The organism is Marinobacter nauticus, assembly GCF_003634635.1.
Classification (GTDB): Bacteria; Pseudomonadota; Gammaproteobacteria; order Pseudomonadales; family Oleiphilaceae; genus Marinobacter; species Marinobacter nauticus.
Genome location: NZ_RBJB01000006.1, coordinates 115,344 through 173,014, shown reverse-complemented (window position 1 = coordinate 173,014; position 57,671 = coordinate 115,344). Strand labels below are relative to the sequence as shown.

The window sequence follows — 57,671 nt, the reverse complement described above, 5'->3', positions numbered from 1 at the left end:
CATTGCAATCCGAACTGCAGCGCCATCGTTGCTTTGTATCCAGGGGTGGTCTGGGATCGCAAAGGTTAGGGATAGTGGCCGGTTAATGTCATTAATGTGAGACTCTAAAAGTTTGCGATTGAAACGTTGACGCAAACTGTTTGTAGTAATTAGCCCAAAGCGCAGAGACTTCTCGGTTCGTACTTTTTCTGCGGCCTTATGCCACCAATACATAACAAAATCAGCAGAATCTGGAACCGCGCCTTTATACGCCTGCCGCACCGCATCGACGTACCCATCGCCTAATGCCCGGCGCATTGTGGAGGAGCCTATAAATGGCGGATTGCCTATAATGTATTCCGCCTGCGGCCATTCGGTCCTTCGAGGATTGTGATACCGACAAACCTCTGACCGCCCCGTTTCATCTGGGATCAGCTCACCGGTCGTTGGGCTAATCTTCATGCTGATACCATCCCAGATGGTTACCGGTTCCCCGTTGCTATCTAGCTCCGGCTCTCGGCTGTCGTATTCGATCAGAGCATCCCGACACTCAATGTTTTTGAAGTCCCGCAAGATGGGCTCGGGGAGGTCCAGCCGGTCATTCAACCGGTAGTGCCACTGTAGGTAGCCGATCCAAAGAACGAGTTCTGCAATCTGGGCTGCCCGTGGGTTTATCTCCAAGCCCAGGAACTGGTGCGGATCGACGGTCAGGCCTTCACTTTCCAGCACGCCTTGCCCCTGGGTCAGCTCGGAGATAAAACCCAGGACCTCCCCCTCCAGGCGCTTCATGTGCTCAAGGGCCACGTAAAGGAAGTTAGCGCTACCACAAGCGGGATCAAGTACTCGGGTCTGGCAAAGCTGATAATGGAAGGCTTGGACTTCCTGAAGAGCTTTGTCTGTTTTGCCTTGCCGTAGCAGGGTTTCCGCCGCACCTCGGATGTCGCCCCATTGCTCACGAAGCGGTTCAATCAGGGTCGGCATGACCAAGCGTTCAACGTAGGCCCTGGGAGTGTAATGGGCGCCCAGCTTGTGGCGCTCCCGAGGATCAAGGGCACGCTCTAGCAGCGTCCCGAAGATGGCAGGTTCAACGAAACGCCAGTCGGCTTTGGCCGCATCTATGAGAAGTTGGATCTGCTGAACATTCAGCGGGATTGGATCGATGCCTTTGAACAACCCACCGTTAAATCGCTTGATGGTCTGCATCAGACTCTCACTGTAGCCACCAGCATTCATGGTTTCCCAAAGCGCCTTCACGGCGTGGGGGAAGGCTTCAGGGTTCCGGTCCTTAATGTCGACCAAAAGGTTCTGGAAGGATGCCTTGGGCAGCAACTCTACGTCTTCGGCAAACATCGTGAACAGGCAGCGCTTGAGAAAGCTGGCTACTCGCTCGACATCGTATCCATTATGCTCCAGGGACTTTGCCAATTCAGCCAGCTTGGTACTGACCTCTCGGGTCACCCTGGCAGCATGCTTGCTCGGATCGAGCTGATCCGGTTCCAGCCATAGCTGACGAAGACGGTGCTGAACATCCGGTTTATGCAGGTCGTCCAGTCGGATTTCATAGTGTCTGGGATCAGGGAATGGAACATAGTTACCGCCAGTTCGTGAGAACTCGGAGTATGTGTAGATAGCGTTGCCCACATCGACAATCACGATGAACGGAGGGCGGCCATGTTCTACTTCCTCCTGGGGCAGGCCTCGAATATATCGCTCAGCCTGCGCTACTGCAGCGTTAATAGCATTCTGCTGACTTCGTGAGGCCAGTTCCTTGCCGGTCTGTTTACCCTCCAATACGAAGCAATCCCGTCGATACAGATCGATGTACCGGTTGTCGGTGTTACCATCGACTCGGGCCGACGCGATGAACCGCTCAAATACATAGGCGTTCTGAGTGGTGTCGCCTTCGCCCGGGTCTGGATGAGGAAGGTCCAGCAGCGTACACAGGTCTCGCATGAACGATTGGAAGTTTGCTCGTTCACTACCTGTGTTGCCTTTCCAGCGTTTGAGGAATTCGTCGACAGCAGAGGGATCTGCAATGAAGGCTTCCAAGCTTACTACTCCTTGTTAAAACGGTCTTGTCTCATTAAGTTGATGGAAGTGAAACGTTGCTCCACCCCTCATCAATTTTCCATGTGGCGCCGAATGCGGTAGGTCAGCTCTATATTTGAGGCATCTACGATCTCAATACGAGCTCCCCGGAAGCCGATCACGCTGTCGTCAGCAATGTTGTAAGTAAGGTCATTCGAGAATGCAGCTCGTACCAGGTTGTCGTAATACTCTCGGTACTTGAAGCGCAGTGTTTCTCCAGACTGACCGAGGTAAACCAACTCTCGCTTGCTGCTGCCAGGCTGATTCGGGTTGAAATCGTAATCGGCAAAACACTTTGCCGGATCGATCGCCTGCCCCGCGGAGCTTGAGTCCACCGCACTGGGTGCTGGCGCTCCAAAAATTGCCCGTTCGCCAGTGATGAGTCCTTTGAGGTTCCCTGTCATCGGATTGGCAACTTCACTGGTCGTGGCTCCCTGGATCATATGTGGAATGATCTCGCACTGACCATCTCGAAGAATCAAAGAGACTCGAGAGTTCACTATGTCGACATCGCTGCTTTCCACCCGGTCATTGAGGGTTGTCTGTGAATAGGACGGGGAAACACCATCAACCCTGTAAAGCCCCGGCTGTAAGCTGTAGCTGGTTCCTTCGTATGAGAATGGAACCTTTTCAGTCACCTGGAAGGCCGGCCAAGCAAGCCCGTCTACCCGTGTGATGATTGGTTCGCCAATCTCCGCCTTAAACTCAATGTTGGCGGGTGGTGATTCAAAGACTTCGTGCTTAAGGATCGGGTATGACAATCCTCCGGTGGACTGGCAACCGGCCGTGGAGAGCGCGACAAATAAAATAGCGCCTTTGGTTCTACCACTCATAAATCATCCTTGTGGTGCTTGTTTGTTGATACTGCTGTTTACCGACGCCTTTTTCAAACGAGCTAATGAAGCGTTGAGCGTGGTCCGGCTAACACCAAAGTGCTGCGCCACCTCGGTCTTGGTGATCTTCGGGTCCAATAACATTGCGGCAGCTTTCTGTGTGTCCGTCTTTGACAGCGAGGGCTTCCGACCGCCCTTACGCCCCCTAGCCCGGGCAGCCTCCAATCCAGCTATCGTTCGCTCCCGAATCAGGTCACGCTCAAACTCAGCGAGAGCCCCGAAGATATGGAACACCAAGCGGCCACCTGAACTGGTGGTGTCGATGGATTCCGTCAGGGACTTGAAGCCAATCCCGCGATCCTGGAGGTCCTGAACAATTTCGACCAGGTCCTTCAATGATCGAGCGAGACGGTCCAGCTTCCACACGACCAAAACATCGCCCCGACGGAGCATACGGAGACACTGCGACAACTCGGGTCGCTCGCGCTGGGTACCGGTAAACTTTTCCTGGAATATCTGTTCAGCCCCGGCTTTTTTCAGTGCATCGACCTGGAGCTCGGGATTTTGGTCGTTAGTGCTGACGCGCGCATAACCTATGATCATGAAAGGTACCTTTTCTGCTCATAGATTGTTGTACGTGATTGTTGGACAGTAAACAAGCCGAAATTGGGTGTTTTTGAGGGGTAGCCGAGAGTGTCCATCAAACGACCGTTTTCTGATAAAACATAGCTTGGCAAAGGCGTGGCCTAAAATCAGGATGTGGGAGCGCCAGAACTGCGCCAGTGAGCACCAAGCGCTGGCTATCCAAGCCGGCTTTTAAACAAAAGCGAACATTCGAGTCAGGGGCTTTTCTCCCGAGCCTCCAAGCTAATCACAGCCATTTCATTGAGTATGATGGGCGGAGCAAGTTGCAGACGCTGAATGATTATCGTGCAGAGATGGCAGTGCTCGGCTAAGCTATTGTTTTATCAATTTATGTGCAGCGCGATTGATGGTTCAAAGTCAGTAGTAATGACGCAGTCAAATTTCTGCAATGATAAAGAGCGCTGCCTAATTGCTGTTATGTTCTCAGGAGCATTGAGTGACGCATTTCTATGCATCAGAAACGTATATTGAAGCTTATAGCAAGCTGAGCGAAGCCTGCGCTTGGTTGGACTCGCTTGGTATCGAGTATTCGAAAACGCGAGTTGGTCGGTACCAAAAGATATTTGGTGCGCTCGCGAAGCACCAGCAGGCTGGCACTCTTGAAGCTTTTCATGAAGAGCACTCATTTGAAGCTTGGGTAAACGCGGCCCATGAGGTTGCCGAGTTGGTGCGGATGTATGAAGGACTGAGCGGGGAGGCCAATCCGCTACTAAACGAACGTCTCAAGGATTCACTAAAGGGCCAAGAGCTATACGTACTCGACTCTGAAAACCGTTCTGGGCGTGACTTTAGTTTTGAGCTGGCTACGGCCGCAAAATTCGTGAGGGCTGGTTTGGCTGTTGATTTTGGACACGAGGCTGATCTTCGGGTTCAGATAAATGAATTTACTTTTTTCGTGGAATGCAAAAGGCTTAAGTCGGCGAAGAAAATTAGGAAAAGAATTAAAGAGGGTATCAATCAGCTTCACAAGCGGTACGTGAAATCGGAAAACTCTCATACAGCGCGAGGGATGCTCGCTCTGTCCATTGGTAAGACAGTAAACAAAAATTTGGGATTGTTAGAGGGAAATGACGATAAGGTACTGGGAGATATTGCTTTTTCGCATAACTGCGCATTTATCAATCGGTACAGATCGCATTGGCAGCGCATATCGGATCAAAGAACTCTTGGAGTTGCGGTCACCCTCGATACACCGGGCATCATCACCTCTAATAATCAACTGGTTACTTGCCATGAGGTGACCATCAATAATAGCGTTCCAGTTGATACGTCGGACTATGATTACTTTCTAAAAATAGCCAATCACGTTTTTCCGAGGCGAACATAACTAATTGCTGCACGCGGAAAAATTACTCGCTGCGCTCCCAATTTTCCGGTGAGCAAGGCGTTGGGCGTAAAACAGGGATCGGTTGAAGATGAGTGAGAATAAGGTTTTGACTATAACAGCCACTATAGCGGGTCTGATCTTGATAGTCCCCGTTGTTGGCTATGTGCTCATGTATGGGAGCAACCCGGTTTACTCGCATGAAAAATGGGCCCAGTTCGGTGATTTTTTCGGAGGTGTGTTAAATCCTCTATATGCATTCCTAGCGTTTCTCGCCTTGCTTTACACAATCAATTTACAGAGAACTGAACTAAAGCAAGTGCGGTCGGAGTTCCGACGTTCCGCTGATGCAGCACAACAGCAAATTGACCATCTCAAGCTTGCAGCTAAACAAGAAGATCTAATCAGAATAATTCGGCTAATTGACCAAGAAATTGGCCAACTTCGTCAAACATTGGTTTCCGAGCCTGGAACACAGCCGGCAATAACCGTTGATCACATCGCCCATGAGGTCTATCGCCAATCAACCGGACAGGCCCCAACGGGCGCGTTTGCTAAGTTTTTAGACGTGGCTAGAACACCTGGTACAGTCGTAGAGGCTCTCTACACGCAGTTGACTACGGCAATTTCGGAATTGAGCAGCTATCTTCAAGAGTTGGAGACCGTTTCTGACTCACAGACCTCTGTTGTCCAATATTTCAAGCGTAAAAATGAGAGAGTGGTGGGTTTGGCACGCAGTGCTGGCGGCGTTGATCAGCATGTGTTGTCGTACCTTCAGGCACGGTGATTGTTGCCCAACACACCGCTGTTGCCGGACAATTTTCCACCGCTTCGCGGCTCCAAAATTGCCGCAAAGTTCAGCGTTGTGAAAGGACTCGACACTTATGTTTAAACATTTGAGATTAGGTGCTGCGCGAGCCAGAGCGATAGAGGAAAAGCTATACGCAGAAGCTCTAGCAGAGCTGAACCGGGGCGAATTACGAAATGGTCTTTGGGCAAAAGCTATAAGTCAATCTGAGGGTGACAAGGACAAGGCTCAAGCAATTTATCTACGCTTAAGAGTTCAGTGCATGAAAGACGAAACCGTGATCATGGAGGCGATTATGGAAGCGTCAACGCTACAGACCACCGAGAGAGTTCACAAAGTCGCAGGCAGCAAGGTTAATGAAAGACTCTGTGAGCGTTGCGGAACGGCCGTGACTATCAACTATGGTGATGCATATAGGATCCTTTGCGAGCATTGTTCATAACTAAAGTGGTCAATGGGATGCCAACTGCACTACGCTCCGTTGGGGCACATTACCACTGGCGTTATCCTTAAATCTGAATGTCCGCTTTGCGACCGTCCCGCATCCCAGGCAACAAAAGCTACCCTTCAACATAGTGTCATTCGCTATCGCTCAGCCTATGGCGCAAAACAAATCTGGTGCGGCTCCGAAAAACCTTAACCTACCATGACTTTCTCTCAAGGGCCGCGTTAGATAAGTGATCTCCGGTCTATGCAGGCAGATTTGGCGAATAGGCGTTTAGCAACGCGTTGTGCCTTGTGAGCATCTTTGCTGGCGAAGCAAATTGTTTAAGGAGTGCGATTTTTACTCGCGTGACGAGTAAAAATCGATTTTTTCTTGCAGTGCCAGAAAGTCCGAGCTATTGTGGACTAGAAATCAGTCGCATAGCGAGTAAAAAAATGTCCTCAGAATCGAAAAATCAGGAACTGAGTGAGTACTTGGTCGCAACTCGGAAGAGAGCGGGACTCTCTCAACAAGCGGCCATTGAGCGCTGCTCATTGGTCACGAGTCAGAAGATGGCTTCACGCGTTGAAGCGAATCCAACTGAATACCCACTGAACGTTGTGCAGGATTACATCCGCGCTATTGGTGCAAGCCTAGAAGAGTACATGAAGATCGCCTCAAAACCAGAATCCCTATTTCAAGGAAAGAATGAGATGTCGAATTCCGAAGTAGAAAAAGAGGTCTCAGAACTACTCGATTCAATTGATAAGAGTGTAAATGAACTTAAGGCGCTTCCCGAGCATGTACAGCAAACAGCGTTGATCGAGAAATTTGAGCAGGCGAAAAAAGACTTACAGGCTGGCTCCAATGAACCGATCATTGGCATCGTTGGACCGAGCGACTCCGGTAAGTCTCATATAACAAATATGGTGTTGGCGCAGCAGATCGCACCAGAAGGCTTTCAGCCAATGACCGCGGCCTGCACCCTTTTTCGGCACTCAAAACTGAAGCACCCCTCGCTGGGAGAGGACGAGAACGTATCTGTAGTCAGATACTTTGATGGGTCAACCACTTTCAACCTGAACAAATTAGAAGGTGATCATGAGAGCTTTGTGCTTGATACGGGGGATTACTCTATACTCAAAAAATTCGCTGCGCGAGATGAGAACGATAGCATTCCTTTCCCCGAAGCCTATCTAGCCATTGTCTATGTGGATGCTCCTGCATTGGAGAATGTCTCGCTACTGGACACGCCTGGCCAATTGTTTGACCCCGACTATATTCGGAAAGAAAGTGGTGAGGAGGTCGACAGTCTCGATGTTCAGAAAGCCTATGAAGCGATGCATCTGGCAGACGGGTTTCTCTATACTTCGAGCGTCACTAAATTTCTGCGGGATGCCGGTGAAACCGAATTCTTTGCCAACATTCTTCGCGCCCCAGGAAATGCCCCTCTTGATCCGTCAAACCCGATTCAAAATTTGACGATCTTGGCTACTCAGGCGGCGGGAGTTGATTCTCTTGAGAGCTTCTTGGACGGAAGAAAACGTGCATCAATCCATCTCGACAGAGCGCTAAGTCATTCTCTTTACGAGGATCTGGAAGCAGCCGTGGAAGGGTATAAACGGCCAACGGCGGAAGATTGGGAGCAACGCATCATTCCATTCTGGGATGGTAATAAAGAGCACGTACAGAGGTTCAAGGATCGCTTTCAGGAGTTAGTAACGAATGTTACAGAGAATCTTGATGCTATTCGCCAGAACAAGACTCACGCCATCAAAAAACAACTGCTGGCTCAAGTGGACTTGGCTCAATACGAGAATAATGACCGGAAGCGCAGCGCCGACGAACGACTCTCGGAGGTCCAGCAAATGGAAGCGCGATTTCGTAGAGACAATGCTCGCGTTTTAGATAAGTTTGAGGATCAGAAGGCATCCATTAAGGCCTACAAGAACGACACGATCGATCAGGTTTCGGACGTTGTGAAGCAAATCACTTCTGAGTCGTTTGTCACTCGTTTTATCGAAGAACGTTTTGACGACAAAGACGCAGCAAAAGCTGGCGTTTCTGTAGCGATTGGTCAGTATTTTCAGGCTAAAACCAACCGCATCATGAACACCTCAAGCAAACTCTTCGCCAAAGAAACCGAGGCTCTGGTGAATGAGTTCACCGCCCTCGTACCCGGAACTTATGCAAACGTGGCAGACAACGAGTTTGAGTTTGATACAAACCGATCGGCCTTGTTGAGTTCTTTCGACGGGCAGTCTGCCTTCATCGGAGGCATGTCAGGGCTGGCAGCGTTCGGAGCAATGGGAGCTTACGTGTCTACCATTACTTCTAACTTAGGTGCCTATATCTTGGTTGGTAAAGCTGGGGGCGTGCTTACCTCGCTGGGCATTATTGCCACCCCAACTACATTACCCTGGCTTGTAGGAGCTACCGGTGGGCCTCTGGTATGGGGTGTAGCAATTTCAGCGCTTCTGGGCCTTGTGGTGTATCGTCTTTTCTCCAGTTGGTCGAAATCTATGGCGAGGACGGTCGTAAAAGAGCTAAAGGATGAAGGCATAGCCTCCAAGGTCGCCCGTGATATTGGGGCTTACTGGGACAATACCGAAATTGCTTTTTCAAAAGCGGTTGAAGGTCTGACTACAGAAGCAGAGAAGCACATAGAACGCTTGTACGCTGACGCGAAAACTGGCTTTGATGCTACTGAACTCGCTCAAGTGGATGACACGCTCTGCAACGTCAAAACGAAACTCAAGGCTCAATAGGCTACAGGATGCAGTGATCGCCGATTGATGGCGATCACTGTAAAGGACCTGACACAAGGAAATGCTCATGCGTTTATTTTATTTCGCGGCAGCGTTAACCGAAACAGTTTTTGATGAAGTCAGCGGGAACAAAAAGCGTCGACATGATCGGTGGATAGCTGAAAGCAAGAGGACCGCAGCTGACGTGCGCTTGGAGCTGACACGTGATGCATACGAGATCTGGGTTCAAAAAAACCGGCCCGAGAGAAATGCGCTCAAAAAGGAACTGAAACACTACTCGGCCCTAAGCAACTCACTGTCGAACATCAAGCACAGCCTTGAAGGTGCTCAGGTTCGTGCTGCGAGCAAAGATCAGAAGTCTCAGGAAAACCTGAAATCGCCCAAATTTGACGATCTTTTGTCGCAATCGTCTTTCTCAGAAAAAGTTAAGAAGGAATTCCCATTTGAAGGGGCAATCCTTTATCGAGGTGAGAAGGACGATTTCATAAACCACCTAGATGCTTTTATGCGGAAAGAACTGGAGGCGCACCCCAAACTCCTAGCAAAGTGGGCAACACGAGTTAACGAAGCTAAGAGCATCAAAAAATAAATGGCTGACGCAATCGAGATATATAGCGAGAAATTACGTTGAGCACGAATGAGCCGGTCGACGGCGTGTTAATCGAAAACCTATCAGATCAGCTGCGCGAGTTCGTATCGAAAGAGGCAGCAAGTGCCAGGCTGCCGGACACCCTGAGTGATACAAATTCGCTGGTTCTGGCATTCAAATCATTGGTCGATGTATCCGTTGATTTACTCGTCGAGACCCGGCAGATCCATTACGTAAAAACTGTTGTTGCAGTGACTGATGTTTTGCAGCCGCCAACGGAATCGGTCGTGACAAACTCACAACCCACTGTTATTTATCCGCCTAACTTTAGCGACGGCAAGCGATACCGACATTTTTTAAGGGAAAAATTATTGGCCTACCTCGCCAGAACAGCCACAGGTCACATCGATGATGCAGCGTTCGTACTCGCATTTTTACGCGCCGGAGTTCAGGGGCTGATGTGCCATTATCATCCCACGTCCGTGAGGCAATACGCGGTCAAGAGGTTGCAAAGACTCGCCTTCGATGTCGTTGGCCCCTAATTCGGTTAAAACATGAACAAATGAGTTGGCAATGAACTCACCATGTTCTCATCTGACATCCAAGGAACAGCTGGTGAAACTGCATTACGCGGTAACCGAGGAGAACTGGACGGTCCCTACTTATTAAGACACCTGGGGCGTCAAACTGGGGCCATTTAACACACATTTATCGACAGACCGAAATGTTCGCTTTGCGACCACTTCAAAGCTGGACGTTCGTGTTGACCTACAAATGTTCTGTTCGTTTGCTTTACGCCGCTCACTTTGAGCTACGCCTATCCCAAACGTTCATTTTCCGGGAGACTAGAGGGCTATGACCGCTGACTCTAAAACAATTCAGTACGCGTTCGCACTAGATTCCCACGGATTCCTAACTCATATCAGGGAAGCAGTCCGCTCGCAGGATTACATTTGCCCCGGCTGTAGACAAAACCTTTCCCCAGTGATGGGCGAAAAGAACGCGAGGCATTTCCGTCATGCGCAAGAATGCTGCACCCTTGAGACTTACCTGCATAGGTGTGCAAAAGAGGCCTTCTTCGAGCGATATCAAAAATCATTGAACGATGGAACGCCCATCAGTCTCGCATTAGAACGCCAAGTTTTTTGCACTGGCGAACGATTGGCACTTGCGAGAGTCTCCTCCCTTCGTTGCCAGACGTCAGTTCCCGCAAAGTACAACTTGACGCAGTTTTTCGACACAGCGGCGCTCGAAAAGAAAGATGCTTATACCGGTTTTAAACCGGATGTCTTGTTAAGCCACGCGACAAGCGAGCGACGGTGTTACATCGAAATGTGTGTAACACACCCCTGTAGCCCAGAGAAGATCGAGACCGGGGTTCCGATTCTTGAATTCAAGATTGCATCTGAAGCGGATATTCGGCAGTTGATGACCGGATATTATTCGGGAAAAGACGATAATCTGACCGTTTATAACTGGCAGCCGCCTGCAAGATTGGAGGAAACATGTCGCGGCGAGTGCTCTGTGGGCAATGTGTTCTTGGATGTCTGGAGCCTCAGTGAGTCCGGACGGCTGAATCGGACTACCCAGCCTCTGTCAGCAGTCGATCTAACCGCTAACACAGTATCGAACACTTGGCCAAGCTCGACCGCTGGGGCTGAACTGATCGCTAATCTGCGGAACTTCGTCGGCGAAGCTGATCCGGATTCCCAGTTTCCCAACTGCGTTCGGTGCGAGCATGCGGAGTACTGGGAAGACGGTTTCTTGTTCTGTCGTAGTAAGGCGAAGATGGTCCCATACACCGAGGCCCGACAGTGTGCATCCTACCGGATGAAAACATGACAAAGCGACTAACTTGGGAACAAAAAAGAGTCGTCAGCCATGGCGCAGGGCATGCGCTGGTAAAAGCAGTGCCCGGCAGCGGAAAAACCACGACTCTGGTGAAGCGCGTTGAACGCTTGGTGCGATCCGGAATTGACCCAAGATCTATCCTAATTCTGATGTATAACAAATCCGCCCAGGTCAGTTTTTCACAGAAACTGAGGGTAGCGCTGAAATCACCTGTAATTCCGGAAGCCCGGACCTTTCACAGTTTGGCTCTGGAAATCGTCCGGCACGGAGAGTGTAATCAGAGCATCCGTAAGAAAGAGCTCCTAGGGTCTGACGATTACCGCTACGATCAGCTGATAAAGCAAGCGTATCGAGAAGGCTTTGAGGAAGAGACCGATTACATCGACCCGAATGACATTGAAGCATTGGAGTTATTTATTGCTCGCTGCAGAGCGGCGGCGGTGACGCCATCCGATGCAGCCAGCGATCCTATATTCGGCTCCGAGAAGCCGGAGTCGATTCGCGCATACCGACGATACTGCGAGCTACTGGAAGACAGTGGCCTGCGCACATTCGATGACGCTTTGATTGAGGCGGTTGAGCTTTTGCGCAACGACACGGGGTTCAGTGACCACCTCGCTCATATCATTGTTGATGAATATCAGGACGTGAACCTCGTCCAACATGATATGACAAGACTGCTGGCACGATCGGGGGCTTCCGTGATGGCCGTGGGTGACATCAACCAATGCATTTACGAGTGGCGAGGAGCGCGCCCCGATTTCATCGGCGGTTTGTTTGAAAAACACTACCCGAATACGAGAGTCTTTCAGCTGTCCTGCACGTTCAGATTCGGCCATGAGCTGTCTTTGATGGCCAACTCTGTTATTCGACGCAACTCTGCAAAACTGACCAGACTTTGTGTCAGCCACCCAAGCACGCCTCGCACCGAGGTCCGGGTCCACTCTGACAAATGTCTGTCCACTGTCCTGTCAGGTCTCGCATCGATCGAAGGCACGAGAGCGATTCTTTCTAGGACAAAAGCCTCGCTGGCTGAAGCAGAAATTGCATTGCGGCTTTGCAGAGTGCCATATCGTTACCTCAATGGCGCAACCTCGTTACACACCAGAACCGAAATAGGCATCTTAATAGTTGGCATCCTTCTCGCTGTGTATGGCGATCTAAGCCGATTGGATAACCACCCGAACAAACAGCAAATCCTCTTCGGTTTCCTCAGACAAGCGGGGTTCAGATGGAAGAAAGGACAGTTTAAATCGGCTTTAAGTGGACTGATGGCACCCTCGGCTGACCCATGGTCGGTTCTTGGGGAGCTGTTCAAATATTCGATACCTCAGAAGGATCGTTTGGCCCAACTCCGCGCGGTCTGCAAGAATGCCGACGAGCAAACTCCGGCTGTCCATGTCTTCCGAAAACTGCATTCCGCTGGCTTCATTGACAGTATTGGTAAAGAAGGAGTCAGTCGAACGAAATCGAACGATCAGCGCAGAGGGGTCGCTAAGGTCGACGAACTGCTCGATGCCAGCGACATCAATGCCAGTAACTTTTTGGGTCTCATTCTCCGTCCAACGCAGGACTTCGAGGGCCACGAGCCGTTCGTGCTCTCAACGTTGCACGGGGCCAAAGGTCTTGAGTGGGATAACGTCATCCTCGTTGGCCTCACTGAGCAAGAGTTTCCAGGCGGAAACCCCGATGAGCTTCGCAGTATCATTTCGCCAGCTCAGCCGGCGCAGAATGACGAGGCTATTGAAGAGGAGCGTCGGCTCTTTTACGTTGGTATAACCCGAAGCAAGCACCAGCTTCACTTGATCGCCCCGCAAGATGACGGACTTGAGAAGTGGCTGAGCAATCGTTGGGACAGTAGCCCGAAAAGACCTCCAATCGCGACACGCTTTGTCTACGAGGCGGGCTGGACCGCCTGCTCAGAAACCAGCACTGCCATCTACGCCCAAAAGGCTGATCAACAAAAGCGTGATTTCAGCAAATTTCACCAGTGGTATCTAAGAGATCTTCAGCGTTTAAGAGTTTAGTTAAAAAGGCCGGACATATGGGAGAACGGCTTTCAGCCTGACGAGCATATACTTCCACTACTTATGTCAGTGAGAAGCGTGGAAACTAGGTAGAGCCCGCACTGAAGGTTAACTTTGGGAATCGAGGTTTATGATTCATCAAGGTTAAAGCGCTGTCGCAATATTTGCTTCCACCGAAGTCTTCAGGCATTTGAATGTCCGCTTTGCGACCAATACGAATTTTCCCAACTTTTAAATAAATGCGAATGCTTGTGCCCGAAGTAACCGGAAGAATTGATTCCCACAGAAAATTCGGCAAAACCCCACCGGGCGGAAAACTCTAATCAGCGGTGCAACTGAAACAGGGATGTCTATAATCAGTGTTGGTGGTTGAGGGTCGGGTCAAAGTTTGCGTAGACTTCGGAGGAGATCATTTGTAACGTTTTGGAGCGAGATTAACGCTAAATCGTCGAAAATGTTACGAAAGACGTTACAAAAGTTTTGGTTTGCGAGGGCATGGTCGGTGAGAAGACAGTATTGGTAGAGCTTCCAGATCATTCAGCTTGATTAGCGGTTTCATCATGCTACGTATTACCCTTCTGATAAATATCAAGTTTGTCCTGAATCAAAAGCCCGCGATGTCTGCGGGCTTTTTTGTTACGGACTTGCAAAATCTCCGTGAAATCAATCAAAAATCCGTAGAGTTACGTTCGGTTTCTCGACTACTATGTAAGTCAGTGTAAAAAGTCGGCGATATTTTAAGCGTTTCTACGCTTGGCTATCGTGGCAAAGAACGTTCGTCTTAAAGGAAGTCATGACCCTGAGCTCCGTTGTAAACCGAGTCTCCCGCTTGTTTGCGCGGGCAGACAGCAGAACCCCGGTCTGTCTTGAGGTCCGCCCTGACGGCATCGCCTGGGCCAAGGGCTCCGATGGGGTGTGGGCCGGCAGAGGGTTTGTCGATTGTTTGCCGGCCAAGCGTCGCGAAGCGCTCGAGTCTCTCGTTAACGAACAGGGCTGGGCGGGAGCCCCGGCGGTCGTGGTGTTGCCCATCGATCAATACCAGGTTTTCCAGGTGGAACGCCCTGAGGGTATAGAAGACAACGAACTGGCCGATGCCCTGAAGTGGAAGTTGAAAGATTTTCTGGATTTCAGCCCTTCCGATGCGGTTTCTGATGTTTTTGCCTTTCCGGAAGAGGCGTCACGTGGGCGCGGGCCCCTGGTGAACGTAGTTACGGCTCGCAAGTCACTGGTGCAGGAGCTGATGGCACTGGTTGACGGAGGCGGCCTGGAACTGGTGCGGGTGGATATTGCTGAACTTGCACTGCGAAACCTGGCCTCTCGTATGGACACCGCGAACCGTGGTGTGGCGCTGGTCCACCTGCGCGAACGATATGGGCAGATGGTTGTCTGCCGAGGCGATACGCTGTATCTGTCCCGGCGGCTGGACGTGTCCTACGACGATCTGCGGGATGCCGGCCGACAGGAAAACGCGGTGCAGTCCCTCGCCCTGGAGATTCAGCGCTCCATGGATTATTTCGAGAGCCAGTTGGGCCAGGTGCCGCCCGCCACGATCCGCCTGGTGGCGAGAGACTCGGTGCTGCCGCTTACCTCCATGTTGTCGTCCTATGTGGCCGCCTCGATTGAAACTGTCGCCTGGCCGGAGTTTGGACTGGAGCAGGATCTGGATAGCCGGTGTCTTACTGCCTGGAGTGCGGGCCTGGCCGTAGGGGAGACTCATTAATGCGGCAGCAGGTCAATCTTTATACCGCCGAGCTGCGGCCAAGCAAACAAAAGCTGAATGCCACGTCGGCACTGATGGCGCTGGCACTGGTGATTGTGGTGGTTGCCGGGCTTGCCGGCCTGGTTCGTTACCAGAATCAGCAACTGGAGGCTCAGGCTCTGGCCGTAGAGCGGCAAAACAACCAGTTGGAGCAGGTGGTCGCCCGGCTGCAGGATGAGGTTCGGGCTCGTCAGCCGGACCCGGATCTGGAAGCGGCTCTGGCAAGGGTCACGGAAACGATCAGCCGCCGACAACGACTGCTGGGTCGAATCGAAACCCTGGCCATAAGTGGTCATTCCGGATTTTCCGGAAGGTTGTCTGCGTTGGCCCGGCAAGTGCCAGACAATCTCTGGCTGACCGGGATTCGGCTGGAGTCTTTCCCCGCTACCCTGACGCTTAAGGGCCAGACCCGGTCTGCCGACTTGGTGCCCCGTTATCTCGAACGCCTGGGCGAAGAGCCGGCGTTTATTGGTGAAACCTTCTCTGATTTCCGGATCTCGCGCCCGGATGGAGAGGCAGCGCGCCAGTGGGTCAACTTTCAGATTGCCACCGAAAACAACGGGGACACAGGCTTATGAGCGTGTTGAAATCCCGATGGGCTGACGGCTGCCAATGGTATAACGACCGGCCGATTCGTGAGCGGGTTCTGGTACTGCTAACGGTGTGCGTGGTGGTGTTTGTTGTTGGCTGGGAACTGCTGGTTGCGCCTGCTGAAGCCCGGAAAAGTCAGCTAAGCAGCCAGTTTCAGGCAGCGCTAACCACACGGGATGCTTTGCTGAGCCAGCAGGAAAGCCTTGATGGACAGCTTGCCAGTGATCCTTCCACCGAGCTGCGGGAAAGGCTTGCAGCGCAGGAAAACCGGCTAAGCAGCCTGAATGAGCAGATTGCTGAAACCACTGGTCAGTTGATTGCACCCCGGGACATGGTGGTTCTGTTAAGAGAAATGCTTGCTGCGCAACAGGGCCTGAAACTGGACTCCATGGAATTGTTGGCTCCGGAGCCGGTGTATGACGAACCGGACACGGCGAATGCTGCCGTCGGTAACGACAAGCCAAAACCCGAGCCGTTGTTGTACACGCACGACGTGGAAATGACCGTGCGCGGCGGCTATCTGGACGTGTTGAACTATCTTGAGCGCCTGGAAGCCATGGATGAACGGCTGGGCTGGTCGCGACTTGAGTATGATGTGGGCACCTGGCCGGACGGCCAGGCCACTATTCGGGTGCGCACGCTAAGCCTGGAGCCTGCGTGGTTGGGGGTGTGATGTGAGCTGGCAAATTGTTGGTACTGCCGTGATCGTGATGGCCGCCGCCGCGGCCTTGCCAGCGCAGGCGTTGCAGGACCCCACCAGGCCGCCGGGTATTCAGAGCCGGGCTGTAGCTGCAATGCCGCCGCGACCCCTGGAGCTTGGCTCCATTGTCCATGGCTCCGACCGACGAGTGGCGGTGATTGAAGGCGTTGCCCTGACAGAGGGTGAGAGCCACGACGGTATTCGCGTGCGCCGGATCTATCGAGACCGTGTTGAAATCCTGGATAACGGACAACATCGGGTGCTCTACCCGGAAACCCTTCCGCAGGTGCGGAGAACCCAATGAAAGACAAGCGGACACCAATGAATGCATTCAGACCGAAGGCCCAGACGGCGCTCGTAGTTGCGCTCTCCCTATTCATGGCGGCCTGTAGCAACAATCCGTTAATGCGCACCTCGGCGGCGACCTCTTCGGATGTGGCTGACGAAATCGATCGAACCCTGGAACAGGCTGAACAGAGTCAGCGCATAGCCAGTAACGTGAGTGCGGTGCCTGCGCCATCGGCTGCCGATATCAGCAGCCAGTTGTTGCCGCCTCTGAGTAGCAGCCCGCAACAGGATGAGCGCTTCGATGTGAACGCCTCGGATGTTCCGGCCAGTAGTTTTTTTGAGGCACTGGTTGCCGGCACCCGCTATAACGTGGTGGTTCGCCCGGATGTGGCCACGACGGTCAGTCTTCGACTGAGCGATGTGACCGTTCCTGAAGTCATGGACATAGCGGCAGACCTGTATGGCCTGGATATTACCCGTGCTGGTCGGCTATATCGGGTGGCGGCCGATCAGGTTCAGACCCGCCTGTTCCCCATCGATTATCTGCACTTCAAGCGCCGTGGCGGCTCGGAAACCCGTGTTAGTTCCGGGCAGGTCAGCAGTTCCCGAAGCAATAGAGAGGGGGCTGGCAGCAACGATAACAATGAAGACAATGAAACCCGCAATCTGGTCGGTACCACGATATCTACTCAGACCGAATCGGATTTCTGGAGTGATATCCGCGACGCCCTGAACATGATCGTGGGCGGGAATAAAGGGCAGGTTGTGGTGAATCCGGGAGCAGGGCTGGTTATGGTCCGGGCTGGCGCCGACGATCTGAGGCTGGTGGAGAGCTATTTGCGCAAAACCGAGCTGATTATGCAGCGCCAGGTTGTGCTCGAGGCCAAGATTCTGGAAGTGGGGCTGAACGAGGGATACCAGCAGGGTATCGACTGGAATGATGTACAGAGCTCTGCGGGGCGGGCCGACTACTTCACCAGCCAGTCACTTGGTGGTCAGCAAATTCGGACTCCAGACATCGGCGGGCTTTTCTCGGCAACGGTCAGTGCCGGGGATTTCACCGGGTTGATTGAACTGCTTGGCCAGCAGGGCAATGTGCAGATCCTGTCGAGCCCGAGAATTTCCACGGTTAACAATCAAAAGGCCGTGATCAAAGTCGGCACCGATGAGTTCTTCGTCACCGACATTGATTTTGATGACAACAATTCTGCCGTTACCGCCACCGACAGCACTTCAACCTCAGTCGAGCTAACGCCGTTCTTTTCCGGTATCTCTCTGGATGTGACGCCACAGATTGCCGAAGACGGCGCCATTACCCTGCATGTGCATCCGTCCGTGAGTGAAGTGGCGGATCAGGAAAAGGTGATCACCATTGGCGAGCGCGATGTCACCCTGCCATTGGCCCGCAGCACAGTTCGCGAAACCGACAGCGTCATCCGGGCCGAAAGTGGCCAGATTGTGGTGATTGGCGGTCTGATCCAGAACAGCAGCGAAGACAACAATTCTGCAGTGCCTTTCTTCAGCGAGATTCCACTACTGGGCGAGCTGTTCAAACAGCGCAATTTTGAATCCCGCAAGAGCGAACTGGTTATCCTGTTGCGTCCGGTTGTCGCCAATGCCGGCCAGATGCAGGCCGACGTCAGTGCCTCCCGTGAGCGCATGAATGTATTGCGGGAGCTGCTGAATTCGTCTGAATCCGTCAAGCCACAACCGGAGACTGCGCCGCGCTGATGTATCAGAGCCACTTCGGACTGCAGGAAGCACCGTTTGCATTGACGCCCAACACCCGCTACTTCCTGCGGGCGCCCAGCCATTCCGATGCCCTGGAGCTTTTGCTGGTGGCGCTGAGGCAGCGGGAAGGCTTTATCAAGGTGACCGGGGAAGTCGGCACCGGTAAGACCCTGCTGTGCCGCCTGTTGCTGAATGAACTCGATAAAGAAGCCTGCACGGCCTACGTGCCCAACCCGAACCTTCCGCCGGATACGCTCTACGAGGCCGTGGCGGAGGAGCTGGGTGTGGATGTGGCGGTGTGCGCCAACGTGCATCAGATCCTCAAGGCCCTGAACGAGAAACTGATTGCTCTGGCCATGGAACAGAAGCCGGTGGTGCTGGTGATTGACGAAGCCCAGGCCATGCCGGAAGAAACCATCGAAGCCCTGCGCCTGCTGACCAACCTGGAAACCGAAAGCTCCCGGCTGCTGCAGATTGTGCTGTTCGGTCAGCCGGAGCTGGACACGACCCTGAGCAAGGACAGTCTGCGCCAGTTGCGCCAGCGCATTACCTTCCAGACCCGGCTGCAGCCCCTGAGCCGGGATTCGGTAAGCCAGTATCTTCGGCACCGGCTCTCCCAGGCGGGGTATAACGGCTCTGACCTGTTCGCGCCAGCTGCTCTTAGAGTGATCTGGCGGGCGTCGGGAGGTATTCCAAGGCTGGTGAACGTGCTGGCTCACAAGGCCATGCTGGCAGCCTGGGGGCAGGGGGATCGACTGGTCAGCCGAAGACACGCACTGCTGGCCGTCAGGGATACCGAAAGTGCCCGTTCCCTCGGACTGTTCGGGAGGTGGTTATGAGCCTGCTGAACGATGCCCTGAGGGCGGCCGAACAGCGGCAGCAACAGCCGCAGGTGTCGGCGGTCTATACCGGTAACAGCACAACAGCTGGTACGGAACCCGGTGGAAAAACCGCTTTCCTGGTCGTTCTTGTGAGCATCCTGGTGCTCGGCGTTGGCGCAGCGTGGTGGTTTATTTCGAAAGGCGAGACGGTTGCCCTAGCGCTTACTGAAGCCGATGTGACGCCAGCACCTGCACCTGAAGATCTTCTCGAAACTCAGACTGTGGCGCAGTTCCGGCCGAATACTGAGGCGGCGAGTTCTTCCGCGGTTACACCCCCTGAAACAGTAGCCAGACCTGTTCTTGAACCGATGGTGACGGCTGAGCCTGCTGTAGCCCCAGAGTCGGCCACTATCGAAACGGTTGAGGAACCGGTCCGGCACCTGGCAGAGCCGACTGAACAACAGGAGCCGGCCAAACCCGAGGTGGCCGTAGCAGAAAAAGCCAGCGCGGTGGAGCCTGAGCCGGCTGTCGCCATTGCTGAGCCTGAACCTGCGGCAACGCCGGCCCGGACATCCGTGAAACAGCCCCGGGAAACTCCGGAAGCGATCGACCTGCGCACCAGCCGTGAGCTGGCCAGGCTGTTGTCTTCAGGTCGCATTGTTGAGGCCGAGCAGTTGCTGGCCTCGCTGACTGAAAGCCAACCGGCACCGAACAGCCGGGAAGTGGTTACCCGTGACCTGCTGGTGCAGGGAAAAACAGAACGGGCGCTTGGCTGGCTGCCGACTGAGGTGACTGACGATTACGCCGGCCTGCGCCTGCTCCGGGCCAGAGCTTTACTGGAGCTGGGGCAGCTTGAGCAGGCGGTGGCCACGTTGTCTACCCGGGTGCCGGCTGTGGCTGACCAGCCAGAGTACCGCATCACGCTGGCTACCTTGTTGCAACAGGCGGGCCAGACGGAGGCCTCTGCCGGCCACTGGGCGGAACTCATTGCCTACGACGACAGTCGCCCTGCCTGGTGGCTGGGCCTGGCCATTGCTTTGGAAACCGGAGGGCGCAGCCGCAGTGCGGTGCAGGCCTATGCCCAGGCTGCAGCCTTACCGGGACTGTCTCCGGCGCTGGCGGACTACGCCCGTGAACGCTTGAATGCATTGCAGGCAGGATCATGACCACAGAACCGAAGAAAAAAATTCGCATAGGTGACCTGCTGGTCCAGAACGACGTCATCACCGAACAGCAACTGATGACGGCGCTGCGGGAGCAGAAGAACACCGGCCGGAAACTGGGCCGCACCCTGATTGATCTGGGCTATGTGGATGAGGATAACCTGCTCAACATCCTCTCCCGCCAATTGGAGGTGCCGTTCGTTCAACTGCGCCACTACCAGTTCAACAACGAACTGGTAAAGAAGTTGCCTGAGGCCCTCGCGCGCCGGTTCCGGGCAATTGTACTGGCGGAGCAGGGGGGCGAGTTGCTGGTGGGAATGGCCGACCCGCTGGATATTTTTGCCTACGACGAACTGGTGCGGGTGCTCAAACAACCCATCAAACAGGCGGTTGTGCGGGAAAGCGAACTGCTTAACACGCTGGACCTGGTATACCGCCGTACCGACGAGATTGCCTCGCTGGCCGAGGAGCTGGAAGACGAACTGGGCGATGACGCCTTCGACCTGGCGGATCTGTCTGCCGAATCCGAAAGCGCCGATGCCCCGGTGGTCAAACTATTGCAGACCCTGTTTGAAGACGCCGTACAGGCCCGGAGTTCGGATATCCATATCGAGCCGGATGAGTCGGTGGTGCGTATCCGACAGCGGGTGGATGGTGTGCTTCAGGAACAGGTGATGAAGGAAAAGCGCGTGAACGCGGCGCTGGTCCTGCGTCTGAAACTGATGGCGGGCCTGAACATTTCCGAGAAGCGGTTGCCGCAGGATGGCCGTTTCAACGTGCGGGTAAAAGGTCGCAGTATCGATGTGCGGGTATCCACCATGCCCGTGCAGTACGGTGAATCGGTGGTTATGCGTTTGTTGGATCAGAGCCAGGGCATGCTGGACCTTCGGGGCACCGGCATGCCGCCGCACTTGCTGGAGCGTTTCCGCAAGCTGATCAAGAAACCGCACGGCATGATTCTGGTAACCGGCCCTACCGGCAGCGGTAAAACCACGACCCTGTATGGCGCGCTGACCGAGCTGAACAAACCCGAAGTCAAGATCATCACCGCTGAAGACCCGGTGGAATACCGGTTGCCACGGATTACCCAGGTTCAGGTGAATCCAAAAATCGGACTGGAATTTGCCAACGTGTTGCGCGCCTCCCTGCGCCAGGACCCGGATATCATTCTGGTGGGTGAAATGCGCGACCACGAAACCGTCGAGATTGGTTTGCGTGCCGCCATGACCGGCCACTTGGTGCTGTCCACCTTGCACACCAACGATTCCATCAGCAGTGCCATGCGCCTGATTGATATGGGGGCAGAGCCCTTCCTGGTGGCCAGTTCACTGTTGGGCGTGGTGGCTCAGCGCCTGGTACGGCGGGTATGCGACAACTGCAAAGAGCCCTACCAGCCCACCGAACAGGAGCTGATCTGGCTGCAGGCCTTTGACCTGGATCCGCTGGATATTGAAGCCGGCTTTATCCACGGCAAGGGCTGCTATCAGTGCAGCAACACCGGCTATAAGGGCCGGCTTGGCGTCTACGAAATGCTGGAAATGGACGAGGACATGCTGGATGCGCTGCGCCGCAAGGATGTCTCTGACTTTACTCGGGCCGCCCGCCGAAGCCCCATCTACCGGCCTTTGGGGCAGTGCGCCATGGACTATGCTCTGCAGGGGGTGACCTCGTTGCAGGAAGTGGCACGAGTAGCGGCCACCTCGGAAGCCGACATGTCGGTGGATGCCGACGATCTGGGCGGCGATACCGCCATAGGAGTGGATAGCTGATGCAGTTCAGTTACCGGGGCAAGGACAACCGGGGCGTTGTCCAGCAAGGTTCTCTGACCGCCGCCAATCCGGACGCGGCAGCCAGCGAACTGATGCGCCGTGGTATTACGCCGCTGAGCATTCGCGAACAGGAAGATACCTCGTCGGCACTGGACAAACTGAACCAGCTGCCGCTGTTTCGCAAAGCCGTCACGCTGGATGAACTGATTGTGTTCTGCCGCCAGATGCACGCGCTGACCAAAGCCGGTATCCCGTTGATTCGCACCATGCGCGGTCTGGCAGAAACCACGCGCTCGCCGGTGCTGGCGGAGGTGCTGGAGGACATTACCAACCGCCTGGAAGGTGGCACCACCATGGCCACAGCCATGCAGGCGCACCCGAAAGTGTTCTCCGAACTGTTCATCGCCATGATCCACGTGGGGGAGAACACCGGGATGCTGGACGACTCGTTCAAGCGTCTGTCGGAGATTCTGGAGCTGGAACGGGACACCAAACGACGGGTAAAACAAGCACTGCGCTACCCGACGTTCGTGGTCATCGCACTGCTGGCGGCGCTGATGGTGGTGAACTTCCTGGTCATTCCGCGCTTTGCCTCGGTGTTTGCCAAGCTGGGTGCAGACCTGCCGTTCCTGACACAGGTACTGGTCGGAACCTCGAATTTTCTGCTGGGATACTGGCCCTTAATGCTGTTTGCGGTGGCTGCCGGTGCTGTGCTGATTCGCCAGTGGAAGCGGACCGAGCAGGGACGGCTGATGTGGGATCGCTACAAGCTGAAGCTGCCCATCATCGGCCCCCTGTTGGAGTTGATTACCCTCAGCCGTTTTGCCCGTAACTTTGCCACCATGCTCAAGGCGGGCATGCCGGTTACCCATGCTCTGACGGTAGTGGCCGACGCCACCGACAACGCCTGGATCGGCAGCCACATCAAAGACATGCGGCTTGGTATTGAACGGGGTGAAAGCCTGCTTCGAACCGCGCGGCACAGCGAGATGTTCACGCCTCTGATCCTGCAGATGATCGCGGTAGGTGAGGAAACCGGTTCGGTGGATGACATGCTCAATAACGTCGCCGATTTCTACGACGAAGATGTGGACTATGGCCTGAAACGGCTGGCGGAATCCATCGAGCCGATCCTGATTGTGGCTATGGGGGTACTGGTACTGATTCTGGCGCTGGGGGTCTTCCTGCCGATCTGGGACCTGGGGGCCGCCGCCATGGGGCGGGGCTAGGTGCAGGGTCCACGTTGGTCTTCTGCCGACGGCCTGGCCAATAGCCGGCGAATGCGGATGCTGACGGCCCTGGTGGTGTTGTTTGTGCTTTGGTGGGTGCTGCTGGGCAGGTTGGACAGAGAGCTGCAGCGGGTGGAAGAGCAAAGCGTGGCCATGGTGCTGACGCAGCTGCGCTCTGCCCTGGTGATTAAAGGTGCGGAAGCCATGCTGAGCCGGGATCAGGCCCTGGCCAGCCTGGAAGGCCGTAACCCCTTCAACTGGCTCGACCACCAATGGCCCCGTTATAAGGGCGGTTGTGGCGGGAATGAGCCGGACTCCGGCAGCTGGTGTTTTGCAAACCAGCAACAAAATGAAACAGGCGAATCGGCCAGGGGTTGGTTAATTTATAAACCGAAGCAGCCGATAACCATAGAAGGCAAGCGCGTGAAACCCGAACAGCCGATCGCCTGGCGAGTGATAAGCGAATTTGCTGACCGCAACCGGAATAACCTGCGGGAGCAAGACGAACGGCTCACCGGCCTGTCCCTGAGGCCGGTACCGTTCCAGCACACCACAGTGAACCGGCAGGACGCCAGGCGCTGAATGGCCAACACGATTGAACCGGCAAGAGGCTGACGAATGAGGCAGTACAACAGCACACAGAAGCAAAAAGGTTTCACCCTGATTGAGCTGGTGGTGGTGATTTCCATCCTGGCTATCCTGGCGGCGTTTGCGCTGCCGCGGTTTGCACAGCTTTCTGAGCAGGCGCACCAGTCGAGTATCAAGGGTACTGCTGGGGCGCTGAGTGCGGGCGTTGCGCTGGCGAAAGCTCAATGGGTGACAAATGGCTTCACCACTGCCACCGAAGACCTGGCTGGCTTTGGTGACGAGACGGTTAATATTTCCGCGAATGGCTGGCCTGTTTCCGCTGGAAGCCAGACATATACTGGTCCGGCGAATGGCGACAATGTCACCATGACAGATGATCGATGCGTGAACGTTTGGGAAGCGTTACTGCAGGCAAATGCGCCCGACGTTGCCGCTTCAGGAACCGGTGTGGATTATCTCGCCAGTGGATCCGGCAGCCTATGCACCTACACCTACCAGCTTGACAACCAAAGCAGCAGCATCGAGTACAATGCTGCCAACGGCGAAATTACGACAACCATTAACTGATAAACGCAGATATCTACACGCAATAAACGGAGTAATAGGATGAATTCAATGACAGCAATCGCAGCACGTAAAGAGAAAGGTTTCACCCTGATCGAACTGGTTATGGTGATTGTGATTCTGGGCATTCTGGCGGCGTTTGCTTTGCCAAGGTTTGCTGATTTTGGTACCGACGCGAAGGCGGCCGCAATTAATGGGGCAGCAGGGTCTGTTCGTTCGGCCGCCTCAATCGCACATGCAAGATGGGTAGCGGACGGGAATTCGGCTGCTAGTGTGAATCTCGACGGTGTAGCTGTTGATATGGATACGACTAACGGATATCCAACCGCTACCACCGGGGGGGTTGATGTCGCGGCGCAGCTGAGCGACGAATTCCAGGTTGGAACGGAAGCATCCAACGTGGTTACGATTTCTCTTCTGGAGTCAGACGGTACCACCGTTGTTCCCAACTGTAGCTTCAGCTATTCAGAACTGACGGGGCTGGTTTCATCATTAGATGACACCTGCGAATAAACGGCAAGAACTTGGGGCGACGTGGTCTAGGCTCACAGCTTTTCAGCGCGGTCCTGAGTTAGCCCACGACGGTGCCGGTGATCATATGCGACGGAGAGTATCTGGTTGTGAGTCGGGGTTCACTTTAGTCGAGCTGGTGACCGTCATCATCCTGATTGGTGTACTCTCCGCCCTAGGTATTGGCCTGTTCGCCAGGAGCTCGGCCTTCTCCCCTTTGCTGGCCACCCAGCAACTGGAATCCGCCACGCTGCTTGCCCAGCAGGCAGCGCTGGCGGGTAACACCACCCAGAACACGCTGACCGTGACATCGACCTCCAGCGAATTTCTGCTCACCGTGGGCTCACGGGAGCCTTTCCGGATTGACAGCGGAGGGACATCTCTGTCGGTCACCGGCGCCACCTTTCCCATTACTTTTGATCATTACGGCCGTCCGCAAACCTCGGGCAATACCGTTCAGTTCACCTTTTCCGGCGAATCCACTTTCCGGGTTTGCCTGAGCCCACTTGGGGCGATTTACCGGGGGCCGTGCTGATGCTTGTCCAACGTGGAGCCACTCTGGTGGAACTGGTCATGGCCATCGTGATTATCAGTGTTGCCATTGCCGGTGTCGTCGGGGCATTCTCCCTGATTGCCGGGCGCAGTGCCGATCCGCTTAACCAGACCCGGGCAATTGCCTTGGCACAGTTCTACATGGATGAGGTGCTGTCGCGGAAGTATGATGACAAGACTTTGCCGGGGGGCGTTCCAAAGGAAGTTGGCTGCACGATCGACACGGAAGAGTCACAGCGTGAGGATTACGACGATGTGGATGACTACAACGCGATCAACAACGCATTGCCTGCCAATGCGCAGGGCGGCTCCCTTGGCAGCCAATACTCCGGCTTTCAGGTTTCCATCACTGTAACCTGTGCGGGCACCGAAGTAGGGCTGCCCTCCGATGAGGCCAAGCGGATCGATATCACCATCACCGATCCCTCTGCCAACGACTACCGCTTCACCGCCTACCGAGCGAATTACTGATGCGCCGGGCAGCAGGATTCACGTTGGTTGAGCTGGTCATTGTCATCGTACTTTTGGCCATCGTGGCGACCATTTCCGTGCAGTTCGTCGCCCTCTCCACCCGTGGTGCGATTGACGTTAGCGCCCGACAGCAGCGCGCTTTGCAGGGCGTGGTGATCAGTGAACAGATAAGCCGGGAGCTTCGGGAAGCCTTCCCGTTATCCATTCGCGTTGCGGGCAATTGTCTGGAATGGCTGCCAATTGAGGCCGGCACGGCCTACACCGATCTTCCCGATGGCGGCAACACGATCGCCGTAGCACCGTTTGCCAATACGCCCCCCAATGGATCTACCCGGGCGGTGGTCTATGGTTATGGCATCTCTGCGGATTCACTCTATGGCAGTGCCAGTCCGGGACCAGTATCGCCAACCATCGCCAGTATCGACAATTCAGTTTCTCCAGCTCAGATTAACCTTGGCGCCAATCATCGTTTCGGGGAACGGTCACCGCAGCGGCGGCTCTTCGTGGTGGCGCAGCCTGTCAGCCTCTGCCAGAGTGGTCGGTTTTTATACCGCTACAGTGGTTATGCCCCATCGACCACACAGCCAACTCCCCCGTCGGTGACGCCCCAGATTCTATCGGCCAATCTTGCCGGTACGGTCCAGTTCCAATACACACCACCCAGTTTTCGGCGTGCGGCAGTCGTGCAGTTCACCTTTACTTTGAAGGACCCCCAGGGTGATGAGACCACCACGGTTAGCCAGGAGGTTCAGATCCGCAATGTACCCTGATTCTTATCCCGGCCGGGAGGCCGGTGCAGGTCTCCCGGTGGCGCTGTTTATTATTACGGTACTGGCCCTGCTGGTAGTGGGCATGGCGCAGCTGCAGGAGAGTACCGGGCAGTCGGTAAGCCTGCAGATACAGTCCCAGCGAGCGTTCTTCGCGGCGGAAAGTGGCGCCCAGGTGGCCGTCAGGGATGTGCTGGAGGGCGGCAGCTGCAGTGCGGTGAACGCATCATTGAGTTTTACTGTTTCGGCCCTGAACGGCTGCAGTGCGTCGGTAACCTGCGCCTCGATAGCTGCCGATATCAAAGGCCCCGGAGGCGATACGGTGTTTTCAATTAAAAGCACGGGGCAATGTGGCAATGGTCCGGATCAGGCCATACGGATAGTGGAGGTTCGCACCCGATGAATAGGGCCATGTCACGGACGTTGATTAAAGCTCAAAGCTTGTTGCTTTTGGCGTTGCTGTTTTCACTTGTCTCCTTAACGCTCCAGGCACAACAGGTTGTGGAGTTCGATTCTCCTGGTAATGGTTCGTTTACGGTTCCGGCCAACGTTCGATCCATCACGGTTGAGGTTTGGGGTGGTGGTGGTAGTGGTGGGTCGGTTTCCCGGCCTCTCTTCGGAGGCGGTGTGGAGGCTGGTGGCGGTGGCGGAGGAGCGTATGCTTCCCGGTCGTTCGGGGTTTCAGTTGGCCAGACTTTTGCCTATCGTGTTGGTTCCGGCGGAAGCAATTCGGCCGCAGGCGACAGCTCTTGGTTTGGCAGTCCGTCAACACTGCTCGCACAGGGTGGTGCTGGCGTAAGCATTAACAATACTTCGGGCGGCGCTGGTGGAAGTGCGGTTTCGAGTGTCGGTGATGCAGTATTCAGTGGTGGTCGAGGTGCCAACGCCCGTGGAGATGGTGGTGGCGGTGGTGGTTCCGCAGGCTCTGGTTCTGCGGGAAACGATGGCGCGGGCAGTACGGGCGGGAGCGAAGTGGCTGGAGGCGGGGCCGGCGGCAACGGCAGTTCCGGTGGAAGCGGGGCGCCGGGTAGTGTGCCCGGTGGGGGTGGAGGTGGTGCCGCCTGCAGTTTTCTAGTCTGTTTGTCGGCAAATGGTGGTGCAGGAGCATCCGGACGAGTGCGAATCACCTACACCTTTGAAGACCCTAAACCGGCAATCTGTTTCAGCGAAGAGTTCTCTGGGGGGGCTCTCAATACCAATGACTGGGCAACCTCCGTCTCCAGGGGGAGTTTCAGGCCTGGCATTGTTGGTGGCAGGCTGAGGCTGACTGAGGCTGTAGGGAACCAGGCGACAGCAGTCAGTTTACAGCGCTTGTTCCCCGGTGCAGATAACCTTATCCAGGTCGAATTTGACTACTACGCCTACGATGGCAATGGCGCCGATGGCGTCGCGATCGTTTTCTCTGATGCGTCGATCACACCGCAGGCGGGTGGTTATGGCGGTTCGCTCGGCTATGCACAGGAGCCAGACAGAACCGGGGGCTTCGCTGGCGGTTGGCTTGGCATAGGTATTGACGAGTACGGCAACTATTCGAACTGGAGCGAGGGTCGTCAGGGCGGCAAACGTGGACGAACGCCCGACTCGGTGGCAGTGCGCGGCGCCGAAGATTTGGATTACCAGTACATCGCAGGCTCCGATGCCTTGTCTCCCGGCATTGATGCGACCGGCAGGAATGCACCTCACCGTTACCGGATAACCATCGACTCACGAGGCGCTCTCCCTGTTCTCCTGGTTGAGAGAGACACCACTGCCACGGGCACCGACTATCAGGAGATCATCTCGGTAACGCTCACTGGCCAGCAAGCGGATGTTCCGGAGAACCTGTTCTTTTCCCTGACCGGCTCCACGGGTGGCTCGACCAATATCCATGAGCTTGATGGTCTGGAAATCTGCGCAGACAAGGTGGGCGAAATTCAGCGACGAGTGGATCACTTCGAGATCATTCACAGTGGCAGTGGCCTGACCTGTAAGCCTGAAGCCGTGAGAATTCGCGCCTGCGACGACCCGGCCTGCAACGCTTTCTTCCCTGATCCTGTGGAAGTGACGTTGTCTCCGTCTGGCTGGGTAGGGGGAAACACCTTCACCATGACTGGTGAGACTACTCGTTCGTTGGCGATTACCTCGCCCGGCACCGTTACTTTGGGAGTTCCTTCGTCGGATCCCGGTACGGTGGCGTTTTCGCAGACTCTCTGTGATGACGGTTCCGGCACGTTGACGGCCGGTCAGTGTGAGATGACGTTCTTTGATTCGGGATTTGATATTACGGTGCCGGATCACATTGCGGATACCGTTGTCACAGCCCGTATCGCGGCGGTGCGGAAGGATGACAGCACCCAGCGTTGTGTTCCCGGTTTTGACGAGGAAACGAAAGATATTGCGCTTTGGTCTTCCTACATCAACCCGTCTTCTGGTAGTCAGAGTGTGATATTGGATGAGGATGGCCGCGAATTACCTTCCTTCGTCTCCGGTACCAAGCCACTGTTCTTTGATGCCAATGGCCTGGCAACGGTGAGTATTCGATACCCCGATGTCGGGAGGGTCCGTCTCAATGCCCGTTACCAAGGCTCTGGCGATGATGCAGGCCTGGAAATGCTTGGCGATGGTGAATTCGTTGCCCGCCCGGATCATTTCCAACTGACGATTCCGGGTAATCCGGCGGCGACCTCAGTTCAGGACGACAATGCGTTTGTAGCCGCCGGCGATGATTTCGAGGTTCGGGTTTCGTCTGTTAATGCCAGCGGCAACGTGACGCCAAATTTTGGCCAGGAAACGCCCGCTGAAGACGTAGTGCTGGAGGCGTCTCTCGAAGCGCCATCGGGTGGAGACAGTCCCGCACTTTCCGGCTCTTTCGGCGACTTTGCTCAGGACTGTAACGGCGCCGCGGCCGCAGGCGGCATTGCCTGCGGTCAGTTCCAGTGGCCAGAGGTGGGCATCATCAGCATTACTCCTGAGCTGGCCAGTGGTGGTTATCTGGGCACAGCTGATGTCATTGGTAACGCGGTCAGTCATGTAGGACGTTTCATCCCCGATCGTTTTGGCGTCACGATTACGGAGCCGGGTGAGATCGAGGCTTATTGCGACATTTCTACCGCATTCTCCTATATCGGCAAACCGTTTGAATGGCTCAGCGGCGCCGAACCCACGCTGTTGGTGGAGGCCCTGAATGTCGGGGGAACCGTGACACGGAATTATACTCTGGGTGATTTTCTGCGGTTGTCGCCGGGCAGCCTTGTGCGAACGCCAGCAGCAGCCGATAACAGTGGTCTGGATGCCAACGGCGCTCCCTTTCCTGTCAGCACGAGCCTCGCCAATCCGACTCTGTCCGTGATCGGGCGAGGCCAGTTGCAATATCGGTTCTCTTCATCGGATGAGATTACCTATGACAAGACGGTACAGACGCGGGTGGCGCCGTTTACACCGGACTATTCCATTGAACTGACACAGCTGCAGGATGCAGATAGCGTGACAGCGCCGCTGTTGCCAACGAATTTGGCACCCGTTATGAACTTCGAATTGCGATACGGCAGGCTACAACTGGAGAATGTATACGGCCCGGAAACCGTTAATCTGGCAGTGCCGCTCCAGATTGACTATTACACGGCAGCCGGCTTCACCCGGAATCTGGCGGACAGTTGTTGGGGCTACAACACGGGTAGTGTCACTCTGGATCAGTCAGGCCTCTCCGGGGGCAGTACCTCGGTTGTGCCGGTCTCGGGGACGATCGATCTGGGAGGCTCGACCACGGGCAGTGAGGTTGTTCTGTTGGCGCCAGGCGAGCCAAACCGGGGGGACGTCAGGGTCAGTTTTCCGGTGCCGGTCTGGCTACAGGGAGACTATGATGGTGACGGTTCGCTGGGGGACCCGTCAGGGGTGGCCACCTTCGGCGTCTATCGCGGCCACGACCGTATCATTTATTGGCGGGAGGTGACCGAGTGAGGTGAAGGAAGAGTCTTAATCCTCCTCCCCCTCCGGCTGATCCATCCCCAACTCATTGATTTTCCGGGTCAGCGTATTCCGCCCCCAACCCAGCAGAATAGAGGCATCCCGGCGGCGGCCGCCGGTGTGCTTCAGCGCCGTTTCAATCATGATTTTCTCAAACTCGGGCACCGCGGTATCCAGTATGCCTTTCTTGCCACGCTTCAGTTCCTGTTCTGCCCAGTTCCTCAGGCCTTCCTGCCAGGTCAGGCCGGTGGCAGCATGCTCGTTTTCCGCTTGATGCAGCAGTTCCGGGGGCAGGTCATCAATGTGGATCTCCCGGCCACTGGCCATGACGGTCAGCCAGCGGCAGGTGTTTTCCAACTGACGGACGTTGCCGGGCCAGGGCAGGGTGGTGAGGTATTCCTCTGCGTCCGGGCGCAGGATCTTGGGTTCTACTGCCAGCTCTTTGGCTGCTCGCTTGAGGAAGTGCTGCATCAGGCGTGGAATGTCTTCGCGGCGTTCGGCCAGCTTGGGCAGGTGCACGCGAATGACATTCAGGCGGTGGAACAGATCTTCCCGGAAGTTGCCGGCCTGTACCAGTTTTTCCAGGTCTTGATGGGTTGCGGCGATGATGCGCACATCCACTTTGATGGGGGTGGTGCCGCCTACCCGGTAAAACTCGCCATCGGCCAGCACCCGCAGCAGTCGAGTCTGAGTGTCGGCGGGCATGTCGCCGATTTCATCGAGAAACAGGGTGCCTCCGTTGGCCTGTTCAAAGCGGCCCTGGCGGGCAGCGCCGGCGCCAGTGAAGGCGCCTTTTTCGTGGCCGAATAATTCGGATTCAATCAGGTCTTTCGGAATTGCCGCCATGTTCAGGGCGATGAACGGGTTTCGTGCTCTGGGGCTGTGATTGTGCAGGGCCTGGGCTACCAGCTCTTTACCGGTGCCGCTTTCCCCATTAATCAATACGGTGATGTTGGAGTGAGACAGCCGGCCAATGGCCCGGAAAACCTCCTGCATGGCCGGGGCTTCACCGATAATTTCGGTATTGCGTGGTGTAGCATCGGCCTGTGGTTCGCTGGCGGCGCGTTTCTCATGGCTGTGGGCTACGGCCCGCTTTACCAGTGCGACGGCGTCATCCACATCAAAGGGCTTGGGGAGGTATTCGAAGGCGCCGGTCTGGTAGCTGGTCACCGCGCTTTCAAGATCCGAGTGCGCGGTCATGATGATAACCGGCACATCCTGATGCAGTTCTACGATCTGGGAGAGCAGGGTGATTCCATCCACGCCAGGCATCCGGATATCGCTGATGATGGCGTCCGGTTGCTCGTGTTCCAGCCGCATCATGATGCTGTCGCCGCTGTCGAATACACGCGGTTGCATGCCAGCCTGGCTCAGGGCGCGTTCCAGCACCCATCGAATACTTCTGTCATCGTCGATAATCCAGACGTTTGCCGGTTGGCTCATTTGCTGTCCTCCAGAGGCAGGAAGATGATGAAATCGGTTCTTCCGGGCTCACTCTCGCACTCCACCAGCCCCCGATGCTGGCCGATGATGCTTTGGGTAATGGAAAGGCCGAGTCCGGTGCCCGAGGCCCGACCACTGATCATGGGGTAGAAGATGTTCTGCAACAGCTCGGGCGGGATGCCCGGGCCGTTGTCTATAATGTCGACCCGGCACACCAGTCGGTGACGCCGATGGCCGATGGTGAACTGTCGCAAGGCCCGGCTGCGAAAGGTAATCGTGGGCGTTGCTGAGCGCCCGCTTGCGGCTTCGTTTTCGAATGCTGCCTCCATGGCGTTGCGGGCGATGTTCAGGAAGGCCTGGATCAACTGCTCTTTGTCGCCGGGAAATTCGGGGATGCTCGGGTCGTAGTCGCGTCTCAGGCGCACTCGGCCTTTGCTTTCGGCCTCAATAAGAGTACGGACCCGCTCCAGAATTTCGTGGATATTGGTGGGCGCAATCTTCAGGGCTTTGTTCGGGCCGAGCATGCGATCCACCAGGCTGCGCAGACGGTCCGCCTCGTCGATAATCACACGGGTATATTCTCGCTGGTCATCGTCTGAAAGCTCGCGGTCCAGAAGTTGCGCCGCGCCACGGATGCCGCCCAGCGGGTTCTTGATCTCGTGGGCCATGCCCCGCACCAGGATACGCGTGGTCTCCTGTTGCGAGATGATGTCTTCTTCCCGGCTGATACGCATGAGTCTGTCTCGGGGCTGGATCTCGATCAGCAGTTCGGTCGGGTCCAGGCTGATGGGAGTCACCGAGTAATCCACCGTCAGTCTGGCACCGCTGATCAAGGCAAATTCAGCTTCCCGGCGGGTGTAGGACTGGCCGTTCTCCACTGCGGCATGCAGAGTGGTCAGGGCATCCTCGGAATCCACCAGAACCTCCTGTAAGGGGAGGCCATGGCTTCGGGTCATACTGGTTTCAAACAGGCTTTCGGCGGCGGGGTTGAGGTAACGGATAGCCAGATCATCGCCAAGTACCAGTACTGCGGTTGTCAGACTGTCCAGAATACTCTTGTAACTGCTTCCGGATATGGTGACTGGATGGAATGGCATGCGTTGCTTCCGTTCTCGACTCATAGGATGTACCCCTGCGGCTGCAAAAAGCGAACCAGTTTTTTGGCATTGGGTAGCCAATGGGCAAGGATCGGGCAGAACGGGCGCGGTAGCCGGTACGCGGTGCTGTAGCTTGGTGCAGTAGTGAACGGTCTGGCGACAGGCAGCCCGGATTTTGCCCCTTGGCTGCCCAAAGTATGGTCACAACATGGTGCAATTGCACCATGGTGGTGCGAATAAGATTTAGTTGAGAACGGATGGGCGGTGAATCGTGAAGGTAATTGAATTGCCGGATTTCACGCGTACTCCGTTTTCATCGACAATATGAACGCCCGCATTGTGAGTGCCCCGGTCGATATTGCTAACGGCTACTGAGCCTGAGCTGCTTTGCCCGACCGGTTGTCCATCCAGGGTCACTTCAAATTTATGGCCCCGCTTCAGCGGTGGCGTACTTTGAACTTCGAAGGTGACGTTGCCGTTGCCGCTGTGAAAAGCCTGTTCATTGGCCGGATACTGGAATGAGACAGCCTGGTAGGCTGCGCCCTCACGTTCCACCCGCTCGCGGAGTTGTTCGGGTTCCTGAACCGCTTCCGGCTTGGGCAGGGTAATGGTGGTCACGGGCTTCACCTGGACCTCTTCACCGCCTTCCATGGGTTCGTCGGAAAAGGTGACGTTGCCATAGGCGTCAACGTGGCGGTAGACCTCGCTGTGTGCTGTGGTCGAAGCCAGCATCAGCAGGCCAGCGGCGAGTACGAACGGTGCTTTCATGGCGATAACCTGTGGTAATGAACTGCTTTGATTATCGATTGCGGGCAAGGTCATTTCAATGTTGTGGCCTGCTTCCTTGGTTACATATCGTTAAGGGCGTGGGTCTTGGTTAAGAACTGGGATTGAGGCCACAAAAAAGCCCCGCACGGGGCGGGGCTTCTGGTCTGCATCGTCTGCACCGAATTGGTGCAGGGCTTTAGCAGGAGTAGTACAGATCGAACTCGACCGGGTGAGTGGTCATGTTCAGACGCTCGACTTCGCCACGCTTCAGGTCGATGTAGCCTTTGATCATGTCTTCGGTGAACACGCCGCCACGGGTCAGGAACTCGTGGTCTGCTTGCAGGCAGTCCAGGGCCTCGGACAGAGTCTCGGCAACCTTCGGAATGTTCAGGGCTTCTTCCTTCGGCAGGTCATACAGATCCTTGTCCATGGCATCGCCAGGGTGGATCTTGTTCTGGATACCGTCCAGGCCGGCCATCATCAGGGCAGCAAAGGCCAGGTACGGGTTAGCTGCCGGGTCCGGGAAGCGCACTTCAATACGACGAGCTTTCGGGCTGTTCACGTACGGAATACGGATGGAGGCAGAACGGTTACGGGCAGAGTAGGCCAGCATAACCGGTGCTTCATAGCCCGGAACCAGGCGCTTGTAGCTGTTGGTGGCCGGGTTGGTGAAGGCGTTGATGGCCTTGGCATGCTTGATCACACCGCCGATGTAGTACAGGGCGGCTTCGCTCAGGCCCGCGTAGCTGTCGCCGGCAAACAGGTTCTTGCCGTCTTTGCTCAAGGACATATGCACGTGCATACCGGAACCGTTGTCACCCACAACCGGCTTGGGCATGAAGGTGGCGGTCTTGCCATAGGCGTGAGCTACGTTGTGCACGCAGTACTTCAGGATCTGAACTTCGTCTGCCTTGCGGGTCAGGGTGTTGGCGCCAACACCGATTTCACACTGGCCAGCGGTGCCCACTTCGTGGTGGTGAACTTCAATTTCCAGGCCCATGGATTCCATGGCGGCACACATGGCACCACGCAGGTCGTGCAGGCTGTCGACCGGCGGAACCGGGAAGTAGCCGCCTTTTACGCCCGGGCGGTGGCCAATGTTGTTGCGGTCAAAGTCTTCACCGGAAACCCACGCGGCTTCTTCAGAATGGATGTGGTAAGAAGCGCCTTGCATGTCCACGTTCCATTTGACGGAATCGAACACGAAGAACTCAGGCTCCGGGCCGAACAGAGCGCCATCAGCGATGCCGGTGGACTTCAGGTATTCTTCGGCGCGACGGGCAACAGAGCGGGGGTCGCGCTCATAACCCTGCATGGTAGAAGGCTCTACAATGTTGCAGGTGATGTTGACGGTGGTTTCTTCGGTAAACGGGTCCAGAACGGCGGTTTCGTCGTCCGGCATCAGGATCATGTCGGATTCGTTGATGCCTTTCCAGCCGGCAATGGAGGAGCCGTCGAACATCTTGCCGTCAGCGAAAAAGTCTTCGTCCGCCTCGGTGGCGGGCAGGGTCACGTGCTGCTCTTTACCACGGCTGTCGGTGAAACGCAGGTCAATCCACTTGACTTCGTGTTCTTTGATCAAATCAATCGTCTTGGACATTGTGCATGCTCCGTAAGGTTTTACATGTTCGTTGTGCCGGATCGTTCAGTGTTCTGAGGCCCGATCTTTTTTCAGGTCAGGGAAGCTTACCAGAAGCTTGTGGTCCTTACCTTCACTATGCGGCTGCTTTGGCATAAGCAATCGGCTTGCCAGTTTTTGTCGGCTGCGCCAGAACAGCGCAGCGACAAGGCTTTCGAGCTAATGTGGCGCAGCTTCCTGGCCGAAGACCATGCTTATTGCACCACTGCGATGCACCATGGTGGTGCAAGTTCTCTGATAACGCATAATTATGGTGCAAGCCCCGATTGGTTACATATTAGGCACTAATCTTCATATTATCGCCATGGACTTTTCGATATACTGCGCGCCGCTAATTTCTTCAGGATACCCGTTGTGATTGATAAGCTTAGAAACGTTGCCATTATTGCCCACGTTGACCATGGCAAGACTACCCTGGTTGACCAGCTGCTGCGCCAGTCTGGCACGCTGGACCGGAAAGAGCTCGAAAACGAGCGTGTAATGGACTCCAACGACCAGGAAAAAGAGCGTGGCATTACCATTCTGGCAAAAAACACTGCTCTAAAATGGAAAGACTACGACATCAATATCGTAGACACCCCGGGCCACGCTGACTTTGGTGGTGAAGTAGAGCGTGTAATGAGTATGGTGGACAGTGTGCTGCTGGTGGTGGATTCCATCGACGGCCCCATGCCGCAAACCCGTTTCGTGACTCAGAAAGCTTTCGCAGCGGGCCTGAACCCGATTGTGGTCGTGAACAAAATTGACCGTCCGGGTGCCCGCCCGGATTGGGTGGTGGATCAGGTGTTTGACCTGTTCGACAACCTTGGTGCCACCGATGAACAGCTCGACTTCCCGATAGTCTATGCCAGTGCGCTGAACGGCATCGCCGGCATGGATCATGAGAATCTGGACGACAACATGGACGCTGTGTTCCAGGCCATTGTTGATCATGTGCCAGCGCCTTCGGTTGATCTGGACGGCCCGTTCCAGATGCAGATCTCCCAGCTGGACTACAACAGCTTCCTGGGGGTTATCGGTATCGGTCGTATTATGCGCGGTAAAGTGAAGACCAACACCCCGGTGGTGGCGATCGGTGCCGACGGCAAGAAGCGTAACGGTCGTATCCTGAAGATTATGGGCCACTCTGGCCTGCAGCGTGTGGAAGTTGAGGAAGCCCAGGCTGGCGACATTGTGTGCGTGAGTGGTCTGGACCAGCTGTTCATTTCCGACACCCTGTGTGATCCCTCTAACGTAGAAGCCCTTCCGGCGCTGACCGTTGACGAGCCCACTGTATCCATGACCTTCCAGGTAAATGATTCACCGTTTGCCGGTAAAGAAGGCAAATATGTGACCAGTCGGAACATCAAGGAGCGCCTGGAAAAAGAGTTGCTGCACAACGTAGCGCTGCGGGTTGAAGAAGGTGACTCGGCCGACAAGTTCAAGGTGTCCGGCCGTGGTGAACTGCACCTGTCGGTTCTGATCGAGAACATGCGTCGCGAAAACTTCGAGCTGGCCGTGGGGCGGCCGGTGGTGGTCATCAAGGAAGTCGACGGCCAGAAGCAAGAGCCGTACGAAAACGTGATCATCGACATCGAAGAACAGCACCAGGGCCCGATTATGGAGCAGATGGGTCTGCGCAAAGGTGACATGACTAACATGATCCCGGACGGCAAGGGCCGTATCCGCCTGGAATACACCATTCCGGCTCGTGGCCTGATCGGTTTCCGGAACACCTTCCTGACCATGACTTCCGGTACCGGCATCCTGACCTCCACCTTCAGCCACTATGGCCCGGTGAAGATGGGTGACGTAACCAGCCGTCAGAACGGTGTCATCGTTTCCATGGCCACCGGTACTGCGCTGACCTACTCCCTCGAAACTCTGCAGAGCCGAGGCAAGCTGTTCCTGGACCCTGGCCAGGAAATCTATGAAGGCCAGCTCTGCGGTATCCATAGCCGTGACAACGACCTGGTGGTGAACCCCACCAAGGGCAAGAAGCTGGACAACATGCGTGCCTCTGGAAAGGACGAAGTGATCGGCCTGGTGCCGCCCATCAAGTTCACTCTGGAGCAGGCGCTGGAGTTTATCGACGACGATGAACTGGTTGAGGTAACGCCCAAGTCGATTCGTCTTCGCAAGAAGCTCCTGACCGAAAACGAGCGTAAGCGCGCTAACAAGAAGTAATCCCTCAGGGGCCAGGAAATCGTTGTGAGGCGGTAAACGCTTCCGCCTGTTTTCGTGGCCCCTGTATTTTTCTCGCCTGTCTCAGCTAGACTGCCGTTATCCCCGAAACGGAGTTTTTCATGCTGACCCTCTATCCTGAAATCGAGCCTTACGCCCGCCACCGACTGGCGGTGGATCATCCCCATGAGCTGTACCTCGAGGAATCCGGCAATCCGGACGGAATTCCGGTGATTGTCGTTCATGGCGGGCCGGGTGGCGGTTGTGAGGATTACCACCGGCGCTTTTTCGACGCCGAACGTTTCCGGATTATTTTGCTGGATCAGAGAGGTGCCGGAAGATCGACCCCGTTGGCCGAGCTGGAGGGTAACAGCACAGACAAACTGGTTGAGGATCTTGAAGCGGTTCGGCATTTTCTCGGCATCGATCGTTGGTTGCTGTTCGGGGGAAGCTGGGGCTCCACGCTAAGTCTGGTTTATGCCGAGACCCACCCTGACCGGATTTTGGGGTTGGTGTTGCGGGGTATCTTTCTGTGTCGGCCCCGGGATATTCACTGGTTTTATCAGGACGGCGCCAGCCGGGTATTCCCGGATTACTGGCAGGATTACCTTGCCCAGATTCCGGAGGTGGAGCGCGACGATATGGTGGCGGCCTACTACCGGCGCCTGACCAGCGCTAATGAGCTGGAGCAGATTCAGGCCGCGAAAGCCTGGTCCGTCTGGGAAGGGCGGTGCGCCACTCTGCATCCCAATCCCAAGGTGGTGGAGCATTTTGGGCATCCTCATGTGGCCATCGCGCTGGCCCGGATTGAATGCCACTATTTCATGAATAATTCGTTCCTTGAGCCCGACCAGATCGTGCGTGATGCCTCGCGGCTAAAGAACATTCCGGGCGTGATTGTGCACGGCCGCTATGACATGGTTTGCCCGCTGGATAATGCCCTGGCTCTGAGCAAGGCCTGGCCGGAGGCGGAGCTTCAGATCATTCGTGATGCCGGCCACTCGGCATCCGAGCCAGCGATTGTAGATGCCCTGATGCGGGGCGTTGAGAGTGTGGTTGCCAGAAGTCTTCCCTCAGTTGGCTGAGAATGCGACTTTTTATTGATCTGACAGGGTTGCGGTGGTCTTGCGGGCTCTATACACTTTTCGCGTTTCAGAAATTTAACCTTCGGTGTTACCGCTCAAGGGACTGAATGAAAGGACTGATCCAGCGCGTTTCGGAAGCCAGTGTAGCCGTAGATGGTGAAACGATTGCCCGTATTGGTCCCGGGCTGCTCTTGCTCCTTGGCGTAGAAAGGAACGATACACTGAATGAGGCAAAGGAACTGTGCCGAAAAATCCTCTCCTACCGGGTTTTCCCCGATGAGCAGGGCCGGATGAACGTGAATGTTCAGGATGCCGGTGGCTCATTGCTTGTTGTCCCCCAGTTTACGCTTGCTGCTGACACGTCATCTGGCACGCGCCCGGGTTTTTCCCTGGCGGCTGCACCGGAGCTGGCGAATCGGCTTTATGGTGATTTTGTGGCTGAAGCGAGTGGGCTGCTGGGTACTGGACGTGTGGGTACGGGGGAGTTTGGTGCTGATATGAAAGTGGCACTGATCAACGATGGTCCGGTTACCTTTATGTTGGAATCTGGCCAGAGAGGGTCGTGCACAAAAATGTGACGCAGTTGCCAGCAGTGCCTCACGAAAGTGCGTGATTTGAGGTATTGTTTTGTGGCCCTCGGCTGAGGAAGCGTTGAGCGTAAGATAACCGCTTGTTTTTCAGATTTTTTTGGTTATCTGGCCCTGAATTTGTTGTGGAAATGGGAGAGGTTGTTAGTCCAGGCTGATCTAACGACAAAGGTTACGAATGCAAATGGGGCTAAAAAATAGCCATTAAAAATTTGCAAAAAATGGCACATTGTATTAAAACAGGTTCATCACGCAGAGCTTTAATAAAGCTGTGTAAGTGGTTGAGATCTAAGGCAAGCGTGCTTGTCTTATAAAAAGAAGAAAAGCTGTTCCCGCAGGAATGACAGGGGCCAGTCAGATACCCGGCAGGCAGAGCCAAGCGTTGTGCCGGCCAATAAAAATCGGGATTTAGACCCGTCGAAAACCTGAGTTAACTCAAAAAGGAAGACGCAACATGAAAAAAACGATTCTTGCTTCTGCTGTTGCAGCTGCAACCTTCTCTGGCGCTGCCATGGCACAGTCTAATCTGTCTGCTGCTGAGCTGGCTGCCAAGATGGATTCCATGCCGAGCGTTTACGGTAACATTCAGTATGCTATCGCTCACGAAAACATTGACGGTGGCGACTCTGAGCTGAGCCACTTTGACAACGGAACCACTCTGGGCGTTAAGCACGACCACGAAATCGCCCCGGGCGTTACCGGTTTCTTCAAGCTGGAGCTCGACGGCTTTGGCGCTGATGAAAAAGACTCCGATGGCGCGAACATCGACGAAGCTTACATCGGTGTTAAGGGTGACAGCTTTGGCCAGGTATGGGTCGGCTCTGACGACTCCCTGTACGAGTCTGCGATTGATCAAATCGCAAACTTTTACGAGATCGGTGCAAGCGCTGGCGGTTCTTACAGCACTGGTGAAGGCGACCTGGTTCAGTACGTGTCTCCGTCCTTCGGTGGTCTGACTCTGGGTGCGGCTGTTCAGATCAATGGTGACGGTGAGTCTCAGGGTGCTGATAAATCCTATCCGTATCAGCTGGCTGCAATGTATGAAGTTGATGCTCTCGAGCTGGCCTTTGCTATTGACTCCAACGATAATGGCGACGGCAACAACGAGAACACCTACGGTCTGCGCGCCGGCTACAACCTGGATAACCTGTCCGTTTCTGCAGAATACCAGACTCGTAAAGACGTGAGCGATGTGTTTGGTGTTATGGGTGTTTACACTCTGGGCGCTAACCAGTTCGCGCTTTCTTATGAGATGGTTTCTGACGACACAGACGCAGAAGACGATTACGACATCATCACCCTGCAGGCGCTGCATAACGTATCCGACCACATGTACGTTTACGTAGAAGGTTACCTGCAGTCCAATGACGAAGACTCAATCAATGAGTTCTTTGCTTCTGGCAATGCCTCACCTGCTGGTGATGAGCGTGCCATCGCAGCCGTTGGCGCTGTTTACTACTTCTGATCAGCTAATAAGCTAGTCAAGTAGTATTGAAAGCCGGTGACTCTGTCACCGGCTTTTCTGTTTTTACAGGAAGAGAAATCATCAGGAGCGTTTCAGTGGCCACGGAACTTGAAGTAAAGCTGACCCTGTCAGAATCCGCGCAGTCCCGGGCCTTCGAGTGGCTCAAAGGTCGACCGGGTGCAAGCGAAGGTCCGGTCAAAACACTGGTCAATCGCTACTACGACACCCCGAATGCCGGGTTAAACCAGGCCCGTGCTGCGTTGCGAGTCCGTCAGGCCGGTGATCGCTATATCCAGACCTTGAAAACCCAGGGCGAGTTCGTAAGCGGTGCCCATCGCCGCCAGGAGTGGGAGTGGGATCTGCCGGGGCCGGATCTGGATCTTGGGCTTTTGGAGCAGACTCCGTTGAGGTCTCAGGTCAACCTTGACGAATTGGAGTTGGCGTTCGAGACCAACTTCCGGCGGCGTATTATCATGCTGGAGCAAGCGGAGTCTGTAATTGAGGTCGCTCTGGACTCAGGCGAAGTGGTGGGTGGAAAGCGGGCAAGGCCTCTTCATGAGGTGGAATTTGAGCTGAAAGCGGGAGAGCCTGCAGCGCTGCTTGAAAACGCCCGTGCTCTTGCGCAAGCGGTCCCGGTTTTTCTTAACCTGGCAAGCAAAGCCGAGCAAGGTTACTACCTTGCCGGAATCTACTGCCCGTCGCTGGTGCTGCCCGCTTCCGGATTCAGCTCGGTATCTTTTCTGCATTATCTGAGTCAGGCCTGGTTAACCGGTGACACGATGCGTCTGCCCGCAAGCACGCTTGCGAAGATTGAGCCGCAGGTGGAAGCGGCCGGACTATTGCCCGTTTGGAGGCCGGTAGCCAAGGCGCTGCAAGCCGGAATTACGGTGCCGACCCTAGTTGAGCAATTTCCTGAATTCGGTCAGTTGCAACTAGCGCTCGCTGCCGCCGGCTGACGGGGGCTCTTCAGAGCTCTCGGTGGCGGCTTTCTGGTTTTGCTCATGCATGGTGCGCCACTGCTTGAGAAACTCCCGGTACCGGTCCAGCGCTTCCTCTACCACGGAAACTTCCGGCGTCTCGCTGGAACGCACCAGAACAATCAGCCCCTTGCCCTCAACCTCGGCGTTGGTATCCGGGTGGCAGATGACTTCATTGTCGTGATCGATGTAGGCCAGAGCCGTTCCGATGCCGTGGCGGATCAGAGCGCTGACAATATCCGCCCAGGTAAGGTCGTCGAGCTTGAGATCATAACGATGGGGATGATCTCGCTCGTAGTTGAACATGTCTTCCAGAACTTTTTCGGAACCAGGGGCAACCACGGAGCGAACCATGATTTCAGGGTAGGTGCGCACGGGGCGAATGGTGGTGCGAACGCCCAGTGCTTTGAATCTTGTACGGTTGTGGTCGCCGACACATTCAACCGTGGTTCTGCCGCCCAGATTGGATTCGGCCAGTCGATGGGCGATATCAAAGGTCAGGCTGTCTGACATCGGGTCTGATTCGTCGGCTGCCAGCACGATGATGTGCTTGGCGCTGCCAGCGTGCACGGATTTCAGGGCTTCCGGGTCATTTCCTGCGCCGTGAAAGTGAACGACGCCGCAGTCAGACAGTTCTGCAGGCAGACCTCCCGGAAATTGCCGCGTAAGCAGCATTATCGGCACCGTGTGGTACTCAGGGACCGAGCGAATCTGCGAGGCGAATCGCATGAAGTACTGTTCGCCGCCGCTTCGAGGGGTGTTGATGATGACAATGTGGTCTTTCATTTTGTAAATCCAACGTCCGGTCAGTATGCGTTCTCTGCGGTAGAAACGGTATTCGATGTAATCACTTACGATCAGGGTTAACAGGGTAATGGCTGAGACGAACATCAGTACAATGGTGCTGATCCGGCCGACGGGCGTGACCGGGGAGTAGTCGCCATAGCCCACGGTAACCAGCGTCGTCATGGTGAGCCATACGGCTTCAAAGAACGAGAGTGGCTCTGCAGCCCACAGGATAAGAATCTGTGCCGATACCAGTCCCCCGAGGATGGCAAAGAGCCGGTTGATCCGACTTCTTATAAGTCCGCCCATAGGGAGGTGGGATTGGGTATGTTCCGGATTCAGAGGGCGTTTATTTCGCATCATGGAGAGCGGGTGCCTGTTCAGTCCTTGGCGAGTTCGTTATACAGTACCTGAAATATATCAGAGAGACAGAGGGTTGCGTTATGTCTGAGCCATGGGCTTCACTGCCGGGAGTGCTCAAGGAGGAGATTTCCGGATGCTGGTCATCGGTATTCCCGGAGGGGCTGCCGGGCTGGCTGGCCGGTGACCATGTCTCCGAGGCCGATGTGGCAGAGGCTATTTCCCGTAGCCTGTTTCTCCGGCAAACCCTTGAACGACATCCGGAGCAGGTTCAGCCCGCCGTTGTTGCCCGGCCTTTAACCGAACCAACCACCGAGGCCTGGCTCGCTGATCGCTGGCGGGATTACCTGCAGAACGTTGACTCTGAACCGGCGTTGCATGCGGCACTTCGCCAGTACCGGCGGGAAGTGCAGTTCCGGATTATCTGGCGGGATCTCATGAAGTGGGCCGATCTGCATGAAACCATGACCGCTACCAGTGCCTTTGCGGATACCGCCATTGATGGTGCCTTGAATTGGCTTTACGAACGAGCCTGTGAAGAGTTCGGTACTCCCATGGGCGATGATCCGGTAACCGGGCAAGAGGCACCCCAGAAAATGGTGGTGCTTGGAATGGGCAAGCTCGGCGGCCGGGAGCTGAACGTTTCCTCCGATATCGACCTGATTTTTGCGTTTCCCTCAAAAGGCGAAACCCATGGCGGCCGGCGTGCTCTGGATAATCAGCAGTTCTTTATCCGACTTGGCCAAAGGCTGATTCAGGCGCTGGACCAGATTACCGCCGATGGTTTCGTGTTTCGGGTGGATATGCGCTTGAGGCCATATGGCCAGAGTGGTGCGCTCGCCCTGAGCTTCGCCGCCCTGGAAACCTATTACCAGGATCAGGGGCGCGACTGGGAGCGTTATGCCATGGTCAAGGCCCGCGTCGTGGCGGGCGACCAGCGCGCCGGTGAGGTACTGATGGCTAGCCTCAAACCCTTCGTTTACCGCAAATACATTGATTTCAGCGCCTTTGAATCGCTTCGCAGCATGAAAGAAATGATCAGCCGGGAAGTTCGCCGGAAGGGGCTGGAGAACAATATCAAGCTCGGCAGTGGCGGCATTCGGGAAATTGAGTTTGTGGTGCAGGCGTTCCAGTTAATCCGCGGCGGGCGTGATCGGGAGCTGCAACAACGTGAGTTGCAGCAGATCTTGAAGGAGCTCGAGGAACTGGAGTTGCTTCCGTCCCGGGTGGTCGGTGAGCTGAGGGGCGCCTATGTGTTCCTTCGCAATCTAGAGCATGCCCTTCAGGGTATGGAAGACAAGCAGACCCAGGTTCTGCCTGAGGATGCGCTTTCCTGCGCTCGGGTTGCGAGGATTATGGGCTTCGATAGCTGGGAAGACTGCCTGTCTGCGCTGGATGAACATCGAAGCCGGGTGGCTCGTCATTTTGCGGATATCATCGCCACGGAAGAACAGGATGACGCCGATGAGGGTGGTGTCGACGATGGCTGCTACGAGCTGTGGCTGGCGGAAATGGATGAAGCCAGTGCCCTGGGCTGGCTGGAGCAAAGCGGATTCGAGGACCCGGATGGCAGCTATAAGCGCCTGACCAGCCTGCGCGACAGCCGCACCGTGCAGACTCTGCAGACCCAGGGGCGTAAGCGGCTCAATCAGTTTGTGCCGCTCCTGATTAACGCCCTGATGGATGTGGAGAATCCTTCGGAAACGCTGGACCGTGTGCTGCAACTGGTTGAAGCCATTCTGCGCAGAACCGCCTATATGGTTCTGTTGATGGAAAATCCCGGAGCCATGACGCAGTTGGTGCGGCTGTGTAGTGAAAGCCCCTGGATTGCGCGCCTGCTGGCGGATACGCCCTTGCTGCTGGACGAACTTTTGAATGCGGAGAGCCTATACAGTCCGCCGGCCAAGGAAGAGTTGCAGGATGATTTGCGTCAGCAAATGCTGCGGATTCCGTATGAAGATCTGGAAGAGCAGATGGAGGCTCTGCGTTACTTCAAGAAGGCCCATGTGTTGAGGGTGGCGGCCTCAGAGTTAAAGGGCACGCTGCCGCTGATGAAAGTGAGTGATTACCTGACCTGGATTGCCGAGGTGGTGCTGGATCATGTGGTGGATGTGGCGTTCTCGAATCTGGTCAGCCGGCACGGTTACCCGCGGCGCGCCGATGGCTCCGCCTGTGATACCGATTTCGCCATCATCGGTTACGGCAAGCTCGGTGGTATCGAGCTGGGCTACACCTCAGATCTGGATCTGGTGTTTGTGCACCAGGCGGATCCTCAACTGGCCACCGATGGCGACAAGCCTATTGATAACGCCGTGTTCTATACCCGGCTCGGCCAGCGAATCGTGCACATTCTCAGTACCCAGACACCCTCCGGGCAGCTCTACGAAGTGGATATGCGATTGCGCCCCTCGGGTAACTCCGGCTTGCTGGTGAGTACCTTGCAGGCGTTCGAGAAATACCAGCAGGAGGATGCCTGGACCTGGGAGCATCAGGCGCTGGCCCGCGCCAGGGGAGTGGCAGGCTGCGACGATACGCTCAAAGCGTTCGAGGATATTCGCCACCAGATACTGTGCCGACAACGGGAAAAGGCGTCGCTTCGGCAGGAGGTGGTCGATATGCGTGAGAAAATGCGCAGCAACCTCGGGACACCCGCAGCCCGGCAGAATGACGTTTTCCACATCAAGCATGACAACGGTGGCATCGTAGATGTCGAGTTCATGGTGCAGTACCTGATGCTGGCTTGGTGCCCGGAACACCCGGAGCTGACCCAGTGGAGTGATAACATCCGCCAACTGGAAGAATTAGGCCGCGCAGGCGTTTTGCCAGTAGAAGACACTGAGCGGCTGCGGGAGGTGTTCATCACACTGCGCTCCACCATCCACCGCAGAGCTTTGCAGAATCTCAACAGCCAGGTCGAGGGCGGAGCCTTCACAGAAGAGCGTGACTACATCCAAAGTATGTGGAAAAAAGTCATGGTTGAGTAGCAAGCTAAATTTATTTCAGGCGGCGTTTGCTGCTAGAATGCCAGTTCCCCGAAAACCGCTTACTCAGGAGCAGAACAGAATGTCGATGGCTGATCGCGATGGCCTTATCTGGCTGGATGGTGAAATGGTTCCCTGGCGGGAAGCCAAAACCCACGTCCTCACCCACACCCTGCACTATGGCCTGGGTTGCTTTGAAGGTGTGCGTGCCTACAACACCGCGAATGGCCCGGCGATTTTCCGCCTGAAAGAACATACCGATCGGCTGTTCCGTTCAGCGCACATCCTGAACATGAAGATGCCGTTCTCAAAGGACGAGATCAACGAGGCCCAACGAGCAGCGGTGCGGGAAAACAATCTCGATGAGGCCTATCTGCGCCCGATGGCATTTCTGGGCTCTGAGGGCATGGGTCTGCGTGCCGACAACCTGAAGGTGCATGTGATGGTTGCGGCCTGGAGCTGGCCGTCTTACATGTCTCCGGAAGCGAAGGAGCTGGGCATCAAGGTGCGCACCTCGTCCTACACTCGCCACCATGTAAACATCACCATGTGCAAGGCGAAGGCCAATGGTAACTACATCAATTCCATGCTGGCCCTGAATGAAGCCATCTCCGGTGGTGCCGAGGAAGCGCTGCTGCTGGATAACGAGGGCTACGTGGCGGAAGGTTCCGGTGAGAACATCTTTATCGTGCGTGATGGTGTATTGCACACCCCCGAGCTGACTTCCTGCCTGGAAGGTATCACCCGTGCCACTATCATTGACTTTGCCCGAGACCTTGGTCTGCAGGTCAAAGAGCGCCGCATTACCCGCGATGAGGTGTACGTTGCTGAGGAAGCGTTCTTTACTGGCACGGCTGCCGAAGTGCTGCCTATCCGCGAACTGGATGGTCGCCAGATCGGTGAAGGTAAGCGCGGTCCCGTTACCGAAAAGCTGCAGAGCATGTATTTTGACGCGGTGAAGGGGAAGCTAGACAAGCACTCAGAGTGGTTGAGCCACGTAAAAGGCTGATCCAGCCAGTATCTGTATGAAGTGGCCGCCGGCGCTGAACAGGCCCCGGCGGCCTTGTTATTTGGAATCCACGAGCAAGCAGGACGAGACAATGGCAGACGTAATCAAGGTTCCCGTTTCCTTTGGTGAGGTGCTGGACAAGATCACCATCCTCGAAATCAAATCCGAGCGCATCAAGGACGAAGAAAAGGTCAGAAATGTTCGCCTTGAACTGGAAGAGCTCAGCAAGACCTGGGATGAAGCCGTGGCCGACAAAGCCGATGATATCGCCGATCTGCGTAAGCAGCTCAAAGCGGTTAACGAGGAGCTTTGGGTGATTGAGGACGACATCCGTGACCAGGAAGCGGATCAGGACTTTGGTCCCCGCTTTATTGAGCTGGCACGCGCTGTTTATGTCACGAATGACAAGCGTGCGGCCATTAAAAAAGAAGTGAACCTGGCGTTGGGTTCACGTTTTGTGGAAGAGAAGTCTTATCAGGACTACACCGCACGGAAATAATCCTGTTTCCGTATGCATCCGCCCCTGAGGGGGCGGGTGCGGCTACCCTGAATGCTCCGTGACCCATTGGTCGAGCATCGCCGTTACATCGTCCACCGATACCAGTTCCATCGCCCCTTCAAATTCTGCCTTGGCGCCCCAGCGGGCCTCTTCAACGGTTTTTCCGGTGAATTGCTTCAGGGCTTCCGGGTAGCGGTTTACACACCATTTCAGCGAACTGTATGGCCCTGAGCGGTTAGGATTGCTGGCAGCGAATAGGCCGAGTACATCAGTTCCGACGGCGCTGGCAATGTGCGCCGGGCCCGTGTCGGGGGCCACAACCAGGTCGGCATGGCTCATCAGAGCAGTCAGCTGTTTCAGGGTGTCCTGGCCACAGATATTGTGAACCGGGTGTTTCATGGCGCTTTCGATAGCCTCGCAGTATTCTTTCTCGAACGGTGCGGGGCTGCCCACCAGAATGACCTTCATGCCATGAGTTTCAATGGCGTAATCGGCCAGTTGAGCATAGCGTTCAGCGGGCCAGTTGCGCAGTGTATGGCTGGCGCAGGGGCTGATGACCAGGTTCTTCCTGTCCTTGGCCAGATGGCCATGAGCAAATTCGTGATCGGCGTCAGTGAGCGGAATAGCCCAGCGGGGAGGCGCGGCCTTGAGCCCCAGTGGTTCCAGAAAGCTTGCCAGACAGTCCCTGACATGCTGATGCGGTGCGGGTGCGATGCGCCGATTGATAAACAGGCTGTGGAGGTCTTTACTCCGGGCCTTGTCGTAGCCGATTTTGACTTGTGCCGGGATGCAGGCCGCCGCCAGGTTTGCTCGGAAAGCGACCTGCATGTGTAGCAGAGCGTCAAATTTGCGGCCTTTCATTTTCCGGCGAAGCTCCGCGTAGCCTGCTCGGCCAGCCTTCTTGTCAAAAATGATGAACTCGACACCGGGCAGGTCGCCAATCAGTTTTGCCTCGATTTTGCCGATTACCCAGGTGACTTTTACGTTGGGGAGTTGTTCCTGAAGGCTCAACACCACGGGGATGACATGGGTAACATCGCCAATGGCTGACAGGCGCAGGATGCAGATTGAGTTGATCAAATTACTGTCCGTTTCCAATCTTTAACTGCTGGATGTGGAGCCGGGCTGGGCTCATTGGTAAACTTGGTCCCATCTTATCCTACTGATGGGGCTGGGGTCTTCCTCAGAATCTGCAGAAGATGCCGGCTACCAGGTTGATCCATGCTTATTGTTAATCCTGCCTACCCCTCTATTACAGAAAACATGTTGGTACCCGGGTATTGGGGAGAACTTGCCCGTCCTGTGTCGGTGGGCGGGCGGGGAGGCGCCTGGTTTGTCACCACCGAGTTCGGTGACATGGTTCTGCGTGAGTATCGTCGCGGCGGCATGGCTGCTCGGATTTCTGCGAAGAGCTACTTGTACACCGGATGGCACGAGACCCGAAGCTACAAAGAGTTCAGCGTTCTTGAGGCACTCTTCCGTAAAGGTTTGCCCGTTCCTGAACCGGTTGCTGCGAGGGCTGTTCGACATGGAATCGTCTATCAGGCAGATATTTTACTGCGGCGAATCATTGGGGCGGTCCCCTGGCCAGAAGCTACCAACATGGCGGATGAGGGCCTGTGGTTTGATATCGGGAAAACGATTCGTCGCTTCCACGATGCCGGATTGAATCACGTTGATCTGAATTGCGATAACATTCTGATCGGTAACGGGCGTGTGTATCTGATCGATTTCGATAAATGTGATATCCGGGGCTCGGAGCCTGGTGGCGTAACCGAGTGGAAGCTAAAGAACCTGGCCCGCCTGCGTCGTTCTCTGTTCAAACGCATGGGAGGAGTTGATATAGAGGCGCTATGGCGGCCGCTCATGGAAGGGTATCACGGGGTGTCTCGTCAGGGGGCAATGCAGTCGCAGGGATAGCGTGTTGTTAATAACAAAGCCGGAGTTTCCGACCGGAAAACGCTAAAAGAATGGGAAAATAGTTCTAATGAAGAGCCTATCTGTAAAAGGCACAAGTGGAGAAGCGATTGTCAGTCCGCCAGGGTGGCTGTTTTTGTTGCTCTCATTGCTGGCAGTCCTTTATTCCGTGCTCCCTCTTACGTTTTGGCGGTTGCCGAATGCAGTGGAAATACTGTTCGCGGTCTTTGGGCTCTACGTGTTTTTCCGATATGCCAGGGGCATCCGTTGGAGTCTGCCCGTAAAACTGTTTGCTGCGGCAATCGTTATAGCGACTCTTAGCTGGGCAGGAATGGTTCTCGATCACCCAGACCTGGCGCGTTCAGGCCCGTCTCTGGAAGACGTCCTGGACAAGTTCATGTTTCTGTTCCTGGCTTGCGTGCTGGCGGGAAATCATAATCGCATTCAGGCTTATCTCATTACCTTTGGACTTTTCGTACTGGTCATGCCTTGGCTATCGGGTAATGGTTTTTCTGAGATTGCGAACGGGTTGGATGGTGTTCGAGCAGAGTTTGGAATCAACCCCATTCGCTCAGGCTTGCTGTTTGGTGCTGTCGCTCTCGGTCTGATCTGTTTTGGCTATCGGCTCGTCTTGCGTCCTGGGCTTTCCATTGTTCGCCTCATTGTCTGGTTGTTATTGCTGTTGTTTGCTCTCACGATGCTGTTTATTACTCAGTCAAGGACGGCCATGGTCGCTTTGGTGCCGGGCTTGTTGATAGCTTTCCTGCTGCTGATGGCCTTTTCGAGGGTGGCGCGGCGTACCAAGTTGTACATTGCCGGGGGCGCTGTTGCGGCACTGGTGTTATCGGTTTTATTGAGTTTGGCGCTGGGGCTCTCCAATCTGATAGAGGATCGTTTTGGTCAAGAGGCTGAGCTTGTATCTCAAGTCATTGAAGGAGATCTGGATGAAATACCGAAGTCCAGTTGGGGCTTGAGGCTGTTGTTCATCTCAGAGGCATTTGAGGGTATCAGTGAGAGGCCATTGACTGGCTGGGGCTACAGGGCCGGTGAAATCGTTCTCGATACCCCTGAACTCAGGCAAGGCGATGGAGGCGTGTTCAGCCAGGTGCACAATAGTTATCTGGAGGCAGCCCTGCGCTATGGTATCGGCGGGCTTATCGTAGTGCTTGGTCTTTTCGCCTGGGCGGTCGTAGGGATTTTGCGTTGTTGGCGGCACCGTCAGATGCCATTGGACATGATGATTTTTCTGGGGGCAACGTTCAGCTATTTCATGGTGGCCAATCTGTTCGATGGGTTACTGTTCCAAACTGAGGGAGTCCTGATGTTCAATGTCCTTATGGGCGTTGCTGCATCATACATTTTCCAAGATATGCAATTGAGCGCCCGGGAACCCGAGAGGCATATATGACCGTGATTAAACTGGATTGCACGCTAAGGGATGGTGGTTATTACAATAGCTGGAATTTTGGCGCTGATCTGGCTCAGCGATACCTTGATGCAATGGATGCCGCCGGAATAGATGTGGTGGAAATCGGGCTACGTTCACTCAAAAACGAAGGCTTTAAAGGGGCTTTTGCATTCTCCAGGGATGAATATCTGGCTGGTTTGAACCTCCCGGAAGGCCTCGACATCGGGGTCATGGTGAATGCCAGTGAGCTGGTGGGGGAGAACCTCGAAGCGCGCCTCCAGGCCTTGTTTCCGCAACAGGCTTCGGTTTCTCCAGTCTCCTTGGTACGTGTTGCCTGTCATGTCCATGAGTTTGCCGAAGCTCTCCAGGCCACGCCTTGGCTGAAGGCGCGAGGGTACCGGGTTGGTTTTAACCTGATGCAGGTGGCGGACCGTTCTCAGGAAGAAATCCGGAATCTTGCACGCGAAGCCGAGAATTGGCAGCCGGATGTTTTGTATTTTGCTGACAGTATGGGGGGCATGACTCCGGAGCAAACCGGCACCATCATCGACTGGATTCGTCAGGAATGGACCGGCCCGTTGGGCATTCACACCCACGACAATCTGGGGCGGGCATTGCAAAATACATTGGCAGCCCTGGATAAAGGAGTGTCCTGGGTTGACTCAACGGTAACGGGTATGGGGCGTGGGCCGGGAAATGCCCGCACTGAAGAACTGATCATTGAGCTCAGTGAGCGAACGGGACGGCCATGTAACCTGATTCCGTTAATGAGTCTGATCCGAACAGATTTCCGCCCTATGCAACAACAATTTGGGTGGGGGACCAATCCATATTACTTTCTGGCCGGAAAGTACGGGATCCATCCGTCTTTTATTCAAGAGATGTTGGCAGATTCCCGCTACGTAGAGGAAGACCTGCTGGCGGTCATTGAACACTTGCGGCATGAGGGTGGCAAAAAATTCAGCCGCGATGCTCTGGACTCTGCACGACACGGTTTACACCGTGAGACGCATGGTTGCTGGGCACCTTCAGAGCTACTGCAAGGAAGAGAGGTGTTGCTGCTTGGCTCAGGGCCTGGCGCGCGGGAGCACCGTCTGGCTCTGGAACAGTACATCACCCGAGAAGCTCCGGTTGTGGTCGCATTGAATACTCAGACCGCTATCAATCCCTCAATGATAGATGTCCGAGTCGCCTGCCATCCGGTACGCTTGCTTGCCGATGCGGAGGTTCATGCCGAGCTTCCCCAGCCACTGATTACTCCGGTCGGTGCCCTTTCCGAGGATGTGCGTGCCCGGCTCGATGGCAAGCAACTGTTGGATTTCGGCATGCAAGTCGTGCGCGGCAACTTCAGTTTCGAGACGACGCAGTGTACACAGCCGACGTCACTGGTCATTGCCTACGCTTTGTCGGTCGCTACGAGCGGAAACGCCAGCAGAATTCTCATGGCCGGCTTTGATGGCTTTGGAGCCGATGACCCGCGTACGGCAGAAATGCATTCGTTATTGGCAATGTATCAGCAGCATCCCCAAGCTTTGCCGCTTTTGGCTGTAACGCCCACAAGGTATTCGGTGCCGGTACGTTCGATTTATGGTATGTGAGGGCTTAATGAGAACCGTAGTAGTGATCCCCGCAAGATTCAGCTCCAGCCGTTATCCCGGCAAACCGCTGGTTGAGCTGCTTGGAAGGCCAATGATCCTCTGGGTAGCGGATGTCGCGGCCAAAGCCGTAACTGCTGAAAACGTATACGTGGCTACCGAAGACCAGCGTATAGCTTCAGTCGTTACAGCCGCAGGATATAATGCCGTAATGACAAGCTCCAATGCACTGACCGGTACGGATCGTCTGGCCGAAGCTGCTGAGAAGATTGATGCTGACATATACATCAATGTGCAAGGTGATGAACCGTTGGTGGATGCAGGAGACATAATCAAAATCGCGGATTGTAAACAAGCAAACATGGACATGGTCGTTAATGGTTTTAGCTGGTTGTCCAATCTGGAAGATCCTGCGAACGTCAATATTCCGAAAGTGATCACTACCGAGTCGAACCGCCTGGTATATATGTCTCGCACACCCTTGCCGGGTTTCAAGGATGCCGCCAACAAGCCCGAGGGCTATCGGAAGCAGGTATGCATCTACGCATTTACCAAAGAGGAGCTCGAGCGGTTTGCCAGATTTGGCCGAAAAAGCGTTCTGGAGCAGAGTGAAGATATTGAGATTCTGCGTTTTCTGGAGCTTGAGACAGACGTACTGATGGTTGAGACACGTCCTGGCAGTCTGGCTGTTGATGTGCCCGAAGACGTCGCTCCAGTCGAAGCAGCCTTGCGCGCCAGGCAGCATTGAGATTGTGATACCTGTAACCGAGCATTTGGCCAGTCCGCGTCCTGAGGCTGATAACCCTAAATTGCCAAAGGCGCTTCGCCATCGAGTGAAGCGTGCACGAGCTCTATTGATCCTCGCCGCCAAGCTGCGCTTGCCAATGCGCCAGAGACTGGCCGATAGAATGTGGCGCGCAGCCAAGCCCCATTATCTTGCTAGCCCTTTGTTGTCATATGGTTTGTCGTCTGATGCCGAGAATCCCGGGGCCAGATCCTGGCAAGAGCTGAAGCTTCTGGGTTATGTTTTTTCATGTTATGAACAGCATGAAGCCTATGAACATTTGCTTGAGGCCTTTGACACGGTAAAACCCGTCAGCGCAGAGCAAGAGACAGAAAAGGCCAGCTTTATTGGCAGCGGTAGTGGCGACTCGACGTTGAACTGCTATCGGGCGTTGAAGGTCACCGGTCAAGCGGATGTCGATGCCTGGCAATTCGAAAAGGTTTATCGGCGTCGCGATAATGATGATCTTGAGCGAGTTAAGGCCCTGAACGCTTTTTTCGGGCCATCTCTCTCATCCGGTGAGCTATTCATGCCACGAATCATGGAAATACGCGAAGGCAGTGAACTGGCGATCATTTATTCCAGGCTGACTCCTGGAACCCGTATTTCCAAGAGTCGGGCAGTCGTTGCCGGAGGCGCAGCAGTGAGAATGCTGATGGATTTGCCCGTACAGACGGTGCCTCTGGACTCTGTGCTTCGGCGTCCGCACCCTCAATTTATTAACGCCCATACGATTACAAGAGACTGGATTGCAGGCACGGCGCCGCAACACTTGTCGGAGTTTGATGCGATCACCGATTGGGTTGAGCAGAATTGTCCGCGCTTTCTGGCTCATGGAGATCTTCATCGCAAAAATATCCTGGCCTCCGGAGCTATGTTGGACTGGGATTCTTGCGGTATTTACCCCATTGGTTACGCCCCGGGGCTGATATTGGCACGAGGATTTGGTGGCCGGACGGTTGATGAACTGGAGTCGGACTTGATCAACCATTTCGGGGGGAAAGAAGATAACCGGATTCTGGTGAATGCCGGCCTTTTCTATACTCTGGTGTTCGGCGTGGGTAAACGATCAGTCTTAGGGGACAGTCTCTTGTCGTCGCTGCTGACGCGGGTACTGGAGCGTATGGAGATAACAGAATGCTGATTGATGGATGGCTGTACAGTAGAAAACGCAAACAACGTTGGTGGCGTTTTTTACAACTACAAGAAGTCTACCAGTCGGCGCAGTCCGCTGCTGAGCCCGAAAAGCTGCTTGAGCGTTGCTTCCGGAAACTTGGCTATCCCGCACCTGAACAGGAGCTCGTCTTTATCTGGCGGCAGTGGGTTGCCTTGGGGGCTGCTCGAAAGCCTGTATTATCGCCAGATGACATAACGTCGCTGGAGTCCTCGGTGCAGGCACTGAGTTGTCACAGTATACCGTTTTTGGCGTGGCTGGATCTGTGTCGCTTAGCTATCGGAGTCGGGCTGTACGGGTTTGCTCAGCGATTCAGGCAGCAAGCGATTTTATGCGGTGCCTCTATCGCTGATGATGCAGGGGCCAAGGTTCCGACAACGGCAGCGTTGGCCTGCGGGATGTATTGCTGTCTGGAGTTGCAGGATTATGTCCGCGCTGAGGAGTTGATCGTACGGCTGGAACATTCTGATCTATCCCGTGAAAAGCTTCGACAGGCTCGCTGGCTCTTTGACCTTTTATCTGGCAAACGGCCGTCTCGGGCCATTGGTGATCGTTCCGGGTCGGATGAGCTGGATCAGGCATTTGGCGATTATGTCTTCGGGCGGGAACTGGCGCTGGTGGGGCCAGTGCCGGTCACCGTAGCGCAAGGGCCAGAGATTGATGGGTTTGATCGAGTAGTAAAGTTCAGCTATCAGGGAGGGGATAAAGGCCGTGATAGCGAGACTCAGGGGAAGCGTATTGACGTCAGCTACTATAACAACACTCAGGCCGAGCGTTTGGCAGATGGTCCTTATGCTGAGGTGCTCGCTCAAATGGACTGGGGGGTGTGTATTAATCGCAAAGGACGCAGCCGTTTCCCGTATGATGAGCGAAGAATTCGACAATTGGAATCCCTGCAATGGCTGTTGCCGGATACTCACCTGAATGCAGGCCCTAACGCTATGCTGGACCTTTTGCGTTTTAATCCGTCCTATATCAAGGTGTTCAATACCGACTTAATGCTTTCTGCAGGGCGTTACGCCGGCTATCGGGCGCCTGGTGCAAAGCCCATTCAGTACACCCGGTCCTTTATCAAGACCCATGATCCAATACTGCAGTATAAGGTCATCAATCGTTTATGGGAGCTTGGTTACATTCGGGGAGATGACCGCTTCGAAGATGTCATGGAAATGGGGCTTGATGGCTACCTGAAAAGTTTACAGCGAGTGCACGGGGCTGATGAGCAAGCACTTCTTTAGAGCGCTTAGCCGCGATTTTTATAATCGTTTGAAATACGGCCCGATGGCTCCTCAATATGGCGAGAGAATTGACGTTCCCGCTCGTGAATGTCTGGAATATCTTCCATCGAGCCTTTTGTACAGAACGTTTTCCACGCGCTTACGTCAAGGCTCTGGTCTGGTTGTGCACCGTTGGCCGGATGAGGGCGTCAAGCCGGTGATTGAGCATCCGAAGATACGGTACTGTTATCGTCACTGGGTGGATGGTGAGTCGTGGCAGCAAGCCGGAGCCTATGACTACCTGATGGAGCGAATATCAGGATCGCAAAGCGGTCGTTTTGATGGTTGTTCGAACCTGTCGGATGTAAAGCAGCGTTACGAGAGGCTGGACCGTATATTTGAAAGCATTAGTGCCAGCGGTCAATTGTTGGCCCAAGGGCAGCTTACCCCCGGCAATTTCAGGGAGGTTGGCGGTGTCCAGATTCACCTGGGGCCGGGCGGTCAGCCTGTTTTCAGCGGTGCGGGTGCACATCGATTTGCCATGGCCAGGATTCTGGACCTGGTTATTCCGGCCCAGATTGGTGTCGTACACCAGGATGCACTCTCAACCTTGCAACAGTTTCGACACGGATAGGTTATGTCAGCTGGCATTGATACCACTAGGGCGTGTGCCGCGCACGAGTTCAGGGTCGAAGATTGGATGTTGCTCTCAAGGTTGTCCGAGGACGACGCCAAAGCTCTGTGGGCAGCGGTACTGGATGGTAGCCTGGAGCGCCCTCAAGTTTTCCGGGATAACTGGCGCACATTAAGTGCCCGTGTCGTGTTCAGGGGCGAAGATTTGTTGCTGAAGATCCCCCGTGCGCGCAACAAACGTCGATGGGAGCGATTACTGACTTTTTTTCGAGGCAGTGATGCTGCCAGACATTTCCGGCATTTGCTGTTGATGAAAGACCTCGGGTTTTGTGCGCCGGTGCCGGTATTGGCTGCCGAACGAAAGCTGCATGGCTCTGTGATCGACTCGTTTGTCATCTATCGTTATCTTGAGGGGCGTCCTGCCTCTGCAAACGATGGCGGTGCAGTGTTGTCACAGCTGTTGGCTTTGCATGAAAAGGGATATTTAAGGAACGATCCCCAGCTCGCCAATTTTCTTATCAGTGAGGGCAGGGTTCACTTTATTGATTTCAGATTGAAGAAACCCTTTCTATTTGGAACTCTGGCCCGATATCGCGAACTGATTCGTTTTCTTACCAGCGCAGGCCTCCCAGACGCTCAATTGCCAGCGTCTGTCAGGCGTTCTGCCTGGTTTCTTTTGGCAAGGTGGCTGGAGCAGGGCAGTGTTCGGTTCCGGCAATGGAAAAAGTCCCGCCGTCGCAGAAAATCGCCCCGTCAGTGAGCGGTGTCTGGACTATCGATGTCATTACTCTATAAGAGGAAGTTTGGTGTTGGATTATCGTACCTGGGTATTCGACTGTGACGGCGTATTGCTGGATTCAAATTCAGTAAAAACCACGGCTTTCTATCGTGCTGCTGAGCCTTATGGAGAGGATAGTGCTGCGACTCTGGTGGCGTATCATATGGCTAACGGGGGCATTTCGCGTTACGTAAAGTTTCAGCACTTTCTGACCGATATAGTAGGGCAGGACCGCGTTGAGCCCGAGGAGCTTGAAGTATTGCTGGAGACCTATGCGAGCCATGTACGCGAAGGCCTGTTGAAATGCCAGGTGGCGCCCAGGCTCGATGAACTCCGTCGATTAACGCAAGGTGCCGGCTGGATGGTCGTCTCCGGAGGCGACCAGGAGGAGTTGCGTTGGGTATTTGCCAAGCGTGGACTGGACGAGCTTTTTGACCTTGGCATATTTGGTAGCCCCGATACCAAAGACGAAATTCTGAGTAGATCTATTAATGCCGGCTTGATACAGGCGCCCGGGGTTTTTGT

The 57,671-nt window shown here is 55.0% G+C and carries 51 protein-coding genes and 1 pseudogene (2 of these 52 cut by a window edge); 43 read left to right on the top strand and 9 right to left on the bottom strand.

Annotated elements, in window-relative coordinates; genetic code table 11:
• From C7436_RS17205 to C7436_RS17195, 3 genes are all read right to left on the bottom strand, one after another.
• Positions 1 to 2,028, bottom strand: partial view of a class I SAM-dependent DNA methyltransferase gene (locus tag C7436_RS17205; protein WP_121208591.1) — the 5' portion only. 1,464 nt of this gene lie to the left of the window's left edge; only the first 2,028 of its 3,492 coding nucleotides appear in the window; the start codon lies at positions 2,026 to 2,028; the stop codon falls past the left edge of the window.
• A gap of 71 nt (positions 2,029 to 2,099) precedes the next feature.
• Positions 2,100 to 2,900: a hypothetical protein gene (locus tag C7436_RS17200; protein WP_121208590.1), complete on the bottom strand. Its 801-nt coding sequence runs from the start codon at positions 2,898 to 2,900 to the stop codon at positions 2,100 to 2,102.
• 3 nt (positions 2,901 to 2,903) lie between these two features.
• The gene (locus C7436_RS17195; protein WP_121208589.1) at positions 2,904 to 3,503 is read right to left on the bottom strand and encodes a recombinase family protein; all 600 of its coding nucleotides are present in this window, start codon (positions 3,501 to 3,503) and stop codon (positions 2,904 to 2,906) included.
• A gap of 478 nt (positions 3,504 to 3,981) precedes the next feature.
• On the opposite strand from C7436_RS17195, the gene C7436_RS17190 reads away from it, so the two are divergent.
• The 26 genes and pseudogenes from C7436_RS17190 (at position 3,982) to C7436_RS17065 (ending at position 30,775) form a co-directional block, all read left to right on the top strand.
• Positions 3,982 to 4,872 (top strand): hypothetical protein, encoded by an 891-nt coding sequence (locus tag C7436_RS17190; protein WP_121208588.1) that lies wholly within the window; start codon positions 3,982 to 3,984, stop codon positions 4,870 to 4,872.
• An 88-nt stretch (positions 4,873 to 4,960) separates the two neighbouring features.
• Positions 4,961 to 5,656, top strand: coding sequence for a hypothetical protein (locus C7436_RS17185; RefSeq protein ID WP_121208587.1), 696 nt, complete (start codon positions 4,961 to 4,963; stop codon positions 5,654 to 5,656).
• A gap of 97 nt (positions 5,657 to 5,753) precedes the next feature.
• Positions 5,754 to 6,119: a hypothetical protein gene (locus tag C7436_RS17180; RefSeq protein WP_121208586.1), complete on the top strand. Its 366-nt coding sequence runs from the start codon at positions 5,754 to 5,756 to the stop codon at positions 6,117 to 6,119.
• A gap of 554 nt (positions 6,120 to 6,673) precedes the next feature.
• Complete coding sequence (locus tag C7436_RS17175; protein WP_158595272.1) at positions 6,674 to 8,869, top strand: dynamin family protein; 2,196 nt, start codon at positions 6,674 to 6,676, stop codon at positions 8,867 to 8,869.
• A gap of 67 nt (positions 8,870 to 8,936) precedes the next feature.
• Positions 8,937 to 9,458 (top strand): hypothetical protein, encoded by a 522-nt coding sequence (locus tag C7436_RS17170; protein ID WP_147423445.1) that lies wholly within the window; start codon positions 8,937 to 8,939, stop codon positions 9,456 to 9,458.
• A gap of 38 nt (positions 9,459 to 9,496) precedes the next feature.
• Positions 9,497 to 10,000, top strand: coding sequence for a hypothetical protein (locus C7436_RS17165; protein ID WP_121208583.1), 504 nt, complete (start codon positions 9,497 to 9,499; stop codon positions 9,998 to 10,000).
• A gap of 313 nt (positions 10,001 to 10,313) precedes the next feature.
• A complete protein-coding gene (locus C7436_RS17160) occupies positions 10,314 to 11,300 on the top strand; it encodes a competence protein CoiA family protein (protein WP_121208582.1) in 987 nt (328 codons plus the stop codon).
• Positions 11,297 to 13,336: an ATP-dependent helicase gene (locus tag C7436_RS17155; RefSeq protein ID WP_121208581.1), complete on the top strand. Its 2,040-nt coding sequence runs from the start codon at positions 11,297 to 11,299 to the stop codon at positions 13,334 to 13,336. Before C7436_RS17160 ends, C7436_RS17155 begins: the two co-directional genes overlap by 4 nt.
• 793 nt (positions 13,337 to 14,129) lie before the next feature.
• Positions 14,130 to 15,056, top strand: coding sequence for a type IV pilus biogenesis protein PilM (locus C7436_RS17150; protein WP_121208580.1), 927 nt, complete (start codon positions 14,130 to 14,132; stop codon positions 15,054 to 15,056).
• Positions 15,056 to 15,673: a PilN domain-containing protein gene (locus C7436_RS17145; RefSeq protein WP_121208579.1), complete on the top strand. Its 618-nt coding sequence runs from the start codon at positions 15,056 to 15,058 to the stop codon at positions 15,671 to 15,673. Before C7436_RS17150 ends, C7436_RS17145 begins: the two co-directional genes overlap by 1 nt.
• Complete coding sequence (locus C7436_RS17140; protein ID WP_121208578.1) at positions 15,670 to 16,359, top strand: MSHA biogenesis protein MshJ; 690 nt, start codon at positions 15,670 to 15,672, stop codon at positions 16,357 to 16,359. Before C7436_RS17145 ends, C7436_RS17140 begins: the two co-directional genes overlap by 4 nt.
• A 1-nt stretch (position 16,360) precedes the next feature.
• The gene (locus C7436_RS17135; protein ID WP_114434835.1) at positions 16,361 to 16,690 is read left to right on the top strand and encodes a hypothetical protein; all 330 of its coding nucleotides are present in this window, start codon (positions 16,361 to 16,363) and stop codon (positions 16,688 to 16,690) included.
• 17 nt (positions 16,691 to 16,707) lie between these two features.
• Entirely contained in the window at positions 16,708 to 18,405 is a 1,698-nt protein-coding gene (gene mshL, locus C7436_RS17130) for a pilus (MSHA type) biogenesis protein MshL (RefSeq protein WP_228198185.1), read from the top strand.
• Complete coding sequence (locus tag C7436_RS17125) at positions 18,405 to 19,244, top strand: ExeA family protein (protein ID WP_121208576.1); 840 nt, start codon at positions 18,405 to 18,407, stop codon at positions 19,242 to 19,244. Before mshL ends, C7436_RS17125 begins: the two co-directional genes overlap by 1 nt.
• Entirely contained in the window at positions 19,241 to 20,392 is a 1,152-nt protein-coding gene (locus tag C7436_RS17120) for a tetratricopeptide repeat protein (RefSeq protein ID WP_121208575.1), read from the top strand. Before C7436_RS17125 ends, C7436_RS17120 begins: the two co-directional genes overlap by 4 nt.
• Positions 20,389 to 22,158, top strand: coding sequence for a GspE/PulE family protein (locus C7436_RS17115; protein WP_121208574.1), 1,770 nt, complete (start codon positions 20,389 to 20,391; stop codon positions 22,156 to 22,158). Before C7436_RS17120 ends, C7436_RS17115 begins: the two co-directional genes overlap by 4 nt.
• Positions 22,158 to 23,387: a type II secretion system F family protein gene (locus tag C7436_RS17110; protein WP_121208573.1), complete on the top strand. Its 1,230-nt coding sequence runs from the start codon at positions 22,158 to 22,160 to the stop codon at positions 23,385 to 23,387. The genes C7436_RS17115 and C7436_RS17110 overlap by 1 nt, the downstream gene beginning before the upstream one ends.
• Positions 23,388 to 23,969 carry a hypothetical protein gene (locus C7436_RS17105; protein ID WP_121208572.1) on the top strand — a complete coding sequence of 194 codons (582 nt, stop codon included), beginning with the start codon at positions 23,388 to 23,390 and terminating at the stop codon, positions 23,967 to 23,969.
• A 36-nt stretch (positions 23,970 to 24,005) separates the two neighbouring features.
• On the top strand, positions 24,006 to 24,542 hold the full coding sequence (locus C7436_RS17100) for a type II secretion system protein (RefSeq protein ID WP_121208571.1): 537 nt from the start codon (positions 24,006 to 24,008) through the stop codon (positions 24,540 to 24,542).
• Between the two features lie 39 nt (positions 24,543 to 24,581).
• Positions 24,582 to 25,052 carry a prepilin-type N-terminal cleavage/methylation domain-containing protein gene (locus C7436_RS19060; protein WP_121208570.1) on the top strand — a complete coding sequence of 157 codons (471 nt, stop codon included), beginning with the start codon at positions 24,582 to 24,584 and terminating at the stop codon, positions 25,050 to 25,052.
• Between the two features lie 85 nt (positions 25,053 to 25,137).
• Entirely contained in the window at positions 25,138 to 25,584 is a 447-nt protein-coding gene (locus C7436_RS17090; RefSeq protein ID WP_121208569.1) for a type II secretion system protein, read from the top strand.
• Positions 25,584 to 26,072, top strand: a complete 489-nt coding sequence (locus tag C7436_RS17085; protein WP_121208568.1) for a type IV pilus modification PilV family protein — start codon at positions 25,584 to 25,586, stop codon at positions 26,070 to 26,072. The genes C7436_RS17090 and C7436_RS17085 overlap by 1 nt, the downstream gene beginning before the upstream one ends.
• Positions 26,072 to 26,842 carry a PulJ/GspJ family protein gene (locus C7436_RS17080; RefSeq protein WP_121208567.1) on the top strand — a complete coding sequence of 257 codons (771 nt, stop codon included), beginning with the start codon at positions 26,072 to 26,074 and terminating at the stop codon, positions 26,840 to 26,842. Before C7436_RS17085 ends, C7436_RS17080 begins: the two co-directional genes overlap by 1 nt.
• Entirely contained in the window at positions 26,832 to 27,242 is a 411-nt protein-coding gene (locus C7436_RS17075; protein ID WP_121208566.1) for a hypothetical protein, read from the top strand. The genes C7436_RS17080 and C7436_RS17075 overlap by 11 nt, the downstream gene beginning before the upstream one ends.
• Positions 27,188 to 27,910, top strand: a pseudogene (locus tag C7436_RS19130) (glycine-rich domain-containing protein); the annotation flags it as partial. The gene C7436_RS17075 and the pseudogene C7436_RS19130, both read left to right, overlap by 55 nt.
• A gap of 45 nt (positions 27,911 to 27,955) precedes the next feature.
• On the top strand, positions 27,956 to 30,775 hold the full coding sequence (locus tag C7436_RS17065) for a DUF6701 domain-containing protein (RefSeq protein WP_121208564.1): 2,820 nt from the start codon (positions 27,956 to 27,958) through the stop codon (positions 30,773 to 30,775).
• A 15-nt stretch (positions 30,776 to 30,790) separates the two neighbouring features.
• Here the strand turns inward: C7436_RS17065 and ntrC are convergent, their stop codons facing one another.
• The 4 genes from ntrC to glnA form a co-directional block, all read right to left on the bottom strand.
• Positions 30,791 to 32,224: a nitrogen regulation protein NR(I) gene (gene ntrC / locus C7436_RS17060; protein ID WP_113880430.1), complete on the bottom strand. Its 1,434-nt coding sequence runs from the start codon at positions 32,222 to 32,224 to the stop codon at positions 30,791 to 30,793.
• Positions 32,221 to 33,345 (bottom strand): nitrogen regulation protein NR(II), encoded by a 1,125-nt coding sequence (gene glnL, locus C7436_RS17055; protein WP_011784286.1) that lies wholly within the window; start codon positions 33,343 to 33,345, stop codon positions 32,221 to 32,223. Before glnL ends, ntrC begins: the two co-directional genes overlap by 4 nt.
• A 219-nt stretch (positions 33,346 to 33,564) precedes the next feature.
• Complete coding sequence (locus C7436_RS17050) at positions 33,565 to 34,089, bottom strand: DUF4124 domain-containing protein (protein WP_031209479.1); 525 nt, start codon at positions 34,087 to 34,089, stop codon at positions 33,565 to 33,567.
• Positions 34,090 to 34,285: 196 nt separating this feature from the next.
• Positions 34,286 to 35,689: a glutamate--ammonia ligase gene (gene glnA, locus C7436_RS17045; RefSeq protein WP_011784288.1), complete on the bottom strand. Its 1,404-nt coding sequence runs from the start codon at positions 35,687 to 35,689 to the stop codon at positions 34,286 to 34,288.
• A gap of 393 nt (positions 35,690 to 36,082) precedes the next feature.
• On the opposite strand from glnA, the gene typA reads away from it, so the two are divergent.
• The 5 genes from typA (at position 36,083) to C7436_RS17020 (ending at position 41,984) form a co-directional block, all read left to right on the top strand.
• Positions 36,083 to 37,894, top strand: a complete 1,812-nt coding sequence (gene typA, locus C7436_RS17040; protein ID WP_011784289.1) for a translational GTPase TypA — start codon at positions 36,083 to 36,085, stop codon at positions 37,892 to 37,894.
• A 119-nt stretch (positions 37,895 to 38,013) separates the two neighbouring features.
• Positions 38,014 to 38,976 (top strand): prolyl aminopeptidase, encoded by a 963-nt coding sequence (gene pip / locus C7436_RS17035; RefSeq protein WP_121208563.1) that lies wholly within the window; start codon positions 38,014 to 38,016, stop codon positions 38,974 to 38,976.
• Positions 38,977 to 39,083: 107 nt separating this feature from the next.
• A complete protein-coding gene (dtd, locus tag C7436_RS17030; protein ID WP_121208562.1) occupies positions 39,084 to 39,554 on the top strand; it encodes a D-aminoacyl-tRNA deacylase in 471 nt (156 codons plus the stop codon).
• A 463-nt stretch (positions 39,555 to 40,017) separates the two neighbouring features.
• The gene (locus C7436_RS17025) at positions 40,018 to 41,028 is read left to right on the top strand and encodes a porin (protein WP_121208561.1); all 1,011 of its coding nucleotides are present in this window, start codon (positions 40,018 to 40,020) and stop codon (positions 41,026 to 41,028) included.
• 95 nt (positions 41,029 to 41,123) lie between these two features.
• Complete coding sequence (locus C7436_RS17020; RefSeq protein ID WP_170155445.1) at positions 41,124 to 41,984, top strand: CYTH domain-containing protein; 861 nt, start codon at positions 41,124 to 41,126, stop codon at positions 41,982 to 41,984.
• Here the strand turns inward: C7436_RS17020 and C7436_RS17015 are convergent.
• Complete coding sequence (locus C7436_RS17015; protein ID WP_014420520.1) at positions 41,961 to 43,154, bottom strand: potassium channel family protein; 1,194 nt, start codon at positions 43,152 to 43,154, stop codon at positions 41,961 to 41,963. The two genes, C7436_RS17020 and C7436_RS17015, sit on opposite strands and share 24 nt — an antisense overlap.
• Positions 43,155 to 43,234: 80 nt before the next feature.
• On the opposite strand from C7436_RS17015, the gene glnE reads away from it, so the two are divergent.
• The 3 genes from glnE to C7436_RS17000 all read left to right on the top strand — a co-directional run bounded on the left by glnE (position 43,235) and on the right by C7436_RS17000 (position 47,640).
• The gene (gene glnE, locus C7436_RS17010) at positions 43,235 to 46,135 is read left to right on the top strand and encodes a bifunctional [glutamate--ammonia ligase]-adenylyl-L-tyrosine phosphorylase/[glutamate--ammonia-ligase] adenylyltransferase (RefSeq protein WP_121208559.1); all 2,901 of its coding nucleotides are present in this window, start codon (positions 43,235 to 43,237) and stop codon (positions 46,133 to 46,135) included.
• 79 nt (positions 46,136 to 46,214) lie between these two features.
• Positions 46,215 to 47,141, top strand: a complete 927-nt coding sequence (locus tag C7436_RS17005; RefSeq protein WP_041654552.1) for a branched-chain amino acid transaminase — start codon at positions 46,215 to 46,217, stop codon at positions 47,139 to 47,141.
• Positions 47,142 to 47,232: 91 nt separating this feature from the next.
• A complete protein-coding gene (locus C7436_RS17000) occupies positions 47,233 to 47,640 on the top strand; it encodes a DUF6165 family protein (protein WP_121208558.1) in 408 nt (135 codons plus the stop codon).
• A gap of 42 nt (positions 47,641 to 47,682) precedes the next feature.
• On the opposite strand, the gene C7436_RS16995 is transcribed toward C7436_RS17000, so the two are convergent.
• Positions 47,683 to 48,717 (bottom strand): glycosyltransferase family 9 protein, encoded by a 1,035-nt coding sequence (locus C7436_RS16995; protein ID WP_121208612.1) that lies wholly within the window; start codon positions 48,715 to 48,717, stop codon positions 47,683 to 47,685.
• Positions 48,718 to 48,861: 144 nt separating this feature from the next.
• Here C7436_RS16995 and C7436_RS16990 point away from each other — a divergent pair, with 144 nt between their 5' ends.
• From C7436_RS16990 to C7436_RS16950, 9 genes are all read left to right on the top strand, one after another.
• Positions 48,862 to 49,560, top strand: coding sequence for a 3-deoxy-D-manno-octulosonic acid kinase (locus C7436_RS16990; RefSeq protein WP_121208557.1), 699 nt, complete (start codon positions 48,862 to 48,864; stop codon positions 49,558 to 49,560).
• A gap of 67 nt (positions 49,561 to 49,627) precedes the next feature.
• Positions 49,628 to 50,965, top strand: coding sequence for an O-antigen ligase family protein (locus C7436_RS16985; protein ID WP_121208556.1), 1,338 nt, complete (start codon positions 49,628 to 49,630; stop codon positions 50,963 to 50,965).
• Positions 50,962 to 52,563, top strand: coding sequence for an aldolase catalytic domain-containing protein (locus tag C7436_RS16980; protein WP_211329890.1), 1,602 nt, complete (start codon positions 50,962 to 50,964; stop codon positions 52,561 to 52,563). The genes C7436_RS16985 and C7436_RS16980 overlap by 4 nt, the downstream gene beginning before the upstream one ends.
• Positions 52,553 to 53,308 (top strand): 3-deoxy-manno-octulosonate cytidylyltransferase, encoded by a 756-nt coding sequence (locus C7436_RS16975; protein WP_322934355.1) that lies wholly within the window; start codon positions 52,553 to 52,555, stop codon positions 53,306 to 53,308. Before C7436_RS16980 ends, C7436_RS16975 begins: the two co-directional genes overlap by 11 nt.
• 85 nt (positions 53,309 to 53,393) lie before the next feature.
• On the top strand, positions 53,394 to 54,488 hold the full coding sequence (locus C7436_RS16970; RefSeq protein ID WP_158595271.1) for a phosphotransferase: 1,095 nt from the start codon (positions 53,394 to 53,396) through the stop codon (positions 54,486 to 54,488).
• Positions 54,482 to 55,756, top strand: coding sequence for a hypothetical protein (locus C7436_RS16965; protein ID WP_121208553.1), 1,275 nt, complete (start codon positions 54,482 to 54,484; stop codon positions 55,754 to 55,756). The genes C7436_RS16970 and C7436_RS16965 overlap by 7 nt, the downstream gene beginning before the upstream one ends.
• Entirely contained in the window at positions 55,737 to 56,369 is a 633-nt protein-coding gene (locus C7436_RS16960) for a hypothetical protein (protein WP_228198182.1), read from the top strand. Before C7436_RS16965 ends, C7436_RS16960 begins: the two co-directional genes overlap by 20 nt.
• A gap of 204 nt (positions 56,370 to 56,573) precedes the next feature.
• A complete protein-coding gene (locus C7436_RS16955; RefSeq protein WP_228198181.1) occupies positions 56,574 to 57,128 on the top strand; it encodes a BUD32 family EKC/KEOPS complex subunit in 555 nt (184 codons plus the stop codon).
• 49 nt (positions 57,129 to 57,177) lie between these two features.
• Positions 57,178 to 57,671, top strand: the 5' portion of a protein-coding gene (locus tag C7436_RS16950; protein ID WP_236043543.1) for an HAD family hydrolase. The gene runs 154 nt beyond the window's last position; 494 of the gene's 648 nt are visible here — the first part of the coding sequence; the start codon lies at positions 57,178 to 57,180; its stop codon lies off the right edge, out of view.

Excerpts from the sequence above, each read along its gene's own strand:
- C7436_RS17200 (WP_121208590.1), bottom strand. The coding sequence starts at position 2,900 with ATGAGTGGTAGAACCAAAGGCGCTATTTTATTTGTCGCGCTCTCCACG.
- C7436_RS17195 (WP_121208589.1), bottom strand. The coding sequence starts at position 3,503 with ATGATCATAGGTTATGCGCGCGTCAGCACTAACGACCAAAATCCCGAG.
- C7436_RS17185 (WP_121208587.1), top strand. The coding sequence starts at position 4,961 with ATGAGTGAGAATAAGGTTTTGACTATAACAGCCACTATAGCGGGTCTG.
- C7436_RS17180 (WP_121208586.1), top strand. The coding sequence starts at position 5,754 with ATGTTTAAACATTTGAGATTAGGTGCTGCGCGAGCCAGAGCGATAGAG.
- C7436_RS17175 (WP_158595272.1), top strand. The coding sequence starts at position 6,674 with ATGGCTTCACGCGTTGAAGCGAATCCAACTGAATACCCACTGAACGTT.
- C7436_RS17170 (WP_147423445.1), top strand. The coding sequence starts at position 8,937 with ATGCGTTTATTTTATTTCGCGGCAGCGTTAACCGAAACAGTTTTTGAT.
- C7436_RS17160 (WP_121208582.1), top strand. The coding sequence starts at position 10,314 with ATGACCGCTGACTCTAAAACAATTCAGTACGCGTTCGCACTAGATTCC.
- C7436_RS17155 (WP_121208581.1), top strand. The coding sequence starts at position 11,297 with ATGACAAAGCGACTAACTTGGGAACAAAAAAGAGTCGTCAGCCATGGC.
- C7436_RS17150 (WP_121208580.1), top strand. The coding sequence starts at position 14,130 with ATGACCCTGAGCTCCGTTGTAAACCGAGTCTCCCGCTTGTTTGCGCGG.
- C7436_RS17145 (WP_121208579.1), top strand. The coding sequence starts at position 15,056 with ATGCGGCAGCAGGTCAATCTTTATACCGCCGAGCTGCGGCCAAGCAAA.
- C7436_RS17140 (WP_121208578.1), top strand. The coding sequence starts at position 15,670 with ATGAGCGTGTTGAAATCCCGATGGGCTGACGGCTGCCAATGGTATAAC.
- mshL (WP_228198185.1), top strand. The coding sequence starts at position 16,708 with ATGAATGCATTCAGACCGAAGGCCCAGACGGCGCTCGTAGTTGCGCTC.
- C7436_RS17125 (WP_121208576.1), top strand. The coding sequence starts at position 18,405 with ATGTATCAGAGCCACTTCGGACTGCAGGAAGCACCGTTTGCATTGACG.
- C7436_RS17120 (WP_121208575.1), top strand. The coding sequence starts at position 19,241 with ATGAGCCTGCTGAACGATGCCCTGAGGGCGGCCGAACAGCGGCAGCAA.
- C7436_RS17115 (WP_121208574.1), top strand. The coding sequence starts at position 20,389 with ATGACCACAGAACCGAAGAAAAAAATTCGCATAGGTGACCTGCTGGTC.
- C7436_RS17110 (WP_121208573.1), top strand. The coding sequence starts at position 22,158 with ATGCAGTTCAGTTACCGGGGCAAGGACAACCGGGGCGTTGTCCAGCAA.
- C7436_RS17100 (WP_121208571.1), top strand. The coding sequence starts at position 24,006 with ATGAGGCAGTACAACAGCACACAGAAGCAAAAAGGTTTCACCCTGATT.
- C7436_RS19060 (WP_121208570.1), top strand. The coding sequence starts at position 24,582 with ATGAATTCAATGACAGCAATCGCAGCACGTAAAGAGAAAGGTTTCACC.
- C7436_RS17090 (WP_121208569.1), top strand. The coding sequence starts at position 25,138 with ATGCGACGGAGAGTATCTGGTTGTGAGTCGGGGTTCACTTTAGTCGAG.
- C7436_RS17085 (WP_121208568.1), top strand. The coding sequence starts at position 25,584 with ATGCTTGTCCAACGTGGAGCCACTCTGGTGGAACTGGTCATGGCCATC.
- C7436_RS17080 (WP_121208567.1), top strand. The coding sequence starts at position 26,072 with ATGCGCCGGGCAGCAGGATTCACGTTGGTTGAGCTGGTCATTGTCATC.
- C7436_RS17075 (WP_121208566.1), top strand. The coding sequence starts at position 26,832 with ATGTACCCTGATTCTTATCCCGGCCGGGAGGCCGGTGCAGGTCTCCCG.
- ntrC (WP_113880430.1), bottom strand. The coding sequence starts at position 32,224 with ATGAGCCAACCGGCAAACGTCTGGATTATCGACGATGACAGAAGTATT.
- glnL (WP_011784286.1), bottom strand. The coding sequence starts at position 33,345 with ATGAGTCGAGAACGGAAGCAACGCATGCCATTCCATCCAGTCACCATA.
- C7436_RS17050 (WP_031209479.1), bottom strand. The coding sequence starts at position 34,089 with ATGAAAGCACCGTTCGTACTCGCCGCTGGCCTGCTGATGCTGGCTTCG.
- glnA (WP_011784288.1), bottom strand. The coding sequence starts at position 35,689 with ATGTCCAAGACGATTGATTTGATCAAAGAACACGAAGTCAAGTGGATT.
- pip (WP_121208563.1), top strand. The coding sequence starts at position 38,014 with ATGCTGACCCTCTATCCTGAAATCGAGCCTTACGCCCGCCACCGACTG.
- dtd (WP_121208562.1), top strand. The coding sequence starts at position 39,084 with ATGAAAGGACTGATCCAGCGCGTTTCGGAAGCCAGTGTAGCCGTAGAT.
- C7436_RS17025 (WP_121208561.1), top strand. The coding sequence starts at position 40,018 with ATGAAAAAAACGATTCTTGCTTCTGCTGTTGCAGCTGCAACCTTCTCT.
- C7436_RS17015 (WP_014420520.1), bottom strand. The coding sequence starts at position 43,154 with ATGATGCGAAATAAACGCCCTCTGAATCCGGAACATACCCAATCCCAC.
- glnE (WP_121208559.1), top strand. The coding sequence starts at position 43,235 with ATGTCTGAGCCATGGGCTTCACTGCCGGGAGTGCTCAAGGAGGAGATT.
- C7436_RS17005 (WP_041654552.1), top strand. The coding sequence starts at position 46,215 with ATGTCGATGGCTGATCGCGATGGCCTTATCTGGCTGGATGGTGAAATG.
- C7436_RS17000 (WP_121208558.1), top strand. The coding sequence starts at position 47,233 with ATGGCAGACGTAATCAAGGTTCCCGTTTCCTTTGGTGAGGTGCTGGAC.
- C7436_RS16990 (WP_121208557.1), top strand. The coding sequence starts at position 48,862 with ATGCTTATTGTTAATCCTGCCTACCCCTCTATTACAGAAAACATGTTG.
- C7436_RS16985 (WP_121208556.1), top strand. The coding sequence starts at position 49,628 with ATGAAGAGCCTATCTGTAAAAGGCACAAGTGGAGAAGCGATTGTCAGT.
- C7436_RS16980 (WP_211329890.1), top strand. The coding sequence starts at position 50,962 with ATGACCGTGATTAAACTGGATTGCACGCTAAGGGATGGTGGTTATTAC.
- C7436_RS16975 (WP_322934355.1), top strand. The coding sequence starts at position 52,553 with ATGGTATGTGAGGGCTTAATGAGAACCGTAGTAGTGATCCCCGCAAGA.
- C7436_RS16965 (WP_121208553.1), top strand. The coding sequence starts at position 54,482 with ATGCTGATTGATGGATGGCTGTACAGTAGAAAACGCAAACAACGTTGG.
- C7436_RS16960 (WP_228198182.1), top strand. The coding sequence starts at position 55,737 with ATGAGCAAGCACTTCTTTAGAGCGCTTAGCCGCGATTTTTATAATCGT.